Genomic DNA, 57671 nt, shown 5'->3' with positions numbered 1-57671 from the left:
GGTGCCGGGATCGGCGGCCGGGGCGGGTGTCGTTCCCGCGGCGAGGGCCAGGGGTATCGGCCCCGCCGCGGAGAGCGCGGCCACCACGCCCACGGCCACGGCTATGCGGGCCAGACGTCTCGGGCCGGGTATGGGATCACGCTCGGGCGTGTGGGTCATCGGCATCCCTCAGGTAAAGGAACGAGCGGACGAGAGCGCTCAGCTTTACCGAAGGGCCCTGGGTTTGGGGACCGTTGACCGAATCGAGATGAACGTATGGGGAAAACCCGCTATGGGATTTGACCGGATCGGGCGCTGATAGCCCGGTATTTGCTCAGTTCTCCCCTGATTGCTCAGTTCTCCTTCGAACGCGCGTAATGCCGGGACGCCTTGGCCCGGTTGCCGCACGCGGCCATCGAGCACCAGCGGCGGGTGCCGTTCCGGGAGGTGTCGAAGAAGTGCAGGATGCAGCTGCCGCCGGCGCAGGCGCGGATCCGCTCCGGGGCCCGGGCGAGCAGGTCCAGATAGCTCCGGGCGGCGAGCCAGGCCGGACCCCAGGCCGGGTCGGCGAACTCGGGCTCCTCGGCCGGACCGCCCGCGGTCAGCCGGGCCCGGATGCGCCCGTGCTCCAGCACGGCGTCCACGAGCGGCACCGCCTGTTCCCGCGGCCCGTTCACCGCGGCCCTGAGCGCCTCGCGCGCCGTCCGCAGATGGCCCAGCACCTCCGCGTCGGCCGGGTGGGCCCCGGCCAGCCCGTTGCTCGCGAGCCACACCGCGAGCCCGTCCGTGTCCGCGAGCAGGTCCTGGGTGACGCCCTCCTTGTTCCACCGGGTGTTGAGCAGGTCGAGCGCGAGGGGCTCGCCGGTGAGGGGGCGGGGGTCGCGGGTGGTGGGCATCGGGCATTCCTCCTCGACTAACCAGTCAAGGGTACGTGACCGGTTGACTCTGTCGCATCTAACCGTCTACCGTGAGGAATGACGGTTAGATGTGCCCGTGGGGGCACGCCGAAGGGGAGAGCCATGACCATGACCTTGCGCACGAGCCACACCGGCCTCAATGTCACCGACCTCGACCGCTCGCTCGCCTTCTACCGGGACGTCCTCGGCTTCGCCCTGCTCGCCGAGGGCAAGGAGGACGGCCGGCGCTACGCGTTCCTGGGCGACAGCGGCGACGGGCCCGTCCTCACTCTCTGGCAGCAGGCGCAGGGGGCGTACGACCACGGAAGGGCCGGACTGCACCACCTCGCCTTCACCGCCGACTCGGCCGACCGCCTCCGGGAGTACGAGGCGGCGCTGAGGGCGGCCGGAGCGGAGTTCGCCCACGAGGGCGTGGTCGCCCACCGCGAGGGCGGGGCCTCGGGCGGGATCTTCTTCCACGACCCGGACGGCACCCGCCTGGAGATCTCGGTACGGCACGGCGTCGAGGGCGCCCCCGCCCCCTACGCCTCCGCCCCGACCTGCGGCTTCTTCTAGCCATGGGCGTCTATCACGCGGGTTCGCGGGCGGTGCAGGACCAGGCCGGCGTCCGCGTCCGCGCCGACCACGTGGGCCGCTCCCTGGGCCAGGACATCAAGCCGATCGCGGCGGCCTTCCTGGAACTCCAGCCCCTGCTGATCGTCGGCGGGCCGGATCCGGGGACGGGGAGCGTGTGGGCGCACGCCGTCACGGGCACGCCGGGTTTCGTACGGGCGACGGGGCCCCGGCGGATATCGGTGGACGCGGCTCACGTTTTCGCCCGGGGAACAACCGTCGGCACGATCGCCCTGGACCCTCGAACCCGTCGCCGCATGCGTCTCAACGGCCGCCTCACGCCGACGGCAACCGGCTTCGCCGTCGACGCGGACCAGGTCTTCTCCAACTGCCCCAAGTACATCCAGCGAAGGGAGTCCTACGAGGCGGTCGACCGCACCCCGGGCACCCCCCGACGCCTCACCGAACTCGGCGCTGAAGAAGCGGAGTTCATCCGAGCCGCCGACACCTTCTTCCTCGCCACCGTGCACGGAGCCGGCGCCGACGCCAGCCACCGCGGCGGCAACCCCGGCTTCGTCCGGGTCGCCTCACCGCGCGAGCTGACCTGGCCCGACTACTCCGGCAACGCCATGTTCCTCAGCCTCGGCAACCTGTACGCCGACCCGCGCGCCGGACTCCTCTTCCTGGACTGGGAGACGGGCAGCACCCTCCAGCTGACCGGCGAGGCCCGCACCGAGTCCGCCGAGGACGGCACCCGTACCGTCCGCTTCACCCTCACCGAGGCCCTGTGGACCCCGGACGCCCTGCCCCTGCGCTGGTCCGCGCCGGAATATTCGCCCGCCAACCCGGAGCCGGCACGTTAACGTCCGCCCATGCGACGGAACCTGAGGGTGGCGGCCTACGCCGTGTGCGTCCGTGACGGACAGATCCTGCTCGCCCGGTCACCGGCGCCCGACGGCACGCCCGAGTGGGTGCTGCCCGGCGGCGGGATGGAACACGGCGAGGACCCGTACGACACGGTCCGCCGCGAGGTCACCGAGGAGACCGGCTACCGCATCGAGGTGACCGGTCTCCTCGGCGTCGACTCCCACCGGCTGGTCGGCGACCCGCGCGTCGGCCGCCGCAGGGACCACCAGGGGCTGCGGATCGTCTACGAGGGCGAGATCACGGGCGGTGAACTCCGCTACGAGATCGGCGGATCCACCGACTTCGCCGCCTGGCACGACGTGGACGCCGTACCCGGTCTGGTCCGGGTGCCGATGGTCGACATCGCCCTGCGGCTCTGGCGCGAACGCCCGCCCCACGGACACCTGGAGGACGTACCCGTACCCCCGCAGATGAACGAGGAGTGACCGGCCCCGGGCCGCCCGCAATCCACTACATGACCGCATCCGGTACCCCGAGATCCACGTACGGTGATCGGCGCTGCGCGTTGCCGCCGCGTTCACGCGCAGGTCATCCCCGGTGCCAACGATCCACAGTGAGCGGGGCGTTCGTCTGTGCGACGGCCCGCGACCACTGCCGACGCGTTCGCACTCGGGGAGATCGCGCCATGTCGCGCATACGCTCTGTCGCCACCTCCGCTCTGGGGGTCAACCGCCGTACCGTCCTCGCCGCCGCCGGAGCGGTCTCGCTCTCCGCGGGCGTCGGCTACGCCCTGCGTCCCACCGACAGCCACGCCGCCACCGCGTCCGCCGCGGCGGAGGCGGAGGCACCGGTCGCCCACTCCCGGCAGGCCGCCGCAGGCGCCGCGACCGCCCCCTACACCAAGGGCACCACCGTCGCCTCCGTCGCCGCCCCGCGGAACGGCTCCGGCTACCGCCGCCTCGGTGACGGGCCCGGCTGGAAGCGGGTCGTGCGCGGCGAGCTGGCGGCGCCCCAGTCCGGCCGGGCGAGCCGGCGCACGGCCCTCGCCGCGTTCGTGCAGTTCACCGACCTGCACCTGATGGACGTCCAGCACCCGCTGCGCCTGGAGTACCTGCGCTCCCACGACGTGCACGCCTGGCGTCCGCACGAGGCGCTCACCGTGCCGGGCGCGATCTCCCTCGTGGAGCGGGTCAACGCGTTGCGCGGCGCCCCCGTCACCGGCGCCCCGCTGCACTTCGTGATGACCACCGGCGACAACACCGACAACAACGCCCACTCCGAACTGGAGTGGTTCATGAAGGTGATGAGCGGCGGCCGGATCACCCCCAACTCCGGGGACCCGAGGCACTACGAGGGCGTGCAGAACAGCGGTCTCAAGCTGTACTGGCAGCCCGGCTCCGGCGTCCGCGACCACGACAAGGCGCTCGGCTTCCCCTACCTCAAGAACTTCCTGGCCGCCGCGATCCGCGAGGTGCGGAGCCCGGGCCTGAACCTGCCCTGGTACTCCACCGTCGGCAACCACGACGCCCTCCCGCTCGGCTGCTACGGCTCCCACGGCGACCGCTACCTCGCCGAGGCGGCCATCGGCGGACGGAAGCTGATGAGCGTCTCCGACGCCGACGCCAAGAAGCTCCAGGACGCCATCAAGAACGCCAAGGACCCCAAGGGCACCGGCTACCGCGACTTCCTCAAGGCCCACGCCCGCTCGATGCGCCCGGTCACGCCGGACGAGAAGCGCGCCCCGTACACCCAGGCCGACTACCTGAAGGCCCACCTGGACCCGGCGTACCAGGGCCTCGGCCCGGTCGGCCACGGCTACTCCTCGGCGAACCTGGACGCGGGCACCCAGTACTACGCCTTCCGCATCTCCGACGACGTCATCGGCATCAGCCTCGACACCACCGACGCCGGCGGCCACTACGAGGGCTCGATCGGCACCGCCCAGCTGAAGTGGCTCGACAGGACGCTGAAGGACAACAAGGACTCCTACGCCGTCGTCTTCAGCCACCACACCAGCAAGACCATGACCAACACCCGGCCCGACCCCGCCCGGCCGGCCGAGAAGCGGCACGGCGGCGCCGAGGTGATCTCCGTCCTCGCCTCCCACGCCAACGTCCTGGCCTGGGTGAACGGGCACATCCACAAGAACGTCATCACCCCGCACCAGGCCTCCGGCGGGCGCTCCTTCTGGGAGATCTCCACCGCCTCGCACGTCGACTACCCCCAGCTCGCCCGGATCATCGAGCTGGTCGACAACAAGGACGGCACCGTCTCCCTGTTCACCACGCTGATCGAGTCGGCCGCCCCGCACCGCACCGACTACGCAGACCTCTCCCAGACCGGCCTCGCCGCCCTCTACCGCGAGCTGTCGTACAACGCCCCCGGCGCCAACAAGACCCTCGCCGGCGACGCGGCCGACCGGAACACGGAGCTGGTGCTCAAGAAGGGCTGAAAGTCACTCAACCGGCCTACATCGGAGCAACTTTCGCGCACTTACCCAGGTCACTCCCCCTGACCGGTCCCACACCACACGTTGGGGGAAGACATGCGCGTACGCGCGACACTGATCGGCACCACCACCCTGCTCCTCACGGCCGCCCTCGCGGCCCCGGCCGTGGCCGCCACCGGAAGTCACTCCGGGGGCGGCCACTCCGCCACCCGCAAGGCGATCGAGGCGGCGGTCGAGGCCGGGGTGCCCGGCGTGACCGCCACCGCGCGGGACAGCCACGGCACCTGGTCCGCGACGGCCGGTGTCGGGGACCTCCGCACCGGCGAACCCCGCTCGACCGCCGACCGCTACCGCGTCGGCAGCATCACCAAGACCTTCGTCTCGACGGTCCTCCTCCAGCTGGAGGCGGAGGGCCGGCTCTCCCTGGACGACAAGGTCGACCGGTGGCTGCCCGGGGTCGTGCGCGGCCACGGGCACGACGGCCGCCACATCACCGTCCGTCAGCTCCTCAGCCACACCAGCGGCATCTACAACTACACGGCGGACGAGGACTTCGCCCGCGCCTACTTCGTCAAGGACGGCTTCTTCCAGCACCGCTACGACACCGTCACCCCGGCCGAGCTGGTGGCGATCGCGATGCGGCACAAGCCGGACTTCGCGCCGGGCGCCTCGTGGAACTACTCCAACACCAACTACGTTCTGGCCGGCATGGTGATCGAAAAGGTGACGGGCCGCCCGTACGCCACCGAGATCAACCGCCGCATCCTCGCCCCCCTGCACCTGACGGCCACCTCCCTCCCCGGCACGAAGGTCACCGTCCCGCAGCCCAGCAGCCGCGCCTACTCCAAATTCACCGAACCGGAGACGGGCTCGACGTACGACGTCACGAACCTCAATCCGTCCATCGCCTCCTCCGCCGGGGAAATGATCTCGAATTCCGCGGATCTGGACCGCTTCTACGGCGCCCTGCTGCGCGGAAAGATCCTTCCGCCGCGACAGCTGAAAGAGATGAAGACCACGGTGAAGATCGCCGACGCCCCGAACACCCGCTATGGCCTCGGCCTCATCGAGACCACGCTGACCTGCGGTGTTCATGTCTGGGGTCATGACGGAGGCATCCACGGCTCCGCGTCCTCGGCCGTGACGACGGCGGACGGCCGCCATTCCCTCGCCCTCAATTTCAACGGGGACTGGACCGGCGACACGGCGACCGTGGTCGAGAAGGAATTCTGTTAGGCAACGTTTCATTCGCGTAGTTCTGCGTTAACGCGTACGTAATGTCCGTACCGCCTCATATCGGCTAACCCGCTGTGAACGGGGATGGCTCGATCTTTACGATCATTTATGCAAGGCGGGTGGTCGTGTGCGCGCGAGGCACGAACTGCGTGTGCTGTCGGTGTACGAGGGATTCTTCTCCGGGGGAGCCCGGATCGTGCATACCGACGTCGTTCTGGGACTGGCCGAGGGCGGCCAGTCCCACCAGGTACTCAGCATCCACGGCGAGGTCCACCGCGAGGCCACCCGGCAGCGCATGGAGGACGACGCCTGCTACCGGGCGCTGACCGCCGGCGGGGTCGGCGTCACCTCGCTGGGCCGCACCGCGGGACTGGTGGACGGCACCGTCGCGGCGAACGCTTTCAGCGGCCCCGAGCTGGCCGAAACCGCTCGGTCCATGGCCGCGGCGGATGTGATCCTGTCGCTGAAGGAGCAGCCGCTGGCCCTGCTCAACCAGGCCGGGCTGCCCCGCCGCCCGGTCGTGGTCGGCCTGCACCGCTCCGACCCGGAGAACCAGGGCCCCGCCCTGGACGAGCTGAAGGCCGCGATAGCCGACGGCACCGTGGTGGCCTGCGTCTGCTGCGCCGAGTCCACGCGGGCCGCCTACGAGGCCGCCGGCATCCCGCGCGAGGTGCTGCACGTCATCCCCAACGGGGTGGACCTGCTCCGCTTCCGCCCGGACCCGGCGGCCCGGCCGGCGTTCCGCGCCTCCCTGGGCATCCCGGCCCGGGCACCGGTGATCGTCTTCGCGGCCCGCTACGCCACCATGAAGAACGTCCCGCTCCTCCTCCGCGCCGCCCGTGCCTGGCTCGCCCGCGAGCCCGAGGGCCAGGTCCTGATGTGCGGCGCGGGCATGACCGACACCAATCCGGCCCTGTGGGCCGACCTCGAGGTCGCCTTCGGTGCCGACCGGCACCTCGCGGAGCGGGTCCGGCCGCTCGGCGTACGCCGCGACATGGAGACCGTGTACGCCGGCGCCGACGTCGTCGCCCTGACCTCCGCCTCCGGGGAGGCGGCGCCGCTGTGCCTGATCGAGGGCATGATGTGCGGCGCCGTCCCGGTGACCACGGACGTGGGCGACAGCGCGGAGATCGTCCGGGGGCACGGTTTCGTCACCCCGCAGGACCCGGAGGCCATCGCCCTGGCCTGGACGGCGGCGGTCGCCGGCCGCGCCGGCCTCGCCCCGGCACTGGCGGCGAGCCGCGAACGCTTCAGCCGTACGCGCATGATCGCCGCGTACGCCGCGCTGCTCGACGGCGTCCACACCCGCGCGTCCCGGCTGCCGACGCTGCCCGAGCCGCTGTAGTTCAGGACGCCCGGTCGAGCGCCGGAAGGTAGCCGAAGGACTGCCCCGGTGCCGTCGGATGGTACGACTCGGTGATCGCCAGCACGTCGACGCCGTGCAGCCAGGGCCGGGACGAGCAGATCTCGTGGCCGGCGAACGCGGAGGTGACGTCGGCGAAGGTGAACCCGTGGTCGGCCGCGCGCTGGGCGATCACCTCGTTGAGGTGGTCCACCGCGTCGTTGATGGCGGCGCGCTCCACCTCCGGCAGGCCCAGCGCACAGCTGCCCCTGAGGTGGTACAGGTGCGGGTAGCCGAGCACCACGACGCGGGCGGCGGGCGCCCTGTTCCGGATGACGGAGTAGAGCCGGTCGAGGTTGCGCGCGAGGGGGCCGTCCATGGCGGTGCGCGCCCGGCTGACGGCGGACCGGCAGGGGGTGCCGCCCAGCGCGCAGCTCGTCATGACGGTGGCGAAGCCCGAGTCCGTGCCGCCGACGGTGAGGGAGACCAGCCGGGTGCGGGCGCCGAGCGGGCCGAGCTGCTCGGACAGCACCTCGCCCGTCCCGGCGCCGTTGCACGCGAGGAAGCTGAAGGACGACGGCCGGTGGGCCTCGGCCCACAGGACCGGGTAGGCCCGGCTGCTGCGCTTGCAGTTCTTCCCGGCCGAGGGCAGGTAGTCGCCGGCTCCGGCACCCGAGGAGTAGGAGTCACCGAGGGCGACATAGCCGGCGGCCACGGTCCGGGGTGCCACCTCCGCCGTCGCGGGATCGACGAACGCGCAGCCCGCCGACAGGAGGAGGGAGGCCGCGACTGCCGCTGTTCGGGACGGTCTCATGAGTCCCGTCTACCGCGGCCCGCGCCGGCCCCGCCCGCGGTGCTCGTCCGTTCCGGTGAATCCTCACCCGGGCGGCGCAGCAGAAGTGGACGGCCGGCGCCGCGCGTGAGGAGGGGCCGCCGGCGTCCTGCCCGGCGGCCCCTCCGCTCCCCTCCTGACGGCCGCCCCCACGGCCCTCGTGGTGCTGCCCCGGCGCGTCACTACCGGGGCAGCGCCAGGACGTACGCGGCCGGGTCGCGGTCGCCCGACGCCATCAGCGCGGTCCGCACCACCGCCGCCTGCTGCTCCAGGGAGTTCCGGAGCTTCCTCGGCGTGAGGTACACGACCGTGATGCCGAGGCGTTCGAGGTGCTCGCGCTTGCGGGCGTACTCCGACCACAGGGCGTCGTCGTCCTGGCGGGGCGCGCGCGTGTCGAGTTCGACGGCGACGGCCTGGTCCGGCCAGTAGGCGTCCACACCGCCCAGGTGCGGGCCGCCGGGCAGGCGCAGGTCGACGTTCCAGACCGGGTCGGGCAGGCCGTACTCGCGGACCATCCGGTACAGGCGGTCCTCGGCGATCGAGCGGCCCTCGGCGACCAGCGCGTCCACCGCGTCCACCACGTGCGGCCGGTTCAGCAGCTTCGCCTGGGTCAGTTCCCGGACCACGGCGGCCGGTTCGCAGTGGCCGCCGCGCACCGCCTCCGTCAGCAGCCGGCGCACCGCCTCGGCGTCCGTCAGCTCCGCCACCGCGTCGGCCAGTGCGCGCGGCACCGGCGCCACCGGCAGGCCCGTCACCGCGCGCGGGGCGGGCAGGGCGGGGGTGCGCAGGATGCGGACGTAGCCCGTGGAGCGCAGCCGGCGCAGCCGCGGCACCAGGATGTCGACGTGGTCCAGGGCGGGCAGCGGCGGGGTGGACGAGAAGCCGTGCAGGGTCAGCGCGGCCAGGCCGGTGAGCACCGCCTCCGCGTACAGCGGCCGGTGCGGGCTGCCGGCCGTCGGCTGCGCCGGGACGCCGGGCTCGGTGGTGCGGGCCGCGTACAGCAGCGCCCCGTGCAGCCGCTCCTCGCCGGTGGGCGGGCCGGGGTGCAGCAGGATCACGTGCGGGAGCAGCTCCCGCCAGGGGCCGTCGGGGCGGCACTGCTCGGCCAGCTCGGCCGCGGTCACGCCGTGGGCGCGCAGCTGAGCCGCCGTCAGGACGCGGCGGTGGCCGTCGGAGAGGTGGCGGAGGGGGCGGGGGGAGAGCGGGGTGTTGTGGGTCATGGCGTCGGGATTCCCGCGCCCCGTCCCGCTCGTAACCGCTGTTACACGGCCGTCGAGAAATGCGGACAAGGCGGGACTAAAGGTCAGGTGTTCGGGTGCCGAGTGGGCAGCGAAAACCCCTGGTCCGATCGGGTGCGGACCAGGGGTTACGGCTGTGTTTGCCCGAATTTCGTAACGGTCACCGGCCGGGCAAGCTCAGGCCAAAGCTCAGCGGTCGCCTGCCGCCGCGTCGCACGCCTGTGCGTTCAGCGCCCGCGCCAGGTCGTCCCGCGCCTCCAGCACCAGCCGGCGCAGCGCCGGCGCCGCGTCCCGGTGCGCGTCCAGCCAGGCGTCCGTGGCCCGCAGCGTCTCCGGCGAGTCCTGGAGCGACGGGAACAGGCCCCGCACCACGTCCATCCCGATCTGGATCGACCGCTCGCCCCACACCCGCTCGATCGCCGCGAAGTACTTCGGCGTGTACGGCGCGGTCAGCTCCCGCTGCGACGGCTGCGCGAAGCCCGCGATCGTCGCCTCCACCAGCGCGTTCGACAGCGCGTCGGACTCCACCACCTGCGCCCACGCCTGCGCCTTGACCGCCGCCGACGGGCGCGCGGCCAGACAGCGCACCTGGTGGCGCTTGCCCGAGGCGGTGTCGTCCCGGGCGAGTTCGGCGGCCAGCTCCTTCTCACCGGCCACCTCGTGCACGGCGAGCGACTCCAGGAACGCCCAGCGCAGCTCCTGGTCGACCTCCAGACCCGGCAGCGTCACCGTGCCGTCCAGCAGCGAGGTCAGCAGCTCGAACGCGGCCGGCGCATCGGCCGCGCGCGCGAAGGCCCGCGCCCAGGCCAGCTGGTGCTCGCTGCCCGGCTCGGCGCCGTGCAGCTGGCGCGAGGTGCCCTCGGCCAGCGCCCGGCCGGCCTCCTGCCGCCGCTCGGGCGCCGTGTAGTGGACCGCCGCCGCCTCCGCCCACGCGTGCAGCATCTGCAGCACGCCGATGTCCGACTCCCGGCCCCCGAACTTCAGCACCAGGCCGATGAACTCCCGCGCCGGCAGCAGCGCGTCCCGCGTCATGTTCCACAGTGCCGACCAGCACAGCGCCCGCGCCAGCGGGTCGGTGATGTCGCCGAGGCCGCGCCGGAGCGCCGCCAGCGAGGTCTCGTCGAACCGCGTCTTGCAGTACGTCAGGTCGTCGTCGTTGACCAGCACCAGGTCCGGCGCCTCGGCGCCCGCCAGCTCCGCCACGACCGTACGCGGGCCGACCACGTCCGCCTCCACGCGCGCGTACCGCTCCACCGTGCCCTCGGGTGTGCGGCGGTACAGGCCCACCGCGATCCGGTGCGGGCGCAGCTCCGGGTGCGACTCGGGGGCCTCCTGGACCACCGCCAGCTCCGCGATCCGGCCGCCCTCGGTGTCCAGCAGCACCTGCGGGGTCAGCGAGTTCACCCCGGCCGTCTGCAGCCAGGAGCGGGACCACGCGGCCATGTCCCGGCCGCTGGTCTCCGCCAGCACCGACAGCAGATCGCCCAGGCGCGTGTTGCCGTACGCGTTCCGCTTGAAGTAGCGGCGGGCGCCCTCCAGGAACGCCTCCTCGCCGACGTACGCCACCAGCTGCTTGAGCACCGAGGCGCCCTTGGCGTAGGTGATGCCGTCGAAGTTCAGCTTGGCGTCCTCCAGGTCACGGATGTCCGCCGTGATCGGATGCGTGGACGGCAGCTGGTCCGCGCGGTACGCCCAGGCCTTGCGGCGGTTGGCGAACGTGATCCACGCGTCCTTGAAGCGGGTCGCGCCGACGTTCGCGAACGTGCCCATGAAGTCCGCGAAGGACTCCTTCAGCCACAGGTCGTCCCACCACTCCATGGTGACCAGGTCGCCGAACCACATGTGCGCCATCTCGTGCAGGATGACGTTCGCCCGGCTCTCGTACGACGCCCGCGTCACCTTCCCGCGGAAGATGAACTCCTCGCGGAAGGTCACCAGACCGGGGTTCTCCATCGCGCCCAGGTTGTACTCCGGCACGAACGCCTGGTCGTACTTCCCGAACGGGTACGGGTAGTCGAAGTGGTCGTGGAAGAAGTCCAGGCCCTGCTTGGTCACCAGGAACACGTCGTCCGCGTCGAAGTGCGGGGCGAGACCCTTGCGGCACATCGCGCCGAGCGGGATCTCCAGCGTCGTCCCGTCCTCGAAGGTGCGGCTGTAGGAGTCCGTCACATAGTGGTACGGGCCCGCCACCACACACGTGATGTACGTCGAGATCGGCTTGGTCTCCGCGAACCGCCACACTCCGTCGGCGAGTTCACCGGCGCCGTTGCTCCACACCGTCCAGCCCTCGGGCGCCCGCACCTCGAAGCGGTACGGCGCCTTCAGGTCCGGCTGCTCGAAGTTCGCGAACACCCGGCGGGCGTCGGCCGGCTCGTACTGCGTGTACAGGTAGACCTCGCCGTCCTCCGGGTCGACGAAGCGGTGCATGCCCTCGCCGGTGCGCGAGTAGGCGCACCGCGCGTCCACCACCAGCTCGTTCTCCGCGGCCAGGTCCTCCAGCGCGATCCGGGAGCCGTCGAAGACCTCGCCCGGGTCCAGGTCCCGGCCGTTCAGCGAGACCGACGTGACGCTCGGCGCGATCAGGTCGGCGAAGGTCGACGCCCCCGGCTCGTTGCAGCGGAAGCGGACGGTGGTCACCGAGCGGAACGTGCGCGGCTCGCCGCCCCCGTCGCCGACGGCGGACCGCAGGTCCAGGGACACGTCGTACCCGTCGACGGACAGCAGGGCGGCCCGCTCCCGGGCCTCGTCGCGGGACAGATTCTCACCGGGCACGGACGGCACTCCCTCGTGATCGCGTGAATGGTGGCTGAACAGGACTGATCCTGCCATGCGCTCCTGACGGGGGCGTCGGGGAATGGCGGAGCGGACAACGGTGTTTCCCCGGAAAAGTGTTCCTCACGAGGAGAGACATGTCGGACAAGACCCCCGTCGACTTCTGGTTCGACCCGCTGTGCCCCTGGGCCTGGATGACCTCCCGCTGGGTGCTGGAGGTGGAGAAGGTCCGTGACATCGAGGTCCGCTGGCATGTGATGAGCCTCGCCGTGCTCAACGAGGACAAGCTCGACGAGCTGCCCGAGGAGTACCGCGAGCTGCTCGCGACCAAGGCGTGGGGTCCGGTCCGCGTCGTCATCGCGGCCCAGCAGGAGCACGGCGCGGAGGTGCTCGGCGACCTCTACACGGCGCTCGGCACCCGCATCCACAACCAGGGCGAGGGCCCGGAGAAGTCGGCCGTGGCCGCCGCCCTGAAGGACGTCGGGCTGCCCGGGTCCCTCATGGACCACTGGGACTCCACCCCGTACGAGGCCGAGCTGCGCGCCTCCCACAAGGAGGGCATCGAGAAGGTCGGCCAGGACGTCGGCACCCCGGTCATCGCGGTGCCCGGCCCCGACGGCGAGCAGATCGCCTTCTTCGGCCCGGTCGTCACCCCCGCCCCCAAGGGCGAGGAGGCCGCCCGCCTGTGGGACGGCACCCTCGCCGTGGCCTCGGTGCCGGGCTTCTACGAGATCAAGCGGACCAGGACCAAGGGCCCGGACTTCAGCAACCTGTGACGTTCCGCGCCGGGCCCGGTTCAGCCCCGGGCCCGTTCGCGTGCCGTCGCCAGTAGCTCCAGGTGCTCCGCATAGCCCTTGGCGTAGTACGCCGCCCGGCCCGGGTCGGGCTCCACGATCCGGGCCGGGCGGGTCCACTCCCCGGCGTCCAGCGGGACGCCGTACCGCTCGGCCGCCGCCAGCACCGCGCCCCGCGCGCCCACCTCGCCCTCCACCACCCTGAGCGGCCGGCCCAGCACATCCGCCAGCAGCCCCGTCCAGCCGAGGCTGCGGGTGCCGCCGCCGCACACCGCCAGCGAACCGGTCAGGCCCGCCGCCTCCAGACAGTGCCGGGCCGCGTAGCCGATGCCCTCGCAGGTGGCCCGGACCAGATGGGCGGGCGTCGACTCCAGGGACACCCCGAGGAGTTCGGCCCGCAGCCCGGGCGCCACGAAGGGGGCCCGCTCCCCGGACGGCGCGAAGTACGGCAGCACCCGCACCCCGTGCGCGCCCGGCGGGGCGGAGACCAGCAGGTCGTCCAGCTCCTCGTGCCGGGCCCCCGTCGTGCGCAGCACCCAGTCCAGCGCCGCCGTGCCGACCATCGCGGGCATCGCGCGCAGCCAGTGCCCCGGCCGGTCGGTGGAGATGTACAGGCCCGCCGGTTCGCCGGTGAGGTCCAGCTCGTCGGTGGCGACCAGACTCGCCAGACAGGTCCCGACGATCAGCAGCCCGTCGCCGGGCGCGGTGACCCCGGCACCGAGCGCGCAGGCGGGCAGGTCGTACGGGCCGTTCGCCAGCGGGGTCCCGGCGGGCAGCCCCTCGCCGCCCGCCTCGCCGGTGGCGATCGGATCGCCGACCGGGGGCAGCAGCCCGCGCCGGTGGGTCAGGCCGAGCAGCTCCACGACCCCGTTGTCGTACGTCCGGGTGCGCGGGTCCAGGAACGGCATCGACGCGTCCGACACGTCCGTCACCGCCCTCCCGGCGCCGGTCAGCCGCTGGAACACCATGTCCTTGCAGGAGACGGCCGCCGCGGCCGCGTCCAGGGACTTCGGCTCGTGCCGGTCCAGCCAGGCCAGCAGCGGCCCCGGGCAGCCCGGGAACACCGCGCTGCCGGTGCGCCGGAAGACGGCCTCGAAGGTGCCGTCCGCCAGCCACTGGTCCACCAGCTCATGGGCGCGGCCGTCCATCCAGGACATCGCCGGCCGCACCGGGCGGCCCGCCCCGTCCACCAGCCACACCCCGTCCCCCTGCCCGGTCAGCCCGGCCAGCTCCACGGGCTCCTCCAGCCGCCCGGTCAGCACCCGCAGCACCCCGACGACGGCCGCGTACACCTCCCGCATCTCCTGCTCCACGGCGCCGCGGCGCACGTCGAGGTGCACCGGCCGGGCCTCCACGGCCAGTTGCCGCCCGGCACGGTCGAAGGCGGCGGCCTTCACTAGGGACGTGCCCACATCGATACCGACGAACACAGCGAACCTCCGGGGGGAATCAGGTCAGACAGTGCGCGAGCGGCTCCCCGCGCAGCCACCGCCCCACCTCGGCGGCGGCGATCCGCGCGGCCTTCTCCGCCACCGGCCGGCTGGCGCCGCCCAGGTGCGGGGTGAGCACGATCCGGTCGGACAGCGTCCGCAGCCGGGAGTCCGGCGGGAGCGGTTCGCGGGCGTAGGTGTCAAGGGCCGCAGCCGACAGCCGCCCGTCCGCCAGCGCGTCGCACAGCGCGTCCTCGTCCAGCAACGGGCCCCGGGCCGCGTTGACCACCACCGCGCCCGGCGGCAGCAGCGCCAGCTCGCGGGCGCCGAGCAGGCCGCGGGTCTCGGCGGTGAGCCGGGCGTGCAGGCTGACGACGGCCGAGCGGCGCAGCAGGTCGTCCAGCGCCGGCAGCCGCAGCCCGTGCACCTCGCCGCGCGCATACGGGTCGTACACCATCACCCGCGCCCCGAACGCGCCCAGCACCCGTGCCACCCGGCTGCCGACCGCGCCGTAGCCGACCAGCCCGACGGGCAGGTCCTCCAGCTCCAGGCCGCTGTGCTCGTAGGTGTAGTACGACGAACCCGCCCAGCTTCCCTGCCGGGCGAGGACGTCGTGGGCCTGCGGGATGCGGCGCAGGGCGGCGAGCAGCAGGCCGACGGTGAACTCGGCGGTGGCGGCGGCGTTGCGGCCGGGCGCGAAGCACACCCGCACGCCGTGCCGTCGCGCCGCCTCCACGTTGACGTTGACCGGTCCGCCCCGGCAGACGACGACCAGCCGCAGCGCCGGGCAGGCGGCGAGGACCCGTGCGGTGACCGGGCCCATCTGGGTGACGAGCACCTCGGCGCCTTCGAGGGCCGCGATCAGCTCGTCCTCGGCGTCGCTCGCCTCGCTCACCTCGGCCACCGGCCCGAACGGCTCCACTGGCCAGCCCAGCGTCACTTCCCGCACCGCGCAGTCGGCTTCCTTCGTGAGCGCGGCCGTGATGAGCGACGGCAGGACGAAGTGGTCGCCGGCGGCCACCACACGCACACCACTGGAGGTCATCGCAGGGAGTCTCCCGTCTCGGCGTCGAAGACATGGGTGAGCCCGGCCGCCACCCGGACCCGTTCGTCGTGGGCGAGCCGCACCTCGGGCCCGGTGAGGACGACCAGGAGCCGCTCCACCCCGTCGAGGGCGAGGGTGGCGATGCCGGACTCCAGCAGGGGTTCATGGGCGACGACCCGTGCGGGGATGCCGCCGGCGCCGGTGAGGGCCAGGTCCTCGGGGCGGACGCCGACCACCACCGGGCGGCCCTCGGGCACCGGCACGGGCAGCGGGACGCGCACCCCGGCGGAGAGCCGCGCCTGGCCGTCGGCGCCGGCCACGCCCGGCAGCAGGTTGATCGCGGGTTCGCCGACGAAGTCGGCCACGAAGGTGGTGGCGGGGTGGTCGTAGATCTCGTACGGGGTGCCGAGCTGCTGGATGACGCCGTCCCGCATGACGGCGATCCGGTCGGCGAGGGACAGTGCCTCCTCCTGGTCGTGCGTGACGAGGATGGTGGTGTGGCCCGCGTCCCGCTGGATGCGCTTGAGTTCGCGGCGGGTGGAGTCGCGCTGGGCCGCGTCCAGATGGGACAGCGGCTCGTCCAGCAGGAGCACGTCCGGCTCGCGGATCAGCGCGCGGGCCAGGGAGACCCGCTGCTTCTGCCCGCTGGACAGGCCGGCCGGGCGGGCGTCCAGGACGTCGGTGAGGCCGACCCGCTCGGCGATCGAGGCGACCTTGCGCCGCACGTCACTCCGGGCGCCGCCGCGGCGGGCCCGCAGCCCGAACGCCAGGTTCTCGGCGACCGTCAGCGGCGGATACAGCGCGTAGTTCTCGAAGGCGACCCCGATGTTCCGCCGCCGCGCCGGCCGGTCCACCACCGAGGCCCCGCCGACCAGGATGTCCCCGCCGGTCACCGCCTCCAGGCCGGCGATCATCCGCAGCGTGGTGGACTTCCCGCAGCCCGACGGGCCCAGCAGCCCCAGCAGTTCCCCGGAGTCCAGGCTCAGGTCGAGGCCGCGGACCGCCTCCACCGCCGGGCGGCCCCGCGGCCGGTAGGTCTTGCGCAGCTCACGTAGCTCCAGCGCGGTCATCGCCCTCCCTCGGATCGGTGGCGCACACCTCGTAACGCACCTTGTGCTCGTCCAGGTCGCGCAGCGCCTGAGGGGCGGCTCCGTCGTCCACCAGCAGCAGGTCGAAGCGGGAGAGGGGGGCCACCCGGTGCAGGGCGACCCGGCCCAGCTTGGTGTGGTCGGCCAGCAGCACGTTGCGCGCGGCGACGCCGAGCATCGCCCGCTTCACGGACACGATGTGCTGCTCCTGGTGGTAGGCGTAGCCGCCGTGCACACCCGAGGTGGACACGAAGCCGACGTCGACACGGAGTTGCCCGACGGCCTCCACGCAGGACACCCCGAGGAAGGACGAGTGCAGCGGGTCGTAGTCGCCGCCGAGCGCCATCAGATGGATGCCCCGCTGGTCGGCGAGCAGGTTGATCGCCTCCAGGAAGTTGGTGACGACGGTGAGCGGGGTGATCTCGCCGAGGCGCAGCCTGCGCGCTATCTCCAGAGTGGAGGTGGAGTCGTCCAGCAGGATCGCCATGCCGGGCTCGATCGACTTCATGGCCCGCTCGGCGAGCGCGGCCTTCTGCGGGCGCATGGTCTTCAGCCGGTACTGCACGTTCGACTCGAACACCCCGGACGGCTGCGCGGTCACCCCGCCGCGGAACTTCCGTACGATGCCCTGCCGTTCGAGTTCGTCCAGATCCCGGTGGATGGTCATCAGGCTCACCCCGAACCGCTCGGCCAGCTCCGCCGCGGCCGCCGAGCCCTCGGCGAGGACCAGTTCGGCCATGGCGGCCTGCCGGGCCGCGGGTCCCTGCTGTGCACCGGTGCCGCTCATCGTCGCTCTACCCGTCGTCCTGGGCGCTCGGGCCGGTCGGCCTCGAACAGCAGCAGGTTCTCGGGCCGGACGGCCAGGCGGACCGGGTCGTCGGGACGCAGTCCGGCCGCCTCGCTCCGGGCGGCGACGAGCGACAGCTGCCGGCCGCCGATCCGTACGGTCACCTCCACGGACCGGCCGAGCACCTCGGTGACGTAGACGGAGCCGGTGAGCCGGTGGCCGTCCCCGGTCAGGGAGACGTCCCGGGGGCGCACCCCGACCAGGACCTCACTTCCGGCCGGGGCCCGTACGGGGAGCGGCAGTTCGACCGCGCCGTCCGCCGACCGGAAGGCCCCGGTCTCCGTCACCGTCCCCGGCAGCAGGTTGATCCGCGGCCGCCCGAAGGCGCGGGCGACCTCGGTGTCGTACGGCCGGTACCAGATGTCCTCGCGGGTGCCGGTCTGCACGATCCGCCCGCCCCGGACGACCCCGATCCGGTCGCCGAGGGCCAGCGCCTCCACGGAGTCGTGGGTGACGTACAGGGTGGTCGTGCGCCGGACCGCGCCGATCGCCTTCAGTTCGGCCCGCATCTGCTGGCGCAGTTTGGCGTCCAGGTGGGACAGCGGCTCGTCCAGCAGGAAGGCGCGGGCCGGGCGGACCAGCACCCGGCCGAGCGCGACCCGCTGCCGCTGCCCGTTGGACAGCTGCCCCGGCATCCGGTCCAGCAGGCCGCCGATGCCGAGCAGTTCCGCGATGACGCCGACCCGGTCCCGGGCCTCGGCGGCGGGCAGCCGGTGGCGCGGGGAGCGCAGCGGCGAGACCAGGTTGTCGTACACGGACCGGTGCGGATACAGGGCGTAGCTCTCGAAGCACATGGCCACGCCCCGGTCGTAGGGCTCCACGTCCCGCATGTCCCGGCCGTCGATCTCGACCGTGCCGGCATCGGGCCGCTCCAGCCCGGCGACTGTCTTCAGGGTGGTCGTCTTCCCGGCCCCGGACGGCCCGAGCAGACAGAAGAACTCCCCTTCCCGGACGTCGAGGTCGAGCCCGTCCAGGGCGGTGGTCCGGCCGTACGTCTTCCGTACGCCCCGCAGCGCGATGCTCACGACTTCACCGCCCCGAACGACAGCCCGCGCACCAGGTACCGCTGGATGGTCAGCGCGAGCAGCAGCGGCGGGACGACGGAGATCAGGGCGGCGGCGGCCGTCAGGTGGTACTTGGGCCGGTCGCCGCCGAGGAAGGACAGCGCGCCGACCGTCACCGTCTGGGCCTCGTTCGAGGTGAGGATCAGCGGGAAGACGAAGTTGTTCCAGGCGAAGATGAACGCCAGCAGCGACACGGCCGCGATGCCCGGCTTGACCAGCGGCAGCGCCACCTTGAAGAACGCCTGCTTGCGCGTGTACCCGTCGAGCAGGGCGGCCTGCTCCAGCTCCGGGGTGAGATCGGCGAAGTAGGACCGCATGATCCACACCACCAGCGGCAGGGTGACCAGTTGCAGCACCCACACCATGCCGGCGTACGTGTCGAACAGGCCCAGCTTCTGGTACAGCACGAACAGCGGGATGATCACGGTGAGTTCGGGCGCGAACCGGAACGACAGCAGCGTGAACATCAGGTTCTCCGAGCCCTTGAACCGCCAGCGCGCCGAGGCGTACGCGGCCGGCAGCCCGACCACCAGCGACAGCGCGACCGCGCCCACCGACACCACCAGGCTGTTGACGAAGAACCGGACGAACGGGATGCCCTCGCTGTCCCCGAGCACCGTGCGGTAGGCGTCCAGGGTCGGGGTGAAGGAGAAGTAGGTGCTGAAGAGCTGGTTCGCGGGCTTCAGCGACAGGATCGCCATCCACGCGACGGGGAAGAGGGCGAAGACGAAGTAGAGGATGAGCGCGGCATCCGCGAGCCATCCCAGCAGCCGCCGTCTCACGCGGACACCTCCGCGGCCTTCCGCTGGATCCGGCCCAGATGCCGGACCAGGACCATCGCGGCCAGGTACACCACGGCCCACAGCACGACCGTGTAGCTGATCCCGAAGGAGTACCGCTGGAACCGGATCGCCTCCAGATACGCCCGGATCTGGAGCACCACGGTGGCGTCGCCGGGCCCGCCCTCGGTCAGCGCGTAGATGATGTCGAAGACCTTCAGCGAGTCCATGAACCGGAAGATCAGCGCGACCAGCACGTACGGCCACAGCATGGGCAGGGTCAGCCGGCGGAAGGTGTACCACCAACCGGCGCCGTCCACCGCCGCCGCCTCGAACGGCGAGACGGGCAGCGACCGCAGTCCGGCCAGGGCGAGGATCGCCACGAACGGGGTGTACACCCACACGTCCACGGCGATCGACGACAGCAGCGCCCCCGTCGGCGTGTCCGTCCACTGCACCCCGCCCAGCCCGAAGGGCTTCAGCAGATGGTTGACCACCCCCACCGACGGCTGGAGCATCAGCTTCCACATGATCGCGGCGATCACCGGGGCGATCATCAGGGGCAGGATCAGGATCTTCTCCAGGACCCGGCCCACCAGGGACGAGCGGTGCAGCAGCAGGGCGACGGCGACCCCGAGCACGGTCTCCACGCCGGCCGCGCCGACCGCGTACAGCACGGTCACCCAGGCCGAGTTCCAGAAGGCGTCCTGCGTGAACACGGTCTCGTAGTTCTCGAAGCGCACCAGGTCCGGCCGCGGCTTGGCCGCCGAGAAGTCGAACAGCGTGTAGTACAGGCCGAGTCCGAACGGGTAGAGGATCCCGCAGGTCAGCAGCAGCGCCGGGACGACGAGGAGGTAAGGCCGCAGGGTGGTGCGCATCAGGCGACCTTCGTTTTCAGATCGCCCGCCAGCCCGTCCAGCACGGACCGGGCGCTCTTCCCGCCGTAGATCTCCTGCAGCGCCGCCGCCCAGCTGGTGGTGGCGTCGAAGAACTGGGCCTGCGGGGTGAACTGGACCTTCGTCTGGTCCACGACCGTCTCGAAGGTCTCGATGAAGCCGGGCAGGTGCCGCATCTTGTCCTTGTAGGCGCCGTCCTGGCTGACCGACCTGCGCACCGGGTCGATGTGGTTGTTCGTGAGGGCGGCCCGGCGCAGGTGCTCCTTGCCCGTGGCCCACTGGAGGAACAGCCAGGCGGCACTCTTCCGCCTGCTCCTGGCGTTCATGCCGAGCGACCAGATCCACATGTTGGTGGCGAGCGAGCCGTCCGGCCCCTTCGGCCCCGGATGGAAGGCGATCTTCCCGGAGGCGGGCGAGGCTCCCTCCACGGCCTGGAAGTAGGCGGCGGTGTCGGCGTCGAAGAGCATCCCGGCCTTCTTCGCGCCGAGATCGCTGGAGCACTGGTACCAGGTGTACGACGTCCAGGACGGCGGCCCGCCCTGCCGGACCATGCCCGCCCAGTCCTCGGTGAACGCCACCGCCTCCGGGGAGTTCATGGCGGGCGTGAGCTTCCCGCCGTCGACCGTGAAGTCCCGCAGCCCGTTGCGGGCGTACATGGTCATGAAGCCCGGGTGGATGGTGGCCCAGCTCCTCGACCCCCGCACGGCGATCCCGTACATCCCGTCGAACCCGGCGCCGGGCGCCTTCTTCTTGATCACCCCGGCCAGCTCGCGCAGTTCGTCGAAGGACTCGGCCGGTTTGAGGCCCAGCCTGCGGAACACCTCGGTGTTGTAGGCGACCACGTTGGTCTCCCAGCCCCACGGCAGCGCGTACTGCCCGCCCCGGCCCAGCGGCGCGCCCGCCTTCAGGGACCACTGGTCGGCTTGGAGCAGGTTCGGGAAGAAGTCCGCCTGGTCCCATTCGGCGCCGGTGGCCGAGGCGTTGCGCATCCAGGGCCCGAGGTCCTCCAGCCACCCCGGTGGCCCGTACTGCCACACCATGTAGGCGCCGAGCATGAACACGTCGTAGGAGGCGCGTCCGCTGGACAGGTCGACGGTGAGCTTGTCGAAGTAGTTGTCCTCGGGGAAGACGTCGTACTTCACCTCGACGCCGGTCTTCTCGGTGAAGGACTTCAGGTCCGCGATCAGGGCATCCGTGTACGGGTGCTTGTTCAGCAGCGCCTTGACGGTGGTGCCCTTCTCCCGCTTCCAGTCGAAGGCGCCGGTGACGTCGTCCGCGGCCGAACCGTCGCCCTTGTCCTGGTCGTCGCCGCCGAACCCGGTGCCGCAGGCGGTGAGCAGCGGGGCGGCGGCGAGGGCCCCGGTGAGCGCGAGAAAGCGTCGTCGGTCGTGCACGTGCCTGTCCATCCGGGACCTCCGTCGGTGGGGCGGTGGGGTCGGGCGGGTTAACAGTGCGAGTCGACTCGACAACAGAGGGTGTAACGACCCGGGATGACCGTCAATCCCTCGCGCACGGGGAAATCAGGCGGAAATCGCAGAGCAGCGTGGGAACTTCACAGGGTGGTTCGCGAAGAACCCGGGGGGAGCAGCGGGAAGACCCCCGTGAGTCACGTCCTCACGGGGGTCTTCTTTCATCCGCCTGCCGTCGTGAAGGGTGAGAAGACGATCACGAGGCAGGACGTTCGGGGTCCGCTCAGGGTGCGAGCAGCAGCACGTCCGCGCGGGAGGTGGCGGCCTTGTAGCGGCCGGCCACGTCCTGCCAGTTGACGACCTGCCACATCGCCTCGATGAAGTCCACCTTCTGGTTCCGGTACTGGAGGTAGAAGGCGTGCTCCCAGGCGTCGAAGACGAGGAGCGGGGTGGAGCCCTGGCCGACGTTGCCCTGGTGGTCGTAGACCTGCTCCACGATCAGCCGGCCGCTCAGCGGCTCGTGGGCGAGCACGCCCCAGCCCGAACCCTGGGTGGTGGCCGCGGCCTTGGACAGCTGGGCCTTGAAGGCGGCGAAGGAGCCGAAGGACTCCTTGATCGCCTCGGCCAGCTCGCCCACGCCGTCGGCGGCCAGCGGCTCCCCGCCGCCGTCCTTCGGGCCGGTCATGTTCTGCCAGTAGATGCTGTGCAGGATGTGCCCGGAGAGGTGGAAGGCCAGGTTCTTCTGCAGGCCGTTGATCGCCCCCCACGACTCCTTGTCCCGCGCCTCCGCTAGCTGCTCGATCGTGTCGTTCGCGCCTTTCACGTACGCCGCGTGGTGCTTGTCGTGGTGCAGCTCGATGATCTCCGGGCTGATCACGGGTGCGAGCGCGGAGTAGTCGTAGGGCAGGTCGGGCAGCGTGTAGACGGGCATGGGTGATCCCCTCCGGAACCTTATTGCAAGTCGATTGCAACTACACGCTAGCAATAAGAACGTCAGGACAACAGAAAGGCCCCCACGTGTCGTACGTGGGGGCCTCGCCGGGGCGGGGTGTCAGCGCCGGGCGCGCGCCCGCTGCCAGGCATAGCCGACGGCCGCCAGGAACAGGGTCATGCCGCCCGTCGAGTACAGCTGGACGCGGGTGTCCGGCTCACGGGCCATCAGGATGAAGATCGCCACCATGCCGGCCAGGGCGACCCAGGTCAGCCACGGGAATGCCCACATGCGGACGACCAGCTTCTCGGGGCTCTCGCGCTCGATGCGGCGGCGCAGCAGGAGCTGGGAGACCGCGATGAAGATCCAGACCACCAGGATGACCGCGCCGATCATGTTCAGCAGCCACGGGAAGACGTCGTCGGGGCGCCAGTAGCTGAGCAGCACGCAGACGAAGCCGAAGAAGCACGAGGTGAGGACGGCGGTCCGGGGCACCCCGCCGGACAGCTTCGCCAGCGCCTTCGGGCCCTGGCCGCGCTGGACCAGCGAGAAGGCGATCCGGGAGGAGCCGTAGATGTTGGCGTTCATCGCGGACAGCAGGGCGACGAAGACGACCACGTTCATCAGCTGGCCGGCGCCGGGGATGCCGAGGTGGTCGAGCGTGGCGACGTACGGGCCCTTCTCCACGACCTCCTTGGAGTCCCAGGGGACGAGGGCGACGACGACCGCCATCGAGCCGATGTAGAACAGGGCGATGCGCCACATCGCCGTGCGGACGGCGGACGCGACGCCCCGCACCGGGTCCTCCGACTCGGCCGCCGCGATGGTGACCGTCTCCAGGCCGCCGTACGCGAAGACGGAGGCGAGCAGGCCGACGAGCAGGCCCTCGCTGCCGTGCGGCATGAAGTCGGAGAGGTTCGAGGCGCCGGGGGAGTCGGTGCCGGGCAGCACGCCCGTGATGGCCAGCACGCCCAGGACGAGGAAGAGGCTGATCGCGCCGACCTTCAGTGCGGCGAACCAGAACTCGAACTCGCCGAAGTTCTTCACGGCGGCCAGGTTCGCCCCGCAGAACACCACCATGAACAGGGCCACCCACATCCACTGCGGGGTGCCCGGCAGCCAGCCCTGGACGATCTTCGCGGCGCCGATGCCCTCCAGGCCGACGGCCGTGCACAGCAGGACCCAGAACGACCAGCCCGCCGTGAACCCCGCCCACGGGCCCATCGCCCGCTCGGCGTGCGCCGAGAAGGACCCCGAGGACGGGTAGGCGGCCGACATCTCGCCGAGCATCCGCATCACCAGCATCACCAGGAGGCCGGAGAGGGTGTAGGCGATCACGATGGAGGGGCCGGCCGCGGCGATGCCGGCGCCGGAGCCGACGAACAGGCCCGCGCCGATGACCCCGCCGAGGGCGATCATCGACAGGTGGCGCTGCTTGAGGCCGTGGGAGAGGGAGGCGTCCGCCTGCTGCGGCGGCGTCTCCGTGGTGGTGCGGGGCATGGGCGCGGCTCTCCCAGTGCGATAGGCGGGCAAAAACTCCGTCAGTCTGAGCGGCCCGTCCGCTCAGACGAAGGGGCTGACCAGTATCCGGACACTCGTGGTACACATGGTGAAGGACCGGCTACCGACTGACGGTACGGACTTTGGTGGGACCCTACAGTTCTTGATCCATGCGCGAAAGTGAGCCAAACGTCCCTGCCTCAGTGACTGGTATCACGCCGGATCGTGTGTAGGCGGCATCCTTTGTGCGAAGGTCACGAAACTACGGTTCCCGCCTTTGTCGAGCACTGACGGTGAGCGCCCGCTGCGTGTCGGTATAGCGTCACGGTGTCCCGACGTGTCCACACCATTCCGCGGAGTCCCCATGAGCACCGCCACCGCCACCGTCCGACCGGGCGCAGTCCTCGCCGACCTGCTGCCGTCCTCCCGTGTCCGCGACGCCGCCCTCGTCGTCGGCGGCGCCGTGCTCACCGGCCTCGCGGCCCAGCTGTCGGTGCCGGTGCCCGGCTCCCCGGTGCCGGTGACCGGCCAGACCTTCGCCGCACTGCTCGTCGGCACCGCCCTCGGCGCCCGCCGCGGCTTCCTCTCCCTCGCCCTGTACGCGGTCGCCGGTGTGGCGGGCATGCCGTGGTTCGCGGACGGCAAGTCCGGCACGGGCCTCGTCTCCTTCGGCTACATCCTCGGCATGCTGCTGGCCTCCGCGGCCGTGGGCGCCCTGGCCCGCCGCGGCGCCGACCGCTCCCCGCTGCGCATGGCCGGCGCGATGATCCTCGGCGAGGCGATCATCTACGCGGTCGGCGTCCCCTACCTGGCCCTGGCGGCCCACCTGTCCGCGTCCCAGGCGATCGCGGCCGGCCTCACCCCGTTCCTCATCGGTGACGCCCTCAAGGCCGCCCTGGCGATGGGCGCGCTGCCCACGGCCTGGAAGCTGGTCGGCAAGCGCTGACGCGGTAATTCCTGCGAAAGAGGCTCGCCGGGTCGTGGATCTCCTCGACCCCGGCGAGCCTCTTTCGCGTCTCGGGGCCGTACAGCCCCGCACCCCGGCCGCCCGCCCCGAAGACCAGGTCCAGCGACCGGCCGCGCGTGTCCTCGGCAGACAGCGCGAACACCGGGTCCGGCACGCCCCGCGTCCGCTCGCGGTCCCCGGCCCTCGGCACCCGCACCAGGAACCGCCCGTCGCGGTACGGCACCGCGCTGCCGCCGTGGCGGGCGCCTGCACGGCGGCTCGCTCGCCGGGCGGGTGGTGGACCCGGCGGAGTCCGCCGTCGGCGGTGACGACTTCCGGCCGCCGCACATGGTCGGCCGCGTACCCGGACCCCGGGCCGGGATGCCGAGCCCGCCGCCCAGGGGGTACGGCACCGCGCCCGCACTCGGACAGTCCGCGCGAAGGTCCGTGTGGGCCACGGAACGCAGCATGGCCGCACGACCCGACACCTTCCGTCAGGTCATGCGGCCATGTAGGTCCGGGGCGGATCAGCCGACGGACACCTTGTCGGCCGGGGCCTCGGCCGCGGGGGCCGGCTTGTTCGCCGTGAGCTTCTGCTTGACGACGGCGATCACCAGCACCACCGCCGCGACCAGCAGCGACAGCAGCACAGTCTCCCGCCCGTCGTGCTTGGTGTCGGTCAGCATGTAGCCGAGGACGAACACGATCAGCGCGGCCGTCGCCCAGGTCAGGTACGGGTACAGCCACATCTTCACGACGAGCTTCTCCGGCGCCTCGCGCTGGAGGATCTTCCGCATCCGCAGCTGCGAGAAGCAGATGACCAGCCAGACGAACAGGGCCACCGCGCCGGAGGAGTTGACGAGGAAGAGGAAGATCTTGTCCGGGGACAGGTAGTTGAAGAAGACGGCGACGAAGCCGAACACGACGGACGCGAGGATCGCCGTCATCGGCACGCCCCGGCTGTTGACCCGGGCGAACGCCTTCGGCGCGTCGCCCCGCTCGCCGAGCGAGAAGGCCATGCGGGAGGCCGTGTAGAGGCCGGAGTTCAGGCAGGACAGCACCGAGGTCAGCACGATGAAGTTCATGATCTCACCGGCGTGGGCGATGCCCAGCGAGTCCAGGGCGGCGACGTAGGAGCCGTCCTTCGCGATGGCCTTGTCGTCCCACGGCAGCAGCGAGACCACGACCAGGATCGAGCCCAGGTAGAAGACGCCGATCCGCCAGATGATGCTGTTGGTGGACTTGGTGACCGCCTTCTGCGGGTCCTCGGACTCGCCGGCCGCCAGGGTGGCGATCTCGCTGCCCATGAAGGAGAAGACGACCAGCAGCACACCGGTGAGGATCGCGCCCGGCCCGTGCGGCAGGAATCCGCCGTGCGAGGTGAGGTTGCCGAAGGATGCCTTCTCGGCGTCCACGCCCGGCAGCACGCCGAACACGGCGAGCAGACCGACCACGATGAACGCGCCGATCGCCACGACCTTGATGCCGGCGAACCAGAACTCGAACTCGCCGTAGGAGCCGACGGAGACGAGGTTGGTCGCGGTCAGCACGACCATCACGATGAGCGCCCAGCCCCACTGCGGGACGGCCGGGATCCAGCCTTCGAGGATCTTGGCACCGGCGGTCGCCTCGACCGCGAGCACGACGACCCAGAAGAACCAGTAGAGCCAGCCGATGGAGAACCCGGCCCAGCGGCCGAGCGCACGGTCGGCGTGCGCGGAGAAGGAGCCGGAGGTCGGATTGGCGGCCGACATCTCGCCGAGCATGCGCATCACCAGCACCACGAGCGTGCCGACGAGCGCGTAGGACAGGAGGATGCCGGGTCCCGCGGTGGCGATACCGGAGCTGGAGCCGACGAAGAGGCCGGCTCCGATGACGCCACCGATCGCGATCATCGACAGATGGCGGTTCTTGAGTCCTGCTTGGAGGCCCGAACCAGGGGTCATGGACGGATTTCCTTTGCACCAGGTGGAGCGTCCCGCACGAGCGGTGTACGAGTCGGTCCAGTGAATCCGAGGTAAAGAAATTCGGGAACCTCTGAATCCGGATCGTTACTTGAGGTTTTCTTGAGGATCTATGGCCAGACTCACAGATTTGGACCCCGGCCGACCGCCGACACCCTGGGGCTGCTGCCCCGAATGGGGCGTGTCACACTCATTGCATGCGCGTGTATCTCGGCTCCGACCATGCGGGCTACGAACTCAAGAACCACCTCGTCGAGTGGCTGAAGGCCGCCGGCCACGAGCCCGTCGACTGCGGGCCGCACATCTACGACGCCCAGGACGACTACCCGCCCTTCTGTCTCCGCGCAGCGGAGAAGACGGCCGCGGACCCGGACGCCCTCGGCATCGTGATCGGCGGCTCCGGCAACGGTGAGCAGATCGCCGCCAACAAGGTGAAGGGCGTGCGCTCGGCACTGGCCTGGAGCGAGGAGACGGCGGCGCTCGGACGCCAGCACAACAACGCCAACGTGGTGGCCGTGGGTGCGCGCATGCACAGCACCGAGGAGGCGACCAAGTTCGTCGAGGTCTTCCTGAACACGCCGTTCTCCGGTGACGAGCGGCACATCCGCCGCATCGACATGCTGTCGGCGTACGAGACCACCGGCGACCTTCCGCCGATCCCGGCCCACCACCCCCAGCAGTAGCCCCCGGGGCCCGGCCCCGTCACCCGCCTGCCCGCCCGCCCCGGCCCGCCGGGACGGGCGGGCAGCCGGGCAGAGGCAGGAAAGGACAGGTCAGCTTTGCCGGAAGGGCACACGATCCACCGGTTGGCCCAGGACTACGCCGAGCGCTTCTCGGGAAGGCCCGCCCGCGTCACCAGCCCCCAGGGCAAGTTCTCCGACGCCGCCGCCCTTCTGGACCGGACCGAGCTGACCGCCACCGAAGCCCACGGCAAGCACCTCTTCCTCGGCTTCCGGGACGCCGACTGGGTCCACATCCACCTCGGCCTCTTCGGCAAGGTCGGCTTCGGCGACGCCCCCGCGCCCCCGCCGACCGACACCGTCCGGCTCCGGCTCGCGAACGACACCTCGTACGTCGATCTGCGCGGCCCCACCACCTGCGCCCTGATCACGGACGCCGAGAAGACGGCCGTCCACGACCGGCTCGGCCCCGACCCGCTCCGCGCGGACGCCGACCCGGGCGCCGCCCACCGCAGGATCTCCCGCAGCCGTACGACCATCGCCGCGCTGCTCATGGACCAGAAGATCGTCGCCGGCGTCGGCAACGTCTACCGCGCCGAGGTCCTCTTCCGGCACGGCATCGACCCCTACCGCGCGGGCCGGGACATCACCCCGGCCGAGTGGGACGCCCTCTGGGCCGACCTGGTCGCACTGATGCGCGAGGGCGTGCGGAACAACCGGATCGACACCGTCCGCCCCGAGCACACCCCGGAGGCGATGGGCCGCCCGCCCCGCGTGGACGACCACGGCGGCGAGGTGTACGTCTACCGCCGCGCGAACCTGCCCTGCCACATCTGCGGCGACGAGATCCGCACCGCCGGCCTCGCCGCCCGCAACCTCTTCTGGTGCCCGACCTGCCAGCGGCGGTGACCTGGCCGACTAGAAGCCGTGCGGCAGCCACGGGGCCACCGGTGAGCCGAACGCCACCGACGCCTCCGTCAGCGCCCCCGGCCGCAGCTCCCGTACCCGCCCGGCCTGCGCCAGCGACAGCAGGGTCACCCCGCCCAGGTAGGCCGCGCCCAACTCCCGTACGGACAGGGTGAGATCGGCCGCGTCGGTCGTACGCTCGCAGGACGCGCCCTTCGCGTCGCCGGTCAGCCGCCAGCGCCCCGCGTTCCACGGGCAGAAGGCGTCCTCGACCTCGAACACGACGTCGACGGGCGTCAGATACGTACGCGCCGACAGGGCCGCCGCCACGTCCACGAGACGGACGTACCCGGCGTCCCGCGGCTGCGGCAGACAGCGGCGGAGGTCGGAGACCAGATGCTGCCAGCCGTCGTCGACCGGCCGCGCCCGCACCTTCAGCGTCGTCATCAGGTCGATGCCGAACAGGAAACGCCACAGCGCGGCCTCGCTCGCGGGATCGAGCGCGGCCAGGTCCTCCACGGTGGCCGTGCCGTCATGACCGCTCGGCCCCCAGACCATCTTGGTGCGGAAGCGCGCGTACCCGGTGACCACGCCGTTCCGCTCGGCGATCACGCACTGGAGGGCCGACGCGCCCTCCCGCTCGCTCTCCGGGTCGAGCAGCCCGGCCCGTTCCCAGCCGGGCTGTCGCGCCAGCATGCCCGGGCGGCGGGGCACCAGTGCCGCGTACACCGCCTCGCACTCCGTGAGGACGTCGGCGGGCGGCGCGTAGCGCACCCGCACCTCGTCGGTGCCCGCCGGCAGCGCCAGGGTCACCCGGCCGGTGTCGATCTCCGCGTTGAGCAGGAAGGTGGCCAAGCCGTACCCGAAACGGCCGTAGATCGCGGGCTCGGAGGCGAACAGCGCGGCCAGCGGCTCCCCCTTGGCGCGCGCCTCGTCCAGCAGCCGCCGCATCATCGACGTCAGCACCCCGCGCCGCCGGTGCGTCGCGGCCACGCTGATCATCGTCACGCCCGCGGTGGGCACCACGGCCCCGCCCGGCACGGTCATCCGGAAGCTGAAGGCCCCGGCCGTGCCGACCATCGCGTCCCCGTCCCAGGCGGCGAAGGAGCGATCGAACTCGGTGATTGATCTGTCCAGTTCGCGCTCTTCGGCGGAGGCCGGTCCGCCGCCGAACGCGCGGATCAGGTGATCCCACCACCGGTCGAACTCCTCCGGGCGCAGCGTCTTCAACTCGGTCCCGTGGTCAGTCCCCATGAGCCATGCCTATCAGGGCGAACGGGGACGAGCCACCGATTTTCTCCCCGCCCGAGCCCCGCGGAACCCGGCGGACGAACGGCGAAGTGGAATCTCGCAGGGGGGACAAGTGGGACCTCCCGTGCCAAGCACCCGGTCCGCTGGATAGGGTCCCGGACTAATGGCAGCAGGACGAGCGCGGCGCGCGAAGGCGGAGACGTTCACGGCCCGGTGGAAGATGCAGTGGCACCGGGCCCGGGTCGGCCTGCGTAAAAGCGCGGTGGACTACTTCCGCGGCGACGGCTCCGACTGGATCGCCTTCGCCGGACTGCTGCTGACCATCCCGCTCCTCGCGGCCATGACCCTCTTCGACTCGGTGTGGTGCTCCCCGGCCACCCTGGTGCTGCCCATCGTCGCGGGCGGCCTGCTGCTGCGCCCGGCGAGCCTGCTCGGCCTGTACGCGGCGGCGGCCACCGCGCTGATCGTGGAGTCGGTACGGCTCGGCCCGTACACCGAGGGCCCCTCCCGGGTCACCCCGGGCGTCGTCCTGGTGGTCGCCGCGTGCGGCTTCTTCGGGCTGCTGACCGCGCAGTTCCGCAGTCGGGTCGGGGTGCCCTGGCGGCGCGGCGGCACCATGCTGTTCGACCTGCGCGAGCGGATCCGGGTGCAGAGCAAGCTGCCGAAGCTGCCGCACGGCTGGCATCACGAGATGGCGCTGCGCCCGGCGGGCGGCCAGTCCTTCTCGGGCGACTTCGTCGTGGCGGCCCGCACGAACGGCGGCCGGACCCTGGAGGTCGTGCTCACGGACGTGTCCGGCAAGGGCATGGACGCGGGCTCGCGCGCCCTGCTGCTGTCCGGCGCGTTCGGCGGCCTCGTCGGCTCCCTGCCCCCGCACGCCTTCCTCCCGGCCGCCAACGGCTACCTCCTGCGCCAGGACTGGGACGAGGGCTTCGCCACCTCCATCCACCTGGTCCTCGACCTGGACTCCGGGGACTACGAGCTGTACTCCGCCGGTCATCCGCCGGGGCTGCACCTCAGCGCGGGCAGCGGGCGCTGGGAGGAGAAGGCCGCCGAGGGCCCGCTGCTGGGTGTGTACGACGGTGCCCAGTTCGACTCCGTGAAGGGCTCGCTACGGCCCGGGGACGTGTTGATGCTGTTCACGGACGGCCTGGTGGAGACCTCCGACCGCGACATCGTCGAGGGCATGGACCGGCTCACCGGCGAGGCCGACCGCTATGTGTCCGGCGGCTTCCACGGCGCCGCCTGGCATCTGATCGAGGCGGTCGCCAAGGACGTCAACGACGACCGGGCCCTGCTGCTCATCTGCCGCGAGGCCGCACCGGCGACCACCCGCTGACCATCCCGGGGGCACCCGCCGGCCACGCTGGTGCCGATGACGAAGGGCCTGGCCGGCCAGGGGACGTACATCCCGCCGCTGGTCCACGCGGCCTTCGCGGGCGGCGCCCTCGTCCTCGGACTGGCCGCCGGCACCCTGCCCGCCCGGGCCGCCCTGCGCCGGGGGACACTGGGCTCATGAACCGTCTCACGCTCGCCGAGGTCGAGGCCGTCGCGCGCGCCGCCCACGAGGGGCAGCAGGACAAGGCGGGACGGCCGTACGCCGAGCACCTCGCGGCCGTCGCCGAGGGCGTCCGCACCCGCGGCGGCGACCCGGAGCAGATCGCCGCGGCCTGGCTGCACGACTCCGTCGAGGACGCCGCGCTCACCCGGGAGTGGCTGGCCACCGCCGCGCTGACCCCGCGCACCAAGGCCGTCGTGGACGCCCTCACCAAACGGCCGGGGGAGGAGCCGGAGGCGTACGCGCGCCGGATCCTCGCCACCCCGGGCGCGCTGCTGGTGAAGCAGGCCGACCTGGCGCACAACGCCGACCCGCGGCGCCTCGCGGTCCTCGACGAGCCGACCCGGAAGCGACTGACCGAGAAGTACACCCGGATGCGCGCACTCCTCGGCCTGGAACCGGAACACTGAGGGGCTAGACGCCGACCTTCTCCCGCTGCTTCTGCCGCTCGCGGGCCAGCTCGGCCGCGTCCTGCTTGAACGCCCACTCCATCTTCGGCTCCATGGCGAAGCGGAAGATGCGCTGCACCGGCCGGGTGCACAGCACCGTGACGGCCGCCGCGGCGAGCAGGGTCACCAGGATCTCGCCGAGCGGGCGGTGCAGCGAGGGGTGCTCGAACCAGCCGCGGTAGTCGCCGAACTTCACCAGGAAGCCGTGCAGCAGGTAGCCGTAGAGCGTGCCCGCGCCGAGCGCCGTGAACCACATGTGCCGGCGCGGCACCCAGGCGAAGAAGCAGGCCGTCAGCACCAGCGAGCAGCCCATCATGGCGAGCGTCATCACCGGGCCGCACCACCAGGGGGCGCCCAGTTCCTGCGCCGAGTCGCGGTGGTAGAACCACGCGGTGTTCATGCGCGGCACCGCCCACCAGCCGACCGCCAGCGCCGCCGCGAACACCGGCACCGAGGCGACCCGCACCCAGCGGCGGCGCACCAGCTGGAAGTGCTCGGGCTTCATGCACAGGCCGAGCACGAAGTACGGCAGGAACTGCAGGACCCGCTGGAGGTCGAGGTCGTCACCGATGTTCGGGGTGACGCTGGCCAGCATGGCGAGGCCCACGGCGAGCGGCAGCGGCCAGCGCACCAGCTTCCAGACGGGCGTGGTCAGCCGCCACACGAAGAGCGCGACCAGGAACCAGGTCAGGTACCAGGGATCGAGGAGACTGATCTCCTCGTGGGAGCCGGTGACGAGGTTCTTGAAGAGCGGGTACGCCGTCTCGAACAGCACGTACGGCACGGCGACGCCGGTGATCAGCCGCTTCAGCCGGTCCGGGCGCATGTCGAAACTGCGCGAGAAGAAGCCGGAGACGATGATGAACGCCGGCATGTGGAAGCTGTACACGACGGTGTACACGCCCTCCAGGATGCGGCTGTCGCCCTTCAGCGGCTCCCACGCGTGCCCCATCGCGACGAGCACGATGGCCAGGTACTTGGCGTTGTCGAAGAACGCGTCACGCCCTCTGCCCGGTCTGCCCGCCGCGGTCCGCCGCTCGCTCCGCGGCGCACTCACCGGGGTACGCGGAGAGGGCACTCCGTCCGCCGGCGGCTGTGCCGGGGGGAGCGGCCTGCGGTTCTGGCCGGGGGACGAGGCGGCGTCAAACATCTCAGGCACCCTAGCGTCGTCTGCGGGATTTCGTAAAACTCCCGCAGTCATTCCTGGTTATCGACTTCGGGTACCCGCTGATTTACCGAACGTGCCTCCCTTGTCCACGTGATGGTGCGCACACTCGGGTCGCCAGTTCACCCCCGATGTCCCGATTCATCCTGACTAATTGGGGCATACGGCGTCTCTGTGTCATCAATTCGAATTAGCTGCGCACAGGATGTGTGGACACGGAAACGAAGTCGCGTAATTCCACGGCGAGTCACGTGGGGGCATCCGCTCGAATTACAGTGCGGGACGTCGCCCGTGCCGGGCCCGCGCCGGACGATGTGTCACGAGCCGCATACGGCGGCCGGGTTGGTGGCACGATGGTTCTGGCGGGGGTGCGCGGGCCGTACCTCCGGGCCGGGAGAGCGGACCGACCGAGGGTGTGATCAGTTGTGGCCATTTCACTGTCCGTGGTGCTGCTGTTGGCGATCATCCTGGTGGTGCTGATCCGAGGGGGGAACATCAAGGCCGGCCCCGCCATCGTCGCGATCCTCTTCGGTTTCTTCCTGGCCTCGACCGGCATGGCACCATCGATCAACCGCTTCCTGAACTCGATAGCGGAGTCCATCAACTCGATCAGGTTCTGACCGGCGGGGGAGTCGGCGAGGGGCCGCACGAGCGGAACAACTGAAACAACGGGGGACATACGGGAATGGCGCTGCGCGACTCGGACCCGGCGGAGGTCGGCGGCTACCGCATCGAGGACCGCCTCGGCAGTGGTGGCATGGGAGTGGTCTACCTCGCCCGCTCCGCCTCCGGCCGCCGGCTCGCCCTCAAGCTCGTCCACGGCCAGTACGCCGACGACGACGAGTTCCGTACCCGGTTCCGCCGCGAGGTGGCCGCCGCCCGCCAGGTCAGCGGCGCCTTCACGGCACCCGTGGTGGACGCGGACGCCGACGCGCCGCGCCCCTGGATGGCCACCCTCTACATCCCCGGCGAGGACCTCGGCACCCACGTCCGCCGGCACGGCCCGCTCCCGCCGAACCGGCTGCGCGAACTCGCCGCCGGCCTCGCCGAGGCCCTGCGCGACATCCACCGCGCCGGAGTGGTCCACCGGGACCTGAAACCGGCCAACGTCATGCTCGCCGAGGACGGCCCCCGGGTCATCGACTTCGGCATCTCCCGCGCCGCCGAGGCCGCCGGGATGGACGCGCTCACCCAGACCGGCCGCGTGATGGGCACCCCGCCCTTCATGTCCCCCGAGCAGTTCGCCTCCCCGCACGAGGTCGGCCCGGCCACCGACATCTTCTCCCTCGGCGCGGTCCTCGTGTACGCCGCCACCCGGCGCGGCCCCTTCGACAGCCCGAGCCCCTGGGAGACGGCGACCCGTGTCGTCGAGGGCACCGCCGACCTGACCGGCGTCCCCGACGACCTGCTGCCCTTCGTCGGCCTCTGCCTGGAGAAGCACCCCAAGTCCCGGCCCGGCCCCGACGAACTCCTGCACCTGCTGCGCGAGGGCCGGCTGCCCGACCCGCGCCCCGAGCCCGAGGCGGTGGACACCGAGCCCGTACGCCCGCGCCGGCGCCGCTGGTGGCCGGCCGCCGTCACCGTCACCGCCGTACTGGCCGCCGTGGCCGCCACCACCACCGTCCTCGCCCGCGGCGGCGGGGGCGACCCGCACGACCTGCCGGCCGGCTGGCACGCCTGGCACCGGCAGGCCTCGGACCCCACGGCCGGCAGCGCGCAGTACATGGGCCCGAGCGAACCCTTCAGCCGCTGCGCCGTCGCGGACAAGGCGCTGCTGTGCGCCGGCGACGGGATCATGGCCGCCCGCTTCACCCTCGCCGACGGCCGCAACACCTGGACCCGGCCCATGGACCCCACCCCCGCCGAGACGTCGGCCAGCGGCGGCGGCACGATCATCGGCGCCCGCCCCGGCGCCGTGTACGCCTTCGGCGCCGACAGCACCGACATCAAGAAGGGCGACGATCCGCAGAGCCGCACCCGCTACACGGTGCAGGCCCTGGACCCGGACACCGGCAAGCCGCTCTGGAGCACGGTCATCGCCGAAAACGTCGACGGACCGGGACCGGAGTACGCCGGCGCCGTGGCCACCCCGGCGGGGGTCATCTCCGCCTACGGCGACGATTCCGACTCCTACGCCCTGCTCGACGCCGCGCACGGCAAGGTCCGCTGGCACCGCGAACTGCCCGCCGGCGTCGACAACGACTGCGCACTGACCGGCGTCGGCGGCCGGCCGTACCTGGTCTGCCGCGCCTCCGACGACAACGGCGACAACCCGCGCACCACCGTCACCCGGATCGACCCCGCCACCGGCAAGCCCCGCTGGAGCGTCACGGCCAAGGGCACGCTGGCCCCCCTCGGGTACACCCGGGGCCACCTCGTGCTCGGCACCGACCCGCTCACCGAGAAGCTGAGCGGCCTGACCCTGATCGACGCCACCTCGCACGTCCTGACGACCGTACGGCTGCCCACCCCGCGCAACGCCTCCGGCGGCTACGTCGTCCGCGGCACCCTCTACCTCACCCTCCCCAGCGGCAGCGTCCGCGCGATCGACCCGTTCACCGGGCGCGAACGGTGGCAGAGCAACTCCACCGTCGAGCAGCCCGGCCCGCCCACCGCCTCCGCCACCCACCTCTACCTGGCCTCGCCCACCGGCCGGCTCGCCGCCCTCGACCTGCGCACCGGCAGGGTCACCGGCACCCTGCCCGGCCGCGACGACGGCGACAGCAGCTCCGGCGGCACCACAGCGGCCCCCGTCCTGTCCGGCGACGCCCTCTACGTCCCCTACGGCATGCGCGCGGTCTACAGCGTGGACGTCAAGGACCTGTAGGACCCACCAGGGGGCCCCGGAAGACACACCAGGGGCCCGGCACCGCCGAAGCGGAGACCGGGCCCCTGGACCGAAAGAGCGGGCGACGGGAATCGAACCCGCGTAGCTAGTTTGGAAGACTAGGGCTCTACCATTGAGCTACGCCCGCAGCACTGCGCCGCAGGTCGGTGACCGCGGCACTGAAGGCATCGTAGCGGGTCGCCCGCCGCCGAGGCCAACGAGTTCGACCATGACGGCACCGGGCGCGGCGCCGCGGCCGGCACCACGCGCGCCGCCTCGGAGAATGCGGCCGACGCGACCGGCCGGGGCATGTACCCTACGTGTCGCACCAGACGGGGTGTGGCGCAGCTTGGTAGCGCGTCCGCTTTGGGAGCGGAAGGCCGTGGGTTCAAATCCCGCCACCCCGACCACCGGCTCATGACGTCGTGATGATCGCCTTTTGGGGCGCCGACCGGCTGCGGTTACTATGCAAACTGCGCGCCCGTGTGTCCCGGCCCTCACGGCCTACGAACTCCTCCGGGCGGCGAATCCGCCGGACCTGTCTGGCTCCGGCAGAACCCAAGCAGTCAGCCACAAGGAGACCGAACCGTGAAGAGCGCCGTGGAGACCCTGAACCCGACCCGGGTTCGGCTCACTGTCGAGGTGCCCTTCGAGGAGCTCAAGGACAGCCTCGACGCGGCGTACAAGAAGATCAACCAGCAGGTCACGGTGAAGGGCTTCCGTAAGGGCAAGATCCCGGCCCGCGTCATCGACCAGCGGTTCGGCCGCGGTGCGGTCCTGGAGGAGGCTGTCAACGACGCGCTTCCGAAGTTCTACACCGAGGCGGTCAACGAGGCCGAGCTCAGCCCCCTGGGCCAGCCCGAGGTCGACATCACCGAGCTGAAGGACGGCGAGACGCTGAACTTCACCGCCGAGGTCGACGTCCGCCCGGCCCTGGAGATCCCGGACTACACGGGCATCGAGGTCGAGGTCGACGCCGTCGAGGTCACCGACGAGGACATCGAGAAGTCCGTCGAGCAGCTCCGTGAGCGCTTCGCCTCGACCTCCCCGGTCGAGCGCGCCGCCGAGGACGGCGACGTCGTCACCATCGACCTGGAGGCCAAGGTCGAGGGCGAGGTCCTGGAGGACGGCATCGCCAACGGCGTCTCGTACACCATCGGCTCCGGTGAGCTGCTGGACGGCATCGACGACGCCGTCAAGGGCAAGTCCGCCGGCGAGGAGGCCACCTTCACCTCCGAGCTGAAGGGCGGCTCCGCCGCGGGCAAGGAGGCCGAGGTCACCGTCAAGGTCACCCAGGTCGCCGCCCGTGAACTGCCCGAGCTGGACGACGACTTCGCGCAGCTCGCCTCCGAGTTCGACACGCTGGAGGAGCTGAAGGCGGACAGCCGCAAGCGCCTCGGCAACATGAAGAAGTTCGACCAGGCCACGCAGGCCCAGGAGCGCGTCCTGGAGAAGCTGCTGGAGCTGGTGGAGGTCCCGGTCCCCGAGAAGCTCCTCGAGGACGAGATCAACACCCGCAAGCACAACCTGGAGCACCACCAGCTCGGCCAGATGGGTCTCACCCTCGACAAGTACCTGGAGATCCAGGGCAAGACCGCCGAGGAGTTCGAGACCGAGACCCGCGAGGCCGCGGTCAAGGGCATCAAGACCCAGTTCGTCCTGGACGAGCTGGTCAAGAAGGAGAACCTCAACGTCAACCAGGAGGAGCTCACCGAGCACCTCATGCGGCGTGCTGCCTCCTCCGGCATGTCCCCCGACCAGTTCGCCCAGGCCGTCGTCGAGGGCGGCCAGGTGCCGCTGCTGGTCGGCGAGGTCGCCCGCGGCAAGGCCCTGGCCGTCGTGGTCGAGGCCGCCACGGTGAAGGACACCAACGGCGAGATCGTCGACCTGGACGACGAGGAGGAGGAGACCGAGGCCGCCGAGGCGTCGGAGACCTCCGAGGAGAACGCCGAGGGCTGAGCGGGCCCTGGCGGCACCTGTAAGGCGCGTACGACGGGCCCTGGGGACTTTCCCGGGGCCCGTTTGCCGTACCGGGGGAATCCGCCGTCACGGCGCTACGCCCCCGGCGAACACCACCGTCTCCGGGATTCCCCGAAGGGACCCTCGCGTTAGGGTCCATGAAAGGCAGAACAATGAGACGGCCCGGCGCCGTCGTAAGACGAGCAGGTGGATACGTGACGAATCTGATGCCCTCCGCCGCCGGCGAGCCTTCCATCGGTGGTGGCCTCGGCGACCAGGTCTACAACCGGCTGCTCGGCGAGCGGATCATCTTCCTCGGCCAGCAGGTTGACGACGACATCGCCAACAAGATCACCGCACAGCTGCTGCTCCTTGCCGCCGACCCGGAAAAGGACATCTACCTCTACATCAACAGCCCCGGCGGCTCGGTGACGGCCGGCATGGCGATCTACGACACCATGCAGTACATCCCGAACGACGTGGTCACCATCGCCATGGGCATGGCGGCCTCGATGGGCCAGTTCCTGCTCACCGGCGGCACCGCCGGCAAGCGCTTCGCCCTGCCGCACGCGGACATCATGATGCACCAGGGCTCCGCGGGCCTCGGCGGTACGGTCTCGGACATCAAGATCCAGGCCGAGTACCTGCTGCGCACCAAGAAGCGCATGTCGGAGCTGACCGCGCGCCACTCCGGGCAGACGGTCGAGACGATCATCCGCGACGGTGACCGAGACCGCTGGTTCACCCCGGAAGAGGCCAAGGAGTACGGTCTCATTGACGAGATCATCACGCACGCCTCGGGTGTTCCGGGAGGCGGCGGCACCGGTGCCTGACCGGCCCGGCCACGCCACGCACCGCCGAGACCGAAGCCCCCAGAACGCCACCAGGACGGTGAACACCCCATGAGCAACTTCCCCGGCGCCGCCAGCGGCATGTACGAAGGGCCCCGCCCCGACAGCCGCTACGTCATCCCGCGCTTCGTCGAGCGCACCTCCCAGGGCATCCGCGAGTACGACCCGTACGCGAAGCTCTTCGAGGAGCGCGTGATCTTCCTGGGCGTCCAGATCGACGACGCCTCCGCCAACGACGTCATGGCGCAGCTGCTGTGCCTGGAGTCGATGGACCCGGACCGGGACATCTCGATCTACATCAACAGCCCCGGTGGCGACATGACCGCCCTGACGGCGATCTACGACACGATGCAGTTCGTGAAGCCCGACATCCAGACGGTCTGCATGGGCCAGGCGGCCTCCGCCGCGGCCATCCTGCTCGCCGCCGGTACGCCCGGCAAGCGCATGGCGCTGCCGAACTCGCGCGTGCTGATCCACCAGCCGGCCGGCTCCACCGGCCGCGGTCAGCTGTCCGACCTGGAGATCATCGCCAACGAGTTCACCCGGATGCGTGAGCAGCTGGAGAACATGCTGGCGAAGCACTCGAACCAGCCGATCGAGAAGATCCGCGAGGACATCGAGCGCGACAAGATCCTCACGGCCGAGGAGGCGCTGGAGTACGGCCTCGTCGACCAGATCATCTCCACCCGCAAGCTGAACAACGCCGCCGTCCGCTGACGCGGAGCGGATCATTCTCAGATCCCCCTTGGCAGGGCGCACGTCAAAGTGAACCCTGCCAAGGGGGGCCCGAACACCGGGCCCGGCAAGGTACCGTCGGACATAAGGCAGCACCAGGAGCCGCTGGACTCGTAACGTCCAGGCGTCTCCCAGGCGAAGGGGAAGCACACCGTGGCACGCATCGGTGACGGCGGCGATCTGCTCAAGTGCTCGTTCTGCGGCAAGAGCCAGAAGCAGGTCAAGAAGCTCATCGCAGGGCCCGGTGTGTACATCTGCGACGAGTGCATCGATCTCTGCAACGAGATCATCGAGGAGGAGCTCGCGGAGACCAGCGAGGTGCGCTGGGAGGAGCTGCCCAAGCCCCGCGAGATCTACGAGTTCCTGGAGGGCTACGTAGTCGGCCAGGAGGCCGCGAAGAAGGCGCTCTCCGTCGCGGTGTACAACCACTACAAGCGGGTCCAGGCGGGCGAGAACGGCGGCGCGAGCGGCCGTGACGACGCGATCGAGCTGGCGAAGTCCAACATCCTGCTGCTCGGCCCCACGGGCTCCGGCAAGACCCTCCTCGCGCAGACCCTGGCGCGCATGCTCAACGTCCCCTTCGCGATCGCCGACGCGACGGCGCTGACGGAGGCGGGCTATGTGGGCGAGGACGTCGAGAACATCCTCCTGAAGCTGATCCAGGCGGCGGACTACGACGTCAAGAAGGCCGAGACCGGGATCATCTACATCGACGAGATCGACAAGGTGGCGCGGAAGAGCGAGAACCCCTCGATCACCCGCGACGTCTCGGGCGAGGGTGTCCAGCAGGCCCTCCTGAAGATCCTCGAAGGCACCACGGCCTCGGTCCCGCCGCAGGGCGGCCGTAAGCACCCCCACCAGGAGTTCATCCAGATCGACACGACGAACGTCCTGTTCATCGTGGGCGGTGCCTTCGCGGGCCTGGAGAAGATCATCGAGGCCCGGGCCGGCGCCAAGGGCATCGGCTTCGGCGCCACGATCCTCTCCAAGCGCGAGCTGGAGGCCAAGGACGTCTTCGAGGACGTCATGCCGGAGGACCTGGTCAAGTTCGGCATGATCCCCGAGTTCATCGGCCGCCTGCCCGTGATCACCTCGGTCCACAACCTGGACCGCGAGGCACTCCTCAAGATCCTGGTGGAACCCCGCAACGCCCTGGTCAAGCAGTACCAGCGCCTGTTCGAACTCGACGGCGTGGAGCTGGACTTCGAGCGCGAGGCCCTGGAGGCCATCGCCGATCAGGCCATCCTCCGCCAGACCGGCGCCCGCGGCCTGCGCGCCATCATGGAAGAGGTCCTCCAGGGCGTGATGTACGAGGTCCCGTCCCGCAAGGACGTGGCCCGCGTGGTCATCACGGCCGACGTGGTCCTCTCGAACGTCAACCCGACCCTGATCCCGCGGGACGCGCGGGGGAGGGGCTCCGGGGAGCAGAAGACGGCGTAGACGTAGCCACATACGAAGGGGGCCCCGGTCAGCGACCGGGGCCCCCTTCGCACGTGGCTGCGGAACGCGTCAGGCCTTGACGCGGACCTCCTTGCGGAACTTGGCGGCGAGTTCGGCATCGGTCGCCGGGTCGCTGCTCCGGCCCGCCATGAGGTTGGCGAGGTCCACCGGCATGACCATCCCGAGGGTGCTGTGGTCGCCCCAGATGCAGATGGTCATCGTGACGTCCTTCGGACCGCCACTGCTCGACCCGGTGGGGGCGGTCGCCTGCTGGCACTTGAGGATCGCGCCGTCGAGGCCGGCCGGCTCGTACGCCTTCGGCTCACCCTTCAGGGAGGCGTCGCTGTCGCTCTCCTTCTGGGACTCGGTCTTCATGTAGGCGAACATCGCGTCGACGGCCTTCTCGGGGTCGTCGATCGTGCCGTACACACCGCCGAAGTTGATCATCTTCTTGCTCAGCGGGTTGTCCTCGTCACCGGACTCGTACTTGGCGCTGACGTCCTTCGGATCGTGCACGCCCCACTTCTCGGCGTCCTTCAGATCCGACTCCGTCATCGTGTCGCCGCTGCCGTCCTTCTTCTTGTACTCGGTCAGCACCGTGGACGGCGTCGTCAGCTTGTGCGGCCCGTCGTCCGCGACGTCGCTGCCGCCGCTGCCGCCGAGCACGAAGTACGCGCCCACCGCCACGGCGGCCACCACGGCCACCGCGCCGATGATCAGACCGGTCTTCTTCTTCCCGCCGGCCGGCTGCGGCGGCTGCGGCACGCCGAACGGCTGCTGCTGGCCGTACCCGGGCTGCCCCGGCTGGCCGTACGGCTGCTGCGGCGCACCCTGCTGCGGGTAGCCGTAACCGGGCTGCGGCTGGGCCGGAGGGGCCTGCTGGGGGTAGCCGTAGCCGGGCTGCGGCGCCTGCGGCTGCTGGCCGTACGGACCCGGCTGGCCGTACCCAGGCTGCCCCGGCTGGCCGTACGGCCCCGGCTGCTGGGGCGGCTGGCCGTACGGGCCCGGCTGGTTGTTGCTCATTCCTGCGTTCCCCTCCAGGAGCTTATGTGTTCCTGACATCCTGGCCCAGGCCCGGGAAGCGCACGGCACCGGGGGCGGCACCGTTACAGAACAAACGCGTTTCGGGACCGGCCCGTGACACCTCTAAACTGACCCCCGTGACCGAGAACGCTCAGCAGCAGCCACCCGCGCCCGACTCCGAACTGCCGACCCAGTACGCGCCGGCCGATGTAGAGGGCCCGCTGTACGAGCGCTGGGTAGAGCGCGGTTACTTCGAGGCGGACGCGAAGAGCGACAAGCCGCCGTACACGATCGTCATCCCCCCGCCGAACGTCACCGGCAGCCTGCACCTCGGGCACGCCTTCGAGCACACGCTCATCGACGCCCTGACCCGCCGCAAGCGCATGCAGGGCTTCGAGACGCTGTGGCAGCCCGGCATGGACCACGCCGGCATCGCCACGCAGAACGTCGTCGAGAGGGAGCTGGGCAAGGAGGGCAAGTCCCGGCACGACCTGGGACGGGAAGCCTTCGTCGAGCGTGTCTGGCAGTGGAAGGGCGAGTCCGGCGGCCAGATCAGCGGGCAGATGCGCCGCCTCGGTGACGGCGTCGCCTGGTCGCGTGAGCGGTTCACCATGGACGAGGGCCTGTCCCAGGCCGTCCAGACCATCTTCAAGAAGCTCTACGACGACGAGCTGATCTACCGCGCCGAGCGCATCATCAACTGGTGCCCCCGCTGTCTGACGGCGATCTCGGACATCGAGGTCGAGTACCAGGACGACGACGGCGAGCTGGTCTCCATGAAGTACGGCGACGGGGACGAGACCATCGTCGTCGCCACCACCCGCGCCGAGACCATGCTCGGTGACACCGCCGTCGCGGTGCACCCCGAGGACGAGCGCTACAAGCACCTCGTCGGCAAGCTCATCAAGCTGCCGCTCACCGACCGCTCCATCCCGGTCGTCGCGGACGAGCACGTCGACCCCGAGTTCGGCACCGGCGCCGTCAAGGTCACCCCGGCCCACGACCCGAACGACTTCGAGATCGGCCAGCGGCACGACCTGCCGTCCATCACGGTCATGGACGAGCACGCCGTCATCACGGCCCACGGCCCCTTCCAGGGCCTGGACCGGCTGGAGGCCCGTTCCGCCATCGTCGCCGCGCTGCGCGCCGAGGGCCGGATCGTCGCCGAGAAGCGGCCGTACGTCCACTCGGTCGGCCACTGCTCGCGCTGCAAGACCACCATCGAGCCGCGTCTGTCGATGCAGTGGTGGGTCAAGGTCGGTCCGCTGGCGAAGGCGGCCGGCGACGCCGTCCGCGACGGTCGCGTCAAGATCCACCCGCAGGAGATGGAGAAGCGGTACTTCGACTGGGTCGACAACCTCCACGACTGGTGCATCTCGCGCCAGCTGTGGTGGGGCCACCGGATCCCGGTGTGGTACGGCCCCGAGGGCGAGGTCGTCTGCGTCGGACCGGACGAGGAGCCGCCGAGCGGCGAGGGCTGGCACCAGGACACCGACGTCCTCGACACCTGGTTCTCCTCCGGCCTGTGGCCGTTCTCCACGCTCGGCTGGCCCGAACAGACCGAGTCGCTCGCGAAGTTCTACCCGAACTCCGTCCTGGTCACCGGCTACGACATCCTCTTCTTCTGGGTCGCCCGGATGATGATGTTCGGCCTGTACGCGATGGACGGCACCCCGCCGTTCCACACCATCGCCCTGCACGGCATGGTCCGCGACCAGTTCGGCAAGAAGATGTCGAAGTCCTTCGGCAACGCGGTCAACCCGCTGGACTGGATGGACAAGTACGGCAGCGACGCGCTCCGGTTCACGCTCGCGCGCGGCGCCAACCCCGGCGTCGACGTGCCGATCGGCGAGGACTGGGTCCAGGGCTCCCGCAACTTCGCCAACAAGATCTGGAACGCGACCCGCTTCGCGCTGATGAACGGCGCGACGGTGGAGGGACCGCTGCCGGACCCGTCGGCCATGTCGGCCACGGACCGCTGGATCCTCTCCCGCCTGAACTCCGTCGTCGCCGAAGTCGACGCCCACTACGACGACTTCCAGTTCGCCAAGCTCTCCGACGCCCTGTTCCACTTCGCGTGGGACGAGGTCTTCGACTGGTACGTCGAGCTGTCCAAGACGGTCTTCCAGGCGGGCGGCGAGCCGGCCGAGGTCTCCAAGCGGGTCCTGGGCGAGGTCCTGGACGTCACCCTCAAGCTCCTCCACCCGGTCGTCCCGTTCGTCACGGAGACCCTGTGGACGACGCTGACCGGCGGCGAGTCGGTCGTCATCGCGGACTGGCCGGCCGACAGCGGCTTCCGCGACACGGCGGCCGAGCAGGAGATCGAGACCCTCCAGTCGGTCATCACCGAGGTCCGCCGCTTCCGCGCCGACCAGGGCCTGCAGCCCGGCCAGCGGGTCCCGGCCCGCCTGACCCTGGACGGTACGGCCCTCGCCCCGCACGAGGCCGCCATCCGCCAGCTGCTCCGCCTCCAGCCGGAGGGCGAGTCCTTCACGGCGACGGCGACCCTCCCGGTCGCGGGCGCCGAGGTGGCGCTGGACCTCTCCGGCACGATCGACGTGGCCGCGGAGCGCAAGCGCCTCGCGAAGGACCTGGCCGCCGCGGAGAAGGAGAAGGCCCAGGCCACGGCCAAGCTCGGCAACGAGGCGTTCCTGGCGAAGGCCCCGGACCAGGTGGTGGACAAGATCCGCACCCGCCTGTCCAAGGCCGAGGAGGACATCGCCCGCATCACCGCCCAGCTGGAGAAGCTGCCGGAAGCGTGAGTCACTCACACAGGGACGCGTCAAACGTCTGACGTGACGGAAGGCCCCGGTGCCGATGAGGCGCCGGGGCCTTCGCCGACCCAGGGGCGCGGGGAACTGCGCGAGCGGCCACGACGGACCGGCCACGACGGACCCGCACCCGGCGATGGCGAGCAGCCACCCCAAACCGGTCCTTTGTCGGTGCCGCTCCGTAGACTGGGCACCGTGAGCGACCCGAATGGCACCGACCCCCTCGACAGCTTCGACGAGATCATCGACGCCGAGACCACCCGCGACCCCGATCTCGCCGTGATCGAGGCCGGCAGCCGCACCCTGCGCACCCAGGGCGGGCAGCCGTACGCCGACGTACCCGCGCGCCCCGAGGACCCGGAGGTCGACAAGGCGCTGCGCGAGGTCGAGGTCGAGCTGGCCACCCGCTGGGGCGAGACCAAGCTGGAGCCCTCGGTCACCCGCATCGCCGCGCTGATGGACGTCCTGGGCGATCCCCAGCGCTCGTACCCCTCGATCCACATCACGGGTACGAACGGCAAGACCTCCACCGCCCGCATGATCGAGGCCCTGCTCGGCGCCTTCGAGCTGCGCACCGGCCGCTACACCAGCCCGCACGTGCAGTCGATCACCGAGCGGATCAGCCTGGACGGCGCCCCGGTCTCCGCCGAGCGGTTCATCGAGACGTACCAGGACATCAAGCCGTACGTCGAGATGGTCGACGGACAGCAGGAGCACCGCCTGTCCTTCTTCGAGGTGCTCACGGGCATGGCGTACGCGGCCTTCGCCGACGCGCCCGTGGACGTCGCCGTCGTCGAGGTCGGCATGGGCGGCTCCTGGGACGCCACCAACGTGATCGACGGCGATGTCGCCGTCGTGACCCCCATCGACCTCGACCACACCGACCGGCTCGGCGAGTCGCCCGCGGAGATCGCCGCCGAGAAGAGCGGCATCATCAAGCAGGACGCGACCGTCATCCTGGCCCAGCAGCCGGTGGACGCGGCGCAGGTGCTGCTGAAGAAGGCCGTCGAGGTGGACGCCACGGTCGCCCGTGAGGGGCTGGAGTTCGGCGTCGTCGCCCGGCAGGTCGCCGTCGGCGGGCAGCTGCTCACACTGCGCGGCCTCGGCGGCGAGTACCCGGAGATGTACCTCCCGCTGCACGGCGCCCACCAGGCGCACAACGCGGCCGTCGCCCTGGCCGCCGTGGAGGCGTTCTTCGGCGTCGGCGCGCAGCGCGCGGAGCCGCTGGACATCGACACCGTGCGCAAGGCGTTCGCGGCCGTATCGTCCCCCGGCCGGCTGGAGGTCGTACGGCGGTCTCCCACCGTCGTGCTGGACGCCGCGCACAACCCGGCGGGTGCCGAGGCCACGGCCGAGGCCGTGCGGGAGGCGTTCGACTTCACCCGGCTGATCGGGGTCGTCGGCGCGAGCGGCGACAAGAACGTGCGGGGGCTGCTGGAGGCCTTCGAGCCGATCTTCGCCGAGGTCGTCGTCACCCAGAACTCCAGCCATCGCGCCATGGACGCGGACGAGCTGGCCGCGATCGCCGTCGAGGTGTTCGGCGACGAGCGGGTGCAGGTCGAGCCGCGGCTGCCGGACGCCCTGGAGGCCGCGATCACGCTGGCCGAGGAGGAGGGCGAGTTCGCCGGGGGCGGTGTCCTGGTCACCGGTTCGGTCATCACGGTCGGCGAGGCCCGGCTGCTGCTGGGGAAGGGCTGAGGTTCCCGTGCGTACGCTCTGTGCGTCGACCCTGATCGGCGAGTTCTTCATCATCGGCTTCGCCGGGCTCGTCGCCATGAAGGACCCCGACCTGTCCACGTCGACGGTGTGGCTGGTCAGCGGTATCGCCATGGTGATGTGCGTGCTGCTGTGCGGCATGGTGACCCGCCCCGGCGGGGTAGCCCTCGGCTGGGCCCTGCAGATCGCCCTGGTCGCCTCCGGTGTCTTCGTCCCGACCATGTACTTCATGGGCGCGGTGTTCGGGGCGCTGTGGTGGGCCTCGGTGCACTTCGGGAGAAAGGTGGACGAGGCCAAGGCCCGCTTCGCGGCTCAGGCGCAGTCCTCGTCCTCGACGGCTGACGCTGCGTAACAAAGGCCCCGACACGCCCTGTAACCTCGTCCCACCGCACATGTCAGTCGTGTAAGGAGCCCCCCGTGACCCAGCGCACCCTCGTCCTGCTCAAGCCCGACGCCGTCCGTCGCGGCCTGACCGGCGAGATCATCAGCCGTATCGAGCGCAAGGCCGGCTGGCAGATCACCGCGCTGGAGCTGCGCACCCTGGACCGCGCCACGCTGGAGCAGCACTACGGCGAGCATGTCGGCAAGCCGTTCTACGAGCCGCTGGTCGAGTTCATGTCCTCGGGTCCGGTCGTCGCGCTGATCGTGGAGGGCGAGCGGGTCATCGAGGGCGTGCGCGCGCTGGCCGGTCCGACCGACCCGATCGCCGCCGCGCCCGGTTCGATCCGCGGTGACTTTGGCGTGATCGTCCGCGAGAACCTGATCCACGCCTCCGACTCCGAGGAGTCCGCCGAGCGCGAGGTGAAGATCTTCTTCCCGGGCCGCGCGTGAGCCACGGCGAGCTGAGTTCTCGCTAAATTTTCTGACCGGGCGTCAGTTCCGTCCGGTGGCGCCTGACCAGGGACGGCCGTACATTTCCGGCCGTCTCTTGGCATATGCCTTGCCGATCGGGGGAACGCGTGCCTCCGTTGGGTCGTCTCCACAAGCGGGTCGGCACGCCATCTGGTGACAATGGCGGAGACCCTCGCGCAGTGTTCGCGCAGGCGCGTTTACGATGGAAGCCTTCGCGTCACAGCACCCGCCTCGCCGACCTGATATGCCCTCAAACGCTCAGGAAGGCCAGATGAATCCGGATGGGGAACTCAATGTCGTTCATCGGCCGTGACATGGCTGTCGACCTCGGGACCGCCAACACGCTGGTGTACGTCAGGGGTCGCGGGATCGTCCTGAACGAGCCGTCCGTCGTCGCGATCAACACGAACACGGGCGGGATCCTCGCGGTCGGTGCCGAAGCGAAGAAGATGATCGGCCGGACGCCGGGCAACATCGTGGCCGTCCGTCCGCTGAAGGACGGCGTGATCGCCGACTTCGAGATCACCGAGCGGATGCTCCGCTACTTCATCCTGAAGATCCACAAGCGGCGGTATCTGGCCAGGCCGCGGGTCGTCGTCTGCGTGCCCTCGGGCATCACGGGCGTCGAGCGCCGCGCCGTCATCGAGGCGTCCTCCCAGGCCGGCGCCCGCCAGGTGCACATCATCGAGGAGCCCATGGCCGCCGCCATCGGCTCCGGTCTGCCGGTCCACGAGGCCACGGGCAACATGGTGGTGGACATCGGCGGCGGCACCACCGAGGTCGCGGTCATCTCGCTCGGCGGCATCGTCACCGCCCAGTCCATCCGCGTCGCCGGTGACGAACTGGACAACGCGATCATCCAGTACATCAAGAAGGAGTACAGCCTCCTGCTGGGTGAGCGCACGGCCGAGCAGATCAAGATCACGATCGGTTCGGCGTACGACCTCGACACCGACGAGCACACCGAAGTCCGTGGCCGGGACCTGGTGTCCGGGCTGCCGAAGACCGTCGTCATCTCCGCCGCCGAGGTGCGCAAGGCGATCGAGGAGCCGGTCAATGCGATCGTGGACGCGGTGAAGACCACCCTCGACAAGTGCCCGCCGGAGCTGTCCGGCGACATCATGGACCGAGGAATCGTTCTGACCGGCGGCGGAGCCCTGCTGCGCGGGCTCGACGAGCGGCTGCGGCGGGAGACCGGCATGCCGATCCACATCGCCGAGGACCCGCTGGACAGCGTCGCGCTCGGCTCCGGGAAGTGCGTCGAGGAGTTCGAGGCGCTGCAGCAGGTTCTGGACGCCCAGCCGCGCAGATGACGCAACTCTTCCATTCCGCCGTACGGGACGTTCTCCTCTCGTGCGGCGGATCGTTGATATAGAGGCATAAGCTCCCCCGAATGGGCCTCTTCGGTGCGCGCCGCAGCATTCGCGTTTCCCGGGGGTCCCCGAATTCCTACTTGAGGAAGGGCACGGCCGCCGCACGTGAGGGACACGAAAGAGAGCCGGCTGCTCCTGGTCCTGCTGATCGCCATCGCGTTCGCGCTGATCACGGTGGACATCCGCGGGGGCCGGAACTCCCCGGTCGACGGCGCCCGGCATGCCGCCGCAGCGGTGTTCGGCCCGGTCGAGGACGGACTGTCCTCCGCGGTCGAGCCGGTCGGCAACGCCGTCTCCGCGATCCGTGACTCCGGCAGCCGGCACGACCGGCTCGCCGCACTGGAGAAGGAGAACGCGGCCCTCAAGGCCAAACTCGGCAGCGACGACCGCAACCGCAGCCGGCTGGCGCAGCTCGACAAGATGCTGAAGATCGCCGGCGAGGGGCAGTACGGCATCAAGGGCGCCCAGGTCATCGCCATAGGCTCGGCGCAGGGCTTCTCCTGGACCATCACCATCGACGCCGGCGCCGACGACGGCATCAAGCGGGACATGACCGTCCTGAACGGCGACGGCCTGGTCGGCCGCGTCACCACCGTCGGCCCCAGCACCTCCACCGTGCTGCTCGCCAACGACCCCGACTTCACCGTCGGCACCCGCATGGAAGGCAACGACGAACTCGGCTTCGCCTCCGGGCAGGGCGACCGCCCGCTGCGCGTCGAACTGCTCAACGGCAAGGCGGAGGTGAAGAAGGGCGACCGGCTCGTCACCTTCGGCTCGCAGGCCGACCGGCCGTTCGTGCCCGGCGTCCCGGTCGGCGTGGTCTCCCGCGTGGACCCCTCCGGCGGCGGCCTGACCCGCACCCTCTACGTCACCCCGTACGTCGGCTTCACCAAGCTCGACATCGTCGGCGTGGTCGTCGAGGCCCCCAGGAAGGACCCACGGGACACCGTGCTCCCGACCAAGCCGAAGCCGGTCCCGACCCCGACGGTGACCGTCACGGTCACGCCCTCGGCCGACGCCCCCGCCAACGACGAGCAGCAGTAGGAGCCGAATCCCATGCGTGTCAACCGGATCCTGCTCTCCAGCGCGCTGGTCGTCGTGGCCCTGGTGATCCAGGTGAGCGTCCTCGCCCGGCTGCACCTGCCCGGCGCGGTCCCCGACCTGCTGCTGCTCACCGTCCTCGGCCTGGCCATGGTCTACGGCCATGTCGGCGGCGCCCTCGTCGGCTTCGGCGCCGGCCTGCTCGCCGACCTGGCCCCGCCCGCCGACCACGCGGCCGGCCGCTACGCCCTGGTCCTGTGCGTCACCGGCTACTTCGCCGGGCTCATCCGGCCGGAGAACGGCCGGCTGAAGTCGGTGACCGGCCCGATGGCCGTCGTGGTCGCCGCCGCCATCGGCTCCACCCTGCTGTACGCCGGGGTGGGCGCCCTGGTCGGCGACACCGCCGCCCGGCACGTCGGCCTGACCGGGCTGCTGGTCTCCGCCGCCCTGTACGACCTGCTGCTCGCCCCGTTCGTGGTGCCGGGCGTCATGTGGCTGGCCCGCCGCGCCGACAACGACCCGCTCACCGAGAGCGGCCCCGCGGCCAAGGCCGGTGACATCTCCTCCGGCTGGCTCTCCTCCTCCGGAACGGGCCTGCGCATCGGCAGCCAGCGCGGCGGCCTCGGCGCGCTGAAGGCCAAGGCCCGCACCCGCTCCGCCCGGGTCGGCCGCATCAAGGGGGTCAAGCGCCTGTGAGCGGCGGCGAGTTCAGCCCGGGAGAGTTCACCCGAACGGGTCAGCTGTCCCGGAACGCGGGCCCACAGGCCGGTCGTTCATCATTCGTACGCGCGCAGGCGGATCGCACACCCGTCCTCCGCGCCCACGCACGTCGCGCACAGCCGTCCGCGCACTGAGAGGGGGAGACAGCCGCAGTGACCAACATCCCCGAGACCGGTCGGACCCCGCGGGTCCAGATCCGGCTCGTCGTGATCCAGATCCTCGTCCTCTCCCTGCTCGGCACGCTCGGCGGCCGGCTGTGGTACCTGCAGATCCGTCAGGGCGCCGAGTACCAGAAGGAGGCGTCCGGCAACCACGTCCAGCAGGTCGTCGACCCGGCCGTCCGCGGCGACATCCTGGACGCCCGCGGCGTGCCCCTCGCGGACAACGAGACCCGCCTGGTCGTCTCCGCCTCCCGCACCGACCTGCTGAAGCAGAAGGACGACGGCAAGGCCGTCCTCACCAAGCTGGCCGGCGTCCTCGGCATGAAGTCCGAGGAGGTCATGCAGAAGGTCCGGCTGTGCGACGCCAAGACCCCCCAGCCCTGCTGGAACGGCTCGCCGTACCAGCCGATCCCCATCACCGACGAGGCCACCGCCAAGCAGGCCCTCCAGATCCGCGAGCGCTCCGAGGACTTCCCCGGCATCACCGCGGAGCCCGAGGCCGTCCGGCGCTACGCGGGGCCGGGCAAGTCCAACACCGCGCAGGTCCTCGGCTACCTCTCGCCCGTCACCGACGCCGAGATCCAGAAGGCCAAGGACACCGACTCGCCGTACCTGCGCTCCGACATGGTCGGCCGCTCCGGCCTGGAGCGGACCTACGACAGGGTGCTGCGCGGCAAGGCCGGAGTCACCCGCTACGAGGTGGACAACCTCGGCCGGGTCATCGGCAAGGCCAGGTCGGACGCGGCCGAGGCCGGCTCGAACCTGGTCACCAGCATCGACTCCCGCGTCCAGCGCGTCGCCGAGTACGAACTGGACAAGGCGATGAAGGCCGCCCGCGAGCAGTACGACAAGATCACCGGCGAGAACTACAAGGCGGACTCCGGTGCCGTCGTCGTGATGGAGGCCAAGACCGGCCGGATCGTCGCCATGGCCTCCGCGCCGACGTACGACCCGAACGTCTGGGTCGGCGGCATCTCCGCCAAGGACTACAAGGCCCTCACCGGCAAGGACTCCGACTACCCGCTGCTGAACCGGGCCATACAGGGTCAGGCCGCGCCCGGCTCGACGTTCAAGGTGGTCTCCACGGCCGCCGCGGTCGAGGCCGGCTACCCCTTCGACGGCCGCTACCCGTGCACCAGCTCCTACTCGGTGGGCGGCCAGGTCTTCAAGAACTTCGAGGGCGAGAACTTCGGCGCCATCTCCCTCGGCCGCGCCCTGGAGGTCTCCTGCGACACGGTCTTCTACGGCCTCGCCGACAAGGAGTGGAAGCGGGACGGCGGCATCAACCCCAGGAAGGGCCAGCCGAAGGACTACTTCTACAAGGCCGCCCACCAGTTCGGCCTCGGCAAGGAGACCGGCATCGACCTGCCCAACGAGGTCACCGGCCGCGTCCCCGACCGCCAGTGGAAGGAGGCCTACTGGAAGGCCAACAAGGACGCCTGGTGCAAGACCGGCAAGAAGGACGGCTCGTACGTCGAGAAGATCGCCTACGAGAACTGCCTCGAAGGCAACAAGATGCGCGAAGGCGACTCGATCAACTACTCCATCGGCCAGGGTGACACCCTCGTCACGCCGATCCAGGAGGCCGTGATCTACGGCGCCGTCGCCAACGGCGGCACGATGTACCAGCCGACCATCGGCAAGGCGATCATCAGCGCCGACGGCAGGACCGTCCAGGAGATCAAGCCGAAGAAGAGCGGCAGGCTGCCGGTCAGCCAGGCCACCCTCAGCGGTATGGACGACGCCTTCGCGGGCGTCATCACCCGCGGTACGGCGGCCTGGAAGTTCGGCGGCTGGCCGCAGAACAAGATCCCGCTGCACGCCAAGACCGGTACGGCGGAGGTCTACGGCAAGCAGACCACGTCCTGGCTGGCCACCTACTCCAAGGACTACACGGTGATCATGACGATCGCCCAGGCCGGTACGGGTTCCGGCGCCTCCGGTGAGGCCGTGCGCAACATCTACAGCGCGCTCTACGGCGTCCAGGGCGACGGCTCGGTCGACACCAAGAAGGCGCTGCTGCCCGAGCCGCAGAAGGGCCTGCCCAAGGTCCGCACGGACGGCACCATCGCCGCCCCGAAGATCACCGGCGACCCGGCGAAGGACGCCGAGGCCGCCCAGGAGAACAACCCGACCAACGGCGACGACCAGCAGCCCGCGGGCACCACGGCGTCGCCCAACACGAGAAACCGCGACACCCGCAGGCGCGCCCGCAGGAGGGGAAGCCGGAGGATGCCCTCATGACCGGCGCGAACAGCTTCTCCGTCTCCGGGTACGGCCCCGAGCGGGCCGGCTGGACCCGGCTCTTCGCCCGCGACTCGCTCACCCGCCGACTGGACTGGCCGATGCTGCTCGCGGCCACGGCCCTGTCCCTGATGGGCTCGCTGCTGGTGTACTCGGCGACCCGCAACCGCACCGAGCTGAACCAGGGCGACCCGTACTTCTTCCTGGTCCGGCACCTGATGAACCTCGGCATCGGGATCGCCCTGATGATCGCCACGGTCTGGCTCGGCCACCGCGCCCTGCGCAACGCCGTGCCGATCCTCTACGGCCTGTCGGTGCTCCTCGCCCTGGTGGTGCTCACCCCGCTCGGCGCGACGATCAACGGCCAGCGGAACTGGCTCGTCATCGGCGGCTTCTCGCTCCAGCCCGCCGAGTTCCTCAAGGTCACGATCATCCTCGGCATGGCCATGCTGCTGGCCGCGCGGGTCGACGCGGGCGACAAGCCCTACCCCGACCACCGGACCGTGTTCCAGTCGCTGTGCCTGGCCGCCGTACCGATCCTGATCCTGCTGCTCATGCCCGACCTCGGCTCGGTGCTGGCCATGGTGGCGATCATCCTGGGTGTGCTGCTCGCCTCCGGCGCCTCCAACCGCTGGGTCTTCGGCCTGCTCATCGCCGGGGTCATCGGCTGCGTGGCCATCTGGCAGCTGCACATCCTGGACGAGTACCAGATCAACCGGTTCGCGGCCTTCGCCAACCCGGACCTGGACCCGGCCGGCGTCGGCTACAACACCAACCAGGCCCGCATCGCCATCGGCTCCGGCGGGCTGACCGGGGCCGGGCTCTTCCACGGTTCGCAGACGACCGGCCAGTTCGTGCCGGAGCAGCAGACGGACTTCGTGTTCACGGTCGCGGGGGAGGAGCTGGGCTTCGTCGGCGCCGGCCTGATCATCTTCCTGCTGGGAGTCGTCCTGTGGCGGGCCTGCCGGATAGCGCGCGACTCGACCGAGCTGTACGGGACGACCGTGGCCGCCGGGATCGTCGCCTGGTTCGCCTTCCAGTCCTTCGAGAACATCGGCATGACCCTCGGCATCATGCCGGTCACCGGCCTGCCCCTGCCGTTCGTGTCGTACGGCGGCTCGTCCATGTTCGCCGTGTGGGTCGCCGTGGGCCTGCTGCAGTCGATCAAGGTGCAGAGACCGATGTCGGCGTGAGGCGCCGGTCCGGCGCGAGACCTACGAGCGAGGAGTGCGACACGAGGGTGTTCACCGGGTGAATGGCGCGAGTTTTCCGGCCATTCACCCGGAGCGGCCCCTGCCGTGCCGGCCCCCGGCGCACTAGATTCGGTGCATGGCGGATGCGAAACGCGAGATCGAGCGCAAGTACGAATCCGACGAGAGCGGACTGCCCGACCTGACCGGCGTCGGCGGGGTGGCCGCGGTCCTCGACAAGGGCCTGGTCGACCTGGACGCCACGTACTACGACACCGCCGACGAACGCCTGGCCGCGGCAGCGCTCACCCTGCGCCGCCGCACCGGCGGCTCGGACGCCGGCTGGCATCTGAAATTCCCGGTCGCCCCGGGAGTCCGCGACGAGATCCAGGCCCCGCTCTCCGACACCGTCCCCGAGGAGATCGCGGCCCTGGTCCGCTGCCGGGTCCGGGACAGCGCGCTGGCCCCCTTGGTCCGGCTGCGCTCCGCCCGCGATCTGCGGCACCTGGTCGACGCCGAGGGGACCCTGCTGGCCGAGGCGAGCGTCGACACCGTGACCGCCGAGCGGCTCACCGGCACCGGCGGGGCCGCCCAGTGGACCGAGATCGAGGTGGAACTGGCCGACGGCGGCGACCCCGACCTCCTCGACCGGCTGGAGAAGCGGCTGCGCAAGGCGGGCGTACGGCCGTCCACGTCGCCGTCCAAGCTGGCCCGGGCGCTGGAGGAGACCGGCGGCCGGGCGCAGGGCACCGGGCGGCGCGCGCGGCCCGTGACCGCCGGCGACCACGTCCTCGCCTATGTGCGCGAGCAACGCGAGGCGATCCTCGGGTACGACCCGGGCGTCCGCCGGGACGTACCGGACTCCGTCCACCAGATGCGGGTGGCCACCCGCCGGATGCGCAGCACCTTCCGCACCTTCGGCACCGTCCTCGACCCCGCCGTCACCGACCCGATCGCCGCCGAGCTGAAATGGCTGGCGGGCGAACTGGGCGTGGGCCGCGACCAGGAGGTACTGGCCGAGCGCCTGCTCACCGTCCTCGGCGACCTGCCGCCCGCCCTGGTGTCCGGCCCCGTCCGCCAACGGCTCACCACCTGGGCGAGCACCCAGCACGACAGCGCCCGCAGCCATGTCGTCGCGATCCTGGACTCCGCCCGCTACCTGGCGCTGCTGGACACCCTGGACGCGCTGCTCGCCGACCCGCCGCTCAAGGGCGCCGCCGCCCGGACACCGCAGAAGGTGCTCGCCAAGGCCGTACGCAAGGACTTCGCCAAGGTCTCCCGCCTGGTCACCGAGGCACTCGACCGGGCACCCGGCGAGGAACGCGACGTCGCCGTCCACGAGGCCCGCAAGAAGGCCAAGCGCACCCGGTACGCGGGAGAGGCGGCCGTCCCGGCCCTCGGCCGCCCCGCCCGCTCCCTGGTCAAGTCCATGAAGTCCCTGACCAGCCTGCTCGGCGAACACCAGGACAGCGTCATGGCCCGCCAGGCCCTGCGCGAGCTGTCCGCGGTGGCGCACGCGGCGGGGGAGAGCGCGTTCACGTACGGGCTGCTGTACGGCAGGGAGGAGGCACGGGCGGCGTCCGCGGAGGCGGAGCTGCCGGGCCTGTGGAAGGAGATCACCGCGGGGGCGCCGGTCTGAGCGTGCGGGGAAGTCCGCCGGGCGGGTTACGCTTGATGGTCACCCCTGTCAGCTCATGAAGGTTCGCGAGATGCCTGTCGAGTCGGTTTTCCCGCAGCTCGAAGCTCTGCTCCCGCACGTGCAGAAGCCGATCCAGTACGTCGGCGGAGAGCTCAACTCCACGGTCAAGCCGTGGGACGAGTGCGACGTCCGCTGGGCGCTCATGTACCCGGACGCGTACGAGGTCGGCCTGCCCAACCAGGGCGTCATGATCCTCTACGAGGTCCTCAACGAGCAGGAGGGCGTCCTCGCCGAGCGCACCTACAGCGTGTGGCCGGACCTGGAGGCCCTCATGCGGGAGCACGGCGTCCCGCAGTTCACGGTGGACAGCCACCGCCCGGTGAAGGCCTTCGACGTGTTCGGCCTGTCCTTCTCCACGGAGTTGGGCTACACGAACATGCTCACGGCCCTGGACCTGGCCGGCATCCCGCTGGAGTCCAAGGACCGCACGATCGACGACCCGATCGTCCTCGCGGGCGGCCACGCGGCCTTCAACCCCGAGCCGATCGCGGACTTCATCGACGCGGCGATCATCGGCGACGGCGAGCAGGCCGTGCTGGACATGACGAAGATCATCCGCGAGTGGAAGGCGGAGGGCTGCCCCGGCGGCCGCGAGGAGGTCCTCTTCCGCCTGGCGAAGACGGGTTCGGTGTACATCCCGGCGTTCTACGACGTCGAGTACCTCGCCGACGGCCGTATCGCCCGCGTGGTCCCCAACAAGTCGGGCGTCCCGTGGCGCGTCTCCAAGCACACGGTCATGGACCTGGACGAGTGGCCGTACCCCAAGCAGCCGCTCGTCCCGCTGGCCGAGACGGTCCACGAGCGCATGTCGGTGGAGATCTTCCGCGGCTGCACGCGCGGCTGCCGCTTCTGCCAGGCCGGCATGATCACGCGTCCCGTCCGTGAGCGCTCGATCACCGGCATCGGCGAGATGGTCGACAAGGGCCTCAAGGCGACGGGCTTCGAGGAGGTGGGCCTCCTGTCCCTGTCCTCGGCGGACCACAGCGAGATCGGCGACATCGCCAAGGGCCTCGCGGACCGCTACGAGGACGACAAGATCGGCCTCTCGCTCCCCTCCACCCGCGTGGACGCCTTCAACGTGGACCTGGCGAACGAGCTGACCCGCAACGGCCGCCGCTCGGGCCTCACCTTCGCGCCCGAGGGCGGCTCGGAGCGCATGCGCAAGGTCATCAACAAGATGGTCTCGGAAGAGGACCTCATCCGGACGGTCGCGACGGCGTACGGCAACGGCTGGCGCCAGGTGAAGCTGTACTTCATGTGCGGCCTGCCGACGGAGACGGACGAGGACGTCCTGCAGATCGCCGACATGGCGACGAAGGTGATCGCGAAGGGCCGTGAGGTCTCCCGCTCCAACGACATCCGCTGCACGGTGTCGATCGGCGGCTTCGTCCCCAAGCCCCACACCCCCTTCCAGTGGGCCCCGCAGCTCTCGGCGGAGGAGACGGACGCCCGTCTCGAGAAGCTGAGGGACAAGATCCGCGGCGACAAGAAGTACGGCCGCTCGATCGGCTTCCGCTACCACGACGGCAAGCCGGGCATCGTCGAAGGCCTCCTGTCCCGCGGCGACCGCCGCATCGGCGCGGTGATCCGCGCGGTCTACGAGGACGGCGGCCGCTTCGACGGCTGGCGCGAGCACTTCTCGTACGACCGCTGGATGGCCTGCGCGGACAAGGCGCTGGCCCCCTTCGGCGTGGACGTCGACTGGTACACGACGCGCGAGCGCACGTACGAGGAAGTCCTCCCCTGGGACCACCTGGACTCCGGCCTGGACAAGGACTGGCTCTGGGAGGACTGGCAGGACGCCCTCGACGAGACCGAGGTCGAGGACTGCCGCTGGACTCCGTGCTTCGACTGCGGGGTCTGTCCGCAGATGGACACCCACATCCAGATCGGCCCGACCGGCAAGAAGCTGCTCCCGCTGACGGTCAAGAACGCGGGTCCGGCGCCGGCTGCGAGCGGGCACTCGCACTGAGGTGGGCGGGAAGGGTGCGCCGCGCTGCCCGGTAGGGCGTTGCGCGGCGCACCGGTCACTTCTTGAGGGGGAGGGATCAGCCGGGGAGGTCGCCGGTGTAGCGGTAGATGTTTCCTGCTGAGTTGACGCCCCAGACGGTGCCGTCGGCTCCTGCGCCGATGTCGGTGAGTGCTCCGGGGATCTGTACCCAGGGGCTGGCGTCGTTGTTGGT

At 70.9% G+C, this 57671-nt stretch carries 50 protein-coding genes and 2 tRNA genes (1 of these 52 cut by a window edge); 31 read left to right on the top strand and 21 right to left on the bottom strand.

Annotated features, from left to right (window positions below; all coding sequences use genetic code 11):
• Positions 1-159, bottom strand: partial view of a S8 family serine peptidase gene (locus tag ABZ937_RS38615; protein WP_361699309.1) — the start only. Its footprint begins 3147 nt before the window's first position; the window shows 159 of its 3306 coding nt (coding positions 1-159); it begins with the start codon at positions 157-159; its stop codon lies beyond the left edge, outside the window.
• Positions 160-332: 173 nt separating this feature from the next.
• Positions 333-875 (bottom strand): CGNR zinc finger domain-containing protein, encoded by a 543-nt coding sequence (locus ABZ937_RS38610; protein WP_361699307.1) that lies wholly within the window; start codon positions 873-875, stop codon positions 333-335.
• A 129-nt stretch (positions 876-1004) separates the two neighbouring features.
• On the opposite strand from ABZ937_RS38610, the gene ABZ937_RS38605 reads away from it, so the two are divergent.
• From ABZ937_RS38605 to ABZ937_RS38580, 6 genes are all read left to right on the top strand, one after another.
• Entirely contained in the window at positions 1005-1451 is a 447-nt protein-coding gene (locus tag ABZ937_RS38605) for a VOC family protein (protein WP_361699319.1), read from the top strand.
• Positions 1452-1453: 2 nt separating this feature from the next.
• Positions 1454-2311, top strand: coding sequence for a pyridoxamine 5'-phosphate oxidase family protein (locus tag ABZ937_RS38600; protein WP_361699305.1), 858 nt, complete (start codon positions 1454-1456; stop codon positions 2309-2311).
• 9 nt (positions 2312-2320) lie between these two features.
• On the top strand, positions 2321-2800 hold the full coding sequence (locus ABZ937_RS38595) for an NUDIX hydrolase (RefSeq protein ID WP_361699303.1): 480 nt from the start codon (positions 2321-2323) through the stop codon (positions 2798-2800).
• A gap of 200 nt (positions 2801-3000) precedes the next feature.
• Positions 3001-4767, top strand: coding sequence for a TIGR03767 family metallophosphoesterase (locus ABZ937_RS38590; RefSeq protein ID WP_361699301.1), 1767 nt, complete (start codon positions 3001-3003; stop codon positions 4765-4767).
• A gap of 93 nt (positions 4768-4860) precedes the next feature.
• Positions 4861-6000, top strand: a complete 1140-nt coding sequence (locus tag ABZ937_RS38585) for a serine hydrolase domain-containing protein (protein ID WP_361699299.1) — start codon at positions 4861-4863, stop codon at positions 5998-6000.
• Positions 6001-6151: 151 nt separating this feature from the next.
• On the top strand, positions 6152-7345 hold the full coding sequence (locus ABZ937_RS38580; RefSeq protein WP_361699317.1) for a glycosyltransferase: 1194 nt from the start codon (positions 6152-6154) through the stop codon (positions 7343-7345).
• A gap of 1 nt (position 7346) precedes the next feature.
• Here the strand turns inward: ABZ937_RS38580 and ABZ937_RS38575 are convergent, their stop codons facing one another.
• The 3 genes from ABZ937_RS38575 to pepN all read right to left on the bottom strand — a co-directional run bounded on the left by ABZ937_RS38575 (position 7347) and on the right by pepN (position 12184).
• Positions 7347-8156 carry an SGNH/GDSL hydrolase family protein gene (locus ABZ937_RS38575; RefSeq protein WP_361699297.1) on the bottom strand — a complete coding sequence of 270 codons (810 nt, stop codon included), beginning with the start codon at positions 8154-8156 and terminating at the stop codon, positions 7347-7349.
• A gap of 200 nt (positions 8157-8356) precedes the next feature.
• Positions 8357-9394 carry a hypothetical protein gene (locus tag ABZ937_RS38570; RefSeq protein WP_361699295.1) on the bottom strand — a complete coding sequence of 346 codons (1038 nt, stop codon included), beginning with the start codon at positions 9392-9394 and terminating at the stop codon, positions 8357-8359.
• A 207-nt stretch (positions 9395-9601) separates the two neighbouring features.
• On the bottom strand, positions 9602-12184 hold the full coding sequence (pepN, locus tag ABZ937_RS38565; RefSeq protein WP_361699293.1) for an aminopeptidase N: 2583 nt from the start codon (positions 12182-12184) through the stop codon (positions 9602-9604).
• Between the two features lie 137 nt (positions 12185-12321).
• Between pepN and ABZ937_RS38560 the strand changes: the two genes are divergently transcribed.
• The gene (locus tag ABZ937_RS38560) at positions 12322-12960 is read left to right on the top strand and encodes a DsbA family protein (protein WP_361699291.1); all 639 of its coding nucleotides are present in this window, start codon (positions 12322-12324) and stop codon (positions 12958-12960) included.
• A gap of 20 nt (positions 12961-12980) precedes the next feature.
• Here ABZ937_RS38560 and ABZ937_RS38555 read toward each other — a convergent pair whose 3' ends face one another.
• From ABZ937_RS38555 to ABZ937_RS38510, 10 genes are all read right to left on the bottom strand, one after another.
• A complete protein-coding gene (locus tag ABZ937_RS38555; protein WP_361699289.1) occupies positions 12981-14408 on the bottom strand; it encodes an FGGY-family carbohydrate kinase in 1428 nt (475 codons plus the stop codon).
• Between the two features lie 19 nt (positions 14409-14427).
• Positions 14428-15453, bottom strand: coding sequence for a 2-hydroxyacid dehydrogenase (locus tag ABZ937_RS38550; protein WP_361699287.1), 1026 nt, complete (start codon positions 15451-15453; stop codon positions 14428-14430).
• Complete coding sequence (locus ABZ937_RS38545) at positions 15450-16523, bottom strand: ABC transporter ATP-binding protein (RefSeq protein ID WP_361699285.1); 1074 nt, start codon at positions 16521-16523, stop codon at positions 15450-15452. Before ABZ937_RS38545 ends, ABZ937_RS38550 begins: the two co-directional genes overlap by 4 nt.
• Positions 16501-17328 (bottom strand): DeoR/GlpR family DNA-binding transcription regulator, encoded by an 828-nt coding sequence (locus tag ABZ937_RS38540; protein WP_361699283.1) that lies wholly within the window; start codon positions 17326-17328, stop codon positions 16501-16503. Before ABZ937_RS38540 ends, ABZ937_RS38545 begins: the two co-directional genes overlap by 23 nt.
• Entirely contained in the window at positions 17325-18413 is a 1089-nt protein-coding gene (locus tag ABZ937_RS38535) for an ABC transporter ATP-binding protein (RefSeq protein ID WP_361699281.1), read from the bottom strand. The genes ABZ937_RS38540 and ABZ937_RS38535 overlap by 4 nt, the downstream gene beginning before the upstream one ends.
• The gene (locus tag ABZ937_RS38530) at positions 18410-19234 is read right to left on the bottom strand and encodes a carbohydrate ABC transporter permease (RefSeq protein WP_361699279.1); all 825 of its coding nucleotides are present in this window, start codon (positions 19232-19234) and stop codon (positions 18410-18412) included. Before ABZ937_RS38530 ends, ABZ937_RS38535 begins: the two co-directional genes overlap by 4 nt.
• Positions 19231-20109 carry a sugar ABC transporter permease gene (locus ABZ937_RS38525; protein WP_361699277.1) on the bottom strand — a complete coding sequence of 293 codons (879 nt, stop codon included), beginning with the start codon at positions 20107-20109 and terminating at the stop codon, positions 19231-19233. The genes ABZ937_RS38530 and ABZ937_RS38525 overlap by 4 nt, the downstream gene beginning before the upstream one ends.
• Positions 20109-21533, bottom strand: coding sequence for a sugar ABC transporter substrate-binding protein (locus ABZ937_RS38520; RefSeq protein ID WP_361699275.1), 1425 nt, complete (start codon positions 21531-21533; stop codon positions 20109-20111). Before ABZ937_RS38520 ends, ABZ937_RS38525 begins: the two co-directional genes overlap by 1 nt.
• A gap of 286 nt (positions 21534-21819) precedes the next feature.
• Positions 21820-22467, bottom strand: coding sequence for a superoxide dismutase (locus ABZ937_RS38515; RefSeq protein WP_361699273.1), 648 nt, complete (start codon positions 22465-22467; stop codon positions 21820-21822).
• Between the two features lie 120 nt (positions 22468-22587).
• Positions 22588-23967: an amino acid permease gene (locus ABZ937_RS38510; RefSeq protein ID WP_361699271.1), complete on the bottom strand. Its 1380-nt coding sequence runs from the start codon at positions 23965-23967 to the stop codon at positions 22588-22590.
• Positions 23968-24331: 364 nt separating this feature from the next.
• Between ABZ937_RS38510 and ABZ937_RS38505 the strand changes: the two genes are divergently transcribed.
• Positions 24332-24913, top strand: a complete 582-nt coding sequence (locus tag ABZ937_RS38505; protein ID WP_361699269.1) for a biotin transporter BioY — start codon at positions 24332-24334, stop codon at positions 24911-24913.
• A gap of 527 nt (positions 24914-25440) precedes the next feature.
• On the opposite strand, the gene ABZ937_RS38500 is transcribed toward ABZ937_RS38505, so the two are convergent.
• Positions 25441-26859, bottom strand: a complete 1419-nt coding sequence (locus ABZ937_RS38500; protein WP_361699267.1) for an amino acid permease — start codon at positions 26857-26859, stop codon at positions 25441-25443.
• Positions 26860-27074: 215 nt separating this feature from the next.
• Here ABZ937_RS38500 and ABZ937_RS38495 point away from each other — a divergent pair, with 215 nt between their 5' ends.
• Both ABZ937_RS38495 and ABZ937_RS38490 read left to right on the top strand, forming a co-directional pair.
• Complete coding sequence (locus ABZ937_RS38495) at positions 27075-27560, top strand: ribose-5-phosphate isomerase (protein ID WP_361699265.1); 486 nt, start codon at positions 27075-27077, stop codon at positions 27558-27560.
• Positions 27561-27656: 96 nt separating this feature from the next.
• On the top strand, positions 27657-28466 hold the full coding sequence (locus ABZ937_RS38490) for a DNA-formamidopyrimidine glycosylase family protein (RefSeq protein WP_361699263.1): 810 nt from the start codon (positions 27657-27659) through the stop codon (positions 28464-28466).
• 9 nt (positions 28467-28475) lie between these two features.
• Here ABZ937_RS38490 and ABZ937_RS38485 read toward each other — a convergent pair whose 3' ends face one another.
• The gene (locus ABZ937_RS38485; RefSeq protein ID WP_361699261.1) at positions 28476-29717 is read right to left on the bottom strand and encodes a GNAT family N-acetyltransferase; all 1242 of its coding nucleotides are present in this window, start codon (positions 29715-29717) and stop codon (positions 28476-28478) included.
• Between the two features lie 160 nt (positions 29718-29877).
• Between ABZ937_RS38485 and ABZ937_RS38480 the strand changes: the two genes are divergently transcribed.
• From ABZ937_RS38480 to ABZ937_RS38470, 3 genes are read left to right on the top strand one after another with little or no spacing between them, the layout of a single operon-like run.
• Positions 29878-31053 (top strand): PP2C family protein-serine/threonine phosphatase, encoded by a 1176-nt coding sequence (locus ABZ937_RS38480; RefSeq protein WP_361699259.1) that lies wholly within the window; start codon positions 29878-29880, stop codon positions 31051-31053.
• 36 nt (positions 31054-31089) lie between these two features.
• On the top strand, positions 31090-31233 hold the full coding sequence (locus ABZ937_RS38475) for a hypothetical protein (protein ID WP_361699257.1): 144 nt from the start codon (positions 31090-31092) through the stop codon (positions 31231-31233).
• Positions 31230-31682, top strand: coding sequence for an HD domain-containing protein (locus ABZ937_RS38470; protein WP_361699255.1), 453 nt, complete (start codon positions 31230-31232; stop codon positions 31680-31682). Before ABZ937_RS38475 ends, ABZ937_RS38470 begins: the two co-directional genes overlap by 4 nt.
• Before the next feature lie 4 nt (positions 31683-31686).
• Here ABZ937_RS38470 and ABZ937_RS38465 read toward each other — a convergent pair whose 3' ends face one another.
• Positions 31687-32871 carry an acyltransferase family protein gene (locus ABZ937_RS38465; RefSeq protein WP_361699315.1) on the bottom strand — a complete coding sequence of 395 codons (1185 nt, stop codon included), beginning with the start codon at positions 32869-32871 and terminating at the stop codon, positions 31687-31689.
• A 440-nt stretch (positions 32872-33311) separates the two neighbouring features.
• Between ABZ937_RS38465 and ABZ937_RS38460 the strand changes: the two genes are divergently transcribed.
• Together ABZ937_RS38460 and ABZ937_RS38455 are read left to right on the top strand one after the other, a co-directional pair.
• A complete protein-coding gene (locus ABZ937_RS38460) occupies positions 33312-33506 on the top strand; it encodes a hypothetical protein (protein WP_030648672.1) in 195 nt (64 codons plus the stop codon).
• Between the two features lie 65 nt (positions 33507-33571).
• On the top strand, positions 33572-35713 hold the full coding sequence (locus ABZ937_RS38455; RefSeq protein ID WP_361699253.1) for a PQQ-binding-like beta-propeller repeat protein: 2142 nt from the start codon (positions 33572-33574) through the stop codon (positions 35711-35713).
• Positions 35714-35790: 77 nt separating this feature from the next.
• Here the strand turns inward: ABZ937_RS38455 and ABZ937_RS38450 are convergent.
• A tRNA-Gly gene (locus tag ABZ937_RS38450) sits at positions 35791-35861 on the bottom strand.
• Between the two features lie 185 nt (positions 35862-36046).
• Between ABZ937_RS38450 and ABZ937_RS38445 the strand changes: the two genes are divergently transcribed.
• The 5 genes from ABZ937_RS38445 (at position 36047) to clpX (ending at position 40698) form a co-directional block, all read left to right on the top strand.
• Positions 36047-36123: transfer RNA gene (locus tag ABZ937_RS38445), tRNA-Pro, on the top strand.
• A gap of 178 nt (positions 36124-36301) precedes the next feature.
• Positions 36302-37672 (top strand): trigger factor, encoded by a 1371-nt coding sequence (tig, locus tag ABZ937_RS38440; protein ID WP_361699251.1) that lies wholly within the window; start codon positions 36302-36304, stop codon positions 37670-37672.
• A gap of 227 nt (positions 37673-37899) precedes the next feature.
• The gene (locus ABZ937_RS38435; RefSeq protein ID WP_361699313.1) at positions 37900-38505 is read left to right on the top strand and encodes an ATP-dependent Clp protease proteolytic subunit; all 606 of its coding nucleotides are present in this window, start codon (positions 37900-37902) and stop codon (positions 38503-38505) included.
• Between the two features lie 69 nt (positions 38506-38574).
• Complete coding sequence (locus ABZ937_RS38430) at positions 38575-39240, top strand: ATP-dependent Clp protease proteolytic subunit (protein ID WP_055703582.1); 666 nt, start codon at positions 38575-38577, stop codon at positions 39238-39240.
• 171 nt (positions 39241-39411) lie between these two features.
• Positions 39412-40698, top strand: coding sequence for an ATP-dependent Clp protease ATP-binding subunit ClpX (gene clpX, locus ABZ937_RS38425; protein ID WP_014672712.1), 1287 nt, complete (start codon positions 39412-39414; stop codon positions 40696-40698).
• Positions 40699-40767: 69 nt separating this feature from the next.
• On the opposite strand, the gene ABZ937_RS38420 is transcribed toward clpX, so the two are convergent.
• Positions 40768-41721, bottom strand: a complete 954-nt coding sequence (locus ABZ937_RS38420) for a hypothetical protein (protein WP_361699249.1) — start codon at positions 41719-41721, stop codon at positions 40768-40770.
• Positions 41722-41858: 137 nt separating this feature from the next.
• Between ABZ937_RS38420 and ABZ937_RS38415 the strand changes: the two genes are divergently transcribed.
• The 11 genes from ABZ937_RS38415 to ABZ937_RS38365 all read left to right on the top strand — a co-directional run bounded on the left by ABZ937_RS38415 (position 41859) and on the right by ABZ937_RS38365 (position 57460).
• Entirely contained in the window at positions 41859-44483 is a 2625-nt protein-coding gene (locus ABZ937_RS38415; RefSeq protein ID WP_361699247.1) for a valine--tRNA ligase, read from the top strand.
• Between the two features lie 204 nt (positions 44484-44687).
• A complete protein-coding gene (locus ABZ937_RS38410) occupies positions 44688-46190 on the top strand; it encodes a folylpolyglutamate synthase/dihydrofolate synthase family protein (RefSeq protein ID WP_361699245.1) in 1503 nt (500 codons plus the stop codon).
• A gap of 7 nt (positions 46191-46197) precedes the next feature.
• Positions 46198-46560 carry a DUF4233 domain-containing protein gene (locus tag ABZ937_RS38405; protein WP_361699243.1) on the top strand — a complete coding sequence of 121 codons (363 nt, stop codon included), beginning with the start codon at positions 46198-46200 and terminating at the stop codon, positions 46558-46560.
• 65 nt (positions 46561-46625) lie between these two features.
• On the top strand, positions 46626-47039 hold the full coding sequence (gene ndk, locus ABZ937_RS38400; RefSeq protein WP_361699241.1) for a nucleoside-diphosphate kinase: 414 nt from the start codon (positions 46626-46628) through the stop codon (positions 47037-47039).
• A gap of 314 nt (positions 47040-47353) precedes the next feature.
• A complete protein-coding gene (locus tag ABZ937_RS38395; RefSeq protein ID WP_014672705.1) occupies positions 47354-48373 on the top strand; it encodes a rod shape-determining protein in 1020 nt (339 codons plus the stop codon).
• Between the two features lie 165 nt (positions 48374-48538).
• Positions 48539-49477 carry a rod shape-determining protein MreC gene (gene mreC, locus ABZ937_RS38390; protein WP_361699239.1) on the top strand — a complete coding sequence of 313 codons (939 nt, stop codon included), beginning with the start codon at positions 48539-48541 and terminating at the stop codon, positions 49475-49477.
• 12 nt (positions 49478-49489) lie between these two features.
• A complete protein-coding gene (gene mreD / locus ABZ937_RS38385) occupies positions 49490-50170 on the top strand; it encodes a rod shape-determining protein MreD (protein WP_361699237.1) in 681 nt (226 codons plus the stop codon).
• Between the two features lie 176 nt (positions 50171-50346).
• Positions 50347-52599: a penicillin-binding protein 2 gene (gene mrdA, locus ABZ937_RS38380; RefSeq protein WP_361699235.1), complete on the top strand. Its 2253-nt coding sequence runs from the start codon at positions 50347-50349 to the stop codon at positions 52597-52599.
• On the top strand, positions 52596-53792 hold the full coding sequence (rodA, locus tag ABZ937_RS38375; RefSeq protein ID WP_361699233.1) for a rod shape-determining protein RodA: 1197 nt from the start codon (positions 52596-52598) through the stop codon (positions 53790-53792). Before mrdA ends, rodA begins: the two co-directional genes overlap by 4 nt.
• 136 nt (positions 53793-53928) lie before the next feature.
• Positions 53929-55428: a CYTH and CHAD domain-containing protein gene (locus ABZ937_RS38370; RefSeq protein WP_361699231.1), complete on the top strand. Its 1500-nt coding sequence runs from the start codon at positions 53929-53931 to the stop codon at positions 55426-55428.
• Positions 55429-55498: 70 nt separating this feature from the next.
• Positions 55499-57460: a TIGR03960 family B12-binding radical SAM protein gene (locus tag ABZ937_RS38365; RefSeq protein ID WP_361699229.1), complete on the top strand. Its 1962-nt coding sequence runs from the start codon at positions 55499-55501 to the stop codon at positions 57458-57460.
• A gap of 76 nt (positions 57461-57536) precedes the next feature.
• On the opposite strand, the gene ABZ937_RS38360 is transcribed toward ABZ937_RS38365, so the two are convergent.
• Positions 57537-57620 (bottom strand): hypothetical protein, encoded by an 84-nt coding sequence (locus ABZ937_RS38360; RefSeq protein WP_361699311.1) that lies wholly within the window; start codon positions 57618-57620, stop codon positions 57537-57539.
• Positions 57621-57671 lie beyond the last annotated feature (51 nt).

This window comes from Streptomyces sp. NPDC046727 (assembly GCF_040645635.1).
GTDB lineage: Bacteria > Actinomycetota > Actinomycetes > Streptomycetales > Streptomycetaceae > Streptomyces.
This window is presented reverse-complemented; position numbering and strand designations above follow the sequence as displayed.

Coding starts and splice junctions, on each gene's coding strand:
- ABZ937_RS38540 (WP_361699283.1), bottom strand. CDS start 17,328: ATGAGCGGCACCGGTGCACAGCAGGGACCCGCGGCCCGGCAGGCCGCC.
- ABZ937_RS38505 (WP_361699269.1), top strand. CDS start 24,332: ATGAGCACCGCCACCGCCACCGTCCGACCGGGCGCAGTCCTCGCCGAC.
- ABZ937_RS38570 (WP_361699295.1), bottom strand. CDS start 9,394: ATGACCCACAACACCCCGCTCTCCCCCCGCCCCCTCCGCCACCTCTCC.
- ABZ937_RS38495 (WP_361699265.1), top strand. CDS start 27,075: ATGCGCGTGTATCTCGGCTCCGACCATGCGGGCTACGAACTCAAGAAC.
- ABZ937_RS38550 (WP_361699287.1), bottom strand. CDS start 15,453: ATGACCTCCAGTGGTGTGCGTGTGGTGGCCGCCGGCGACCACTTCGTC.
- ABZ937_RS38595 (WP_361699303.1), top strand. CDS start 2,321: ATGCGACGGAACCTGAGGGTGGCGGCCTACGCCGTGTGCGTCCGTGAC.
- ABZ937_RS38605 (WP_361699319.1), top strand. CDS start 1,005: ATGACCTTGCGCACGAGCCACACCGGCCTCAATGTCACCGACCTCGAC.
- ABZ937_RS38370 (WP_361699231.1), top strand. CDS start 53,929: ATGGCGGATGCGAAACGCGAGATCGAGCGCAAGTACGAATCCGACGAG.
- ABZ937_RS38610 (WP_361699307.1), bottom strand. CDS start 875: ATGCCCACCACCCGCGACCCCCGCCCCCTCACCGGCGAGCCCCTCGCG.
- ABZ937_RS38525 (WP_361699277.1), bottom strand. CDS start 20,109: ATGCGCACCACCCTGCGGCCTTACCTCCTCGTCGTCCCGGCGCTGCTG.
- mreD (WP_361699237.1), top strand. CDS start 49,490: ATGCGTGTCAACCGGATCCTGCTCTCCAGCGCGCTGGTCGTCGTGGCC.
- ABZ937_RS38560 (WP_361699291.1), top strand. CDS start 12,322: ATGTCGGACAAGACCCCCGTCGACTTCTGGTTCGACCCGCTGTGCCCC.
- ABZ937_RS38600 (WP_361699305.1), top strand. CDS start 1,454: ATGGGCGTCTATCACGCGGGTTCGCGGGCGGTGCAGGACCAGGCCGGC.
- ABZ937_RS38500 (WP_361699267.1), bottom strand. CDS start 26,859: ATGACCCCTGGTTCGGGCCTCCAAGCAGGACTCAAGAACCGCCATCTG.
- ABZ937_RS38395 (WP_014672705.1), top strand. CDS start 47,354: ATGTCGTTCATCGGCCGTGACATGGCTGTCGACCTCGGGACCGCCAAC.
- ABZ937_RS38575 (WP_361699297.1), bottom strand. CDS start 8,156: ATGAGACCGTCCCGAACAGCGGCAGTCGCGGCCTCCCTCCTCCTGTCG.
- ABZ937_RS38475 (WP_361699257.1), top strand. CDS start 31,090: ATGACGAAGGGCCTGGCCGGCCAGGGGACGTACATCCCGCCGCTGGTC.
- ABZ937_RS38435 (WP_361699313.1), top strand. CDS start 37,900: ATGCCCTCCGCCGCCGGCGAGCCTTCCATCGGTGGTGGCCTCGGCGAC.
- ABZ937_RS38585 (WP_361699299.1), top strand. CDS start 4,861: ATGCGCGTACGCGCGACACTGATCGGCACCACCACCCTGCTCCTCACG.
- ABZ937_RS38545 (WP_361699285.1), bottom strand. CDS start 16,523: ATGACCGCGCTGGAGCTACGTGAGCTGCGCAAGACCTACCGGCCGCGG.
- ABZ937_RS38485 (WP_361699261.1), bottom strand. CDS start 29,717: ATGGGGACTGACCACGGGACCGAGTTGAAGACGCTGCGCCCGGAGGAG.
- ABZ937_RS38365 (WP_361699229.1), top strand. CDS start 55,499: ATGCCTGTCGAGTCGGTTTTCCCGCAGCTCGAAGCTCTGCTCCCGCAC.
- ABZ937_RS38520 (WP_361699275.1), bottom strand. CDS start 21,533: ATGGACAGGCACGTGCACGACCGACGACGCTTTCTCGCGCTCACCGGG.
- rodA (WP_361699233.1), top strand. CDS start 52,596: ATGACCGGCGCGAACAGCTTCTCCGTCTCCGGGTACGGCCCCGAGCGG.
- ABZ937_RS38480 (WP_361699259.1), top strand. CDS start 29,878: ATGGCAGCAGGACGAGCGCGGCGCGCGAAGGCGGAGACGTTCACGGCC.
- ABZ937_RS38455 (WP_361699253.1), top strand. CDS start 33,572: ATGGCGCTGCGCGACTCGGACCCGGCGGAGGTCGGCGGCTACCGCATC.
- ABZ937_RS38510 (WP_361699271.1), bottom strand. CDS start 23,967: ATGCCCCGCACCACCACGGAGACGCCGCCGCAGCAGGCGGACGCCTCC.
- ABZ937_RS38470 (WP_361699255.1), top strand. CDS start 31,230: ATGAACCGTCTCACGCTCGCCGAGGTCGAGGCCGTCGCGCGCGCCGCC.
- ABZ937_RS38515 (WP_361699273.1), bottom strand. CDS start 22,467: ATGCCCGTCTACACGCTGCCCGACCTGCCCTACGACTACTCCGCGCTC.
- ABZ937_RS38465 (WP_361699315.1), bottom strand. CDS start 32,871: ATGTTTGACGCCGCCTCGTCCCCCGGCCAGAACCGCAGGCCGCTCCCC.
- ABZ937_RS38430 (WP_055703582.1), top strand. CDS start 38,575: ATGAGCAACTTCCCCGGCGCCGCCAGCGGCATGTACGAAGGGCCCCGC.
- ABZ937_RS38420 (WP_361699249.1), bottom strand. CDS start 41,721: ATGAGCAACAACCAGCCGGGCCCGTACGGCCAGCCGCCCCAGCAGCCG.
- ABZ937_RS38590 (WP_361699301.1), top strand. CDS start 3,001: ATGTCGCGCATACGCTCTGTCGCCACCTCCGCTCTGGGGGTCAACCGC.